The sequence below is a fragment of the Streptococcus infantis genome, from assembly GCF_047463275.1.
In the GTDB taxonomy this organism is placed as follows: Bacteria; Bacillota; Bacilli; order Lactobacillales; family Streptococcaceae; genus Streptococcus; species Streptococcus infantis_AF.
Genome location: NZ_JASHEE010000003.1, coordinates 115,344 through 171,316 on the forward strand (window position 1 = coordinate 115,344; position 55,973 = coordinate 171,316).

64 protein-coding genes and 1 riboswitch (2 of these 65 cut by a window edge) are annotated in these 55,973 nt (G+C 40.6%); of the genes, 50 read left to right on the forward strand and 14 right to left on the reverse strand.

Features of this window, described 5'->3' with window-relative positions; all coding sequences use genetic code 11:
- The 27 genes from QM923_RS05215 to groL all read left to right on the forward strand — a co-directional run.
- Positions 1–720 carry the 3' portion of a glycoside hydrolase family 3 protein gene (locus QM923_RS05215; protein WP_414291125.1) on the forward strand. 432 nt of this gene lie to the left of the window's left edge, so only the last 720 of its 1,152 coding nucleotides appear in the window; the start codon falls outside the window, past its left edge; it ends in the stop codon at positions 718–720.
- 165 nt (positions 721–885) lie between these two features.
- Complete coding sequence (rimP, locus tag QM923_RS05220) at positions 886–1,365, forward strand: ribosome maturation factor RimP (RefSeq protein ID WP_004251813.1); 480 nt, start codon at positions 886–888, stop codon at positions 1,363–1,365.
- Between the two features lie 41 nt (positions 1,366–1,406).
- Positions 1,407–2,543: a transcription termination factor NusA gene (nusA, locus tag QM923_RS05225; protein WP_004251816.1), complete on the forward strand. Its 1,137-nt coding sequence runs from the start codon at positions 1,407–1,409 to the stop codon at positions 2,541–2,543.
- 21 nt (positions 2,544–2,564) lie between these two features.
- Positions 2,565–2,858, forward strand: coding sequence for an RNase P modulator RnpM (gene rnpM / locus QM923_RS05230; protein WP_006144965.1), 294 nt, complete (start codon positions 2,565–2,567; stop codon positions 2,856–2,858).
- A complete protein-coding gene (locus QM923_RS05235; protein ID WP_414291126.1) occupies positions 2,851–3,150 on the forward strand; it encodes a YlxQ-related RNA-binding protein in 300 nt (99 codons plus the stop codon). The genes rnpM and QM923_RS05235 overlap by 8 nt, the downstream gene beginning before the upstream one ends.
- Positions 3,151–3,166: 16 nt before the next feature.
- Complete coding sequence (gene infB / locus QM923_RS05240) at positions 3,167–5,908, forward strand: translation initiation factor IF-2 (RefSeq protein WP_414291127.1); 2,742 nt, start codon at positions 3,167–3,169, stop codon at positions 5,906–5,908.
- 166 nt (positions 5,909–6,074) lie between these two features.
- Positions 6,075–6,425 carry a 30S ribosome-binding factor RbfA gene (gene rbfA / locus QM923_RS05245; protein ID WP_004251823.1) on the forward strand — a complete coding sequence of 117 codons (351 nt, stop codon included), beginning with the start codon at positions 6,075–6,077 and terminating at the stop codon, positions 6,423–6,425.
- A gap of 153 nt (positions 6,426–6,578) precedes the next feature.
- Entirely contained in the window at positions 6,579–7,358 is a 780-nt protein-coding gene (locus QM923_RS05250; protein ID WP_070677044.1) for a hypothetical protein, read from the forward strand.
- A 101-nt stretch (positions 7,359–7,459) separates the two neighbouring features.
- Positions 7,460–7,693, forward strand: a complete 234-nt coding sequence (locus QM923_RS05255; protein WP_000368732.1) for a DUF1858 domain-containing protein — start codon at positions 7,460–7,462, stop codon at positions 7,691–7,693.
- Entirely contained in the window at positions 7,693–9,027 is a 1,335-nt protein-coding gene (locus tag QM923_RS05260) for a DUF438 domain-containing protein (protein ID WP_414291128.1), read from the forward strand. The genes QM923_RS05255 and QM923_RS05260 overlap by 1 nt, the downstream gene beginning before the upstream one ends.
- 9 nt (positions 9,028–9,036) lie before the next feature.
- Entirely contained in the window at positions 9,037–9,291 is a 255-nt protein-coding gene (locus QM923_RS05265; protein ID WP_004251830.1) for a DUF1912 family protein, read from the forward strand.
- 235 nt (positions 9,292–9,526) lie between these two features.
- A complete protein-coding gene (locus tag QM923_RS05270; protein ID WP_024053819.1) occupies positions 9,527–9,817 on the forward strand; it encodes a DUF4651 domain-containing protein in 291 nt (96 codons plus the stop codon).
- A complete protein-coding gene (locus tag QM923_RS05275) occupies positions 9,814–10,131 on the forward strand; it encodes a thioredoxin family protein (RefSeq protein WP_414291129.1) in 318 nt (105 codons plus the stop codon). Before QM923_RS05270 ends, QM923_RS05275 begins: the two co-directional genes overlap by 4 nt.
- A gap of 9 nt (positions 10,132–10,140) precedes the next feature.
- A complete protein-coding gene (gene ytpR, locus QM923_RS05280; protein WP_414291130.1) occupies positions 10,141–10,767 on the forward strand; it encodes a YtpR family tRNA-binding protein in 627 nt (208 codons plus the stop codon).
- Positions 10,768–10,808: 41 nt separating this feature from the next.
- Positions 10,809–11,570: an SDR family NAD(P)-dependent oxidoreductase gene (locus QM923_RS05285; RefSeq protein WP_414291131.1), complete on the forward strand. Its 762-nt coding sequence runs from the start codon at positions 10,809–10,811 to the stop codon at positions 11,568–11,570.
- Positions 11,571–11,645: 75 nt separating this feature from the next.
- On the forward strand, positions 11,646–12,041 hold the full coding sequence (locus QM923_RS05290) for a single-stranded DNA-binding protein (RefSeq protein ID WP_075566369.1): 396 nt from the start codon (positions 11,646–11,648) through the stop codon (positions 12,039–12,041).
- A gap of 188 nt (positions 12,042–12,229) precedes the next feature.
- Positions 12,230–13,213: a substrate-binding domain-containing protein gene (locus tag QM923_RS05295; protein ID WP_250306798.1), complete on the forward strand. Its 984-nt coding sequence runs from the start codon at positions 12,230–12,232 to the stop codon at positions 13,211–13,213.
- The gene (locus QM923_RS05300) at positions 13,213–14,529 is read left to right on the forward strand and encodes a sensor histidine kinase (protein ID WP_414291132.1); all 1,317 of its coding nucleotides are present in this window, start codon (positions 13,213–13,215) and stop codon (positions 14,527–14,529) included. Before QM923_RS05295 ends, QM923_RS05300 begins: the two co-directional genes overlap by 1 nt.
- A 6-nt stretch (positions 14,530–14,535) precedes the next feature.
- Positions 14,536–15,219: a response regulator transcription factor gene (locus QM923_RS05305; protein ID WP_004251853.1), complete on the forward strand. Its 684-nt coding sequence runs from the start codon at positions 14,536–14,538 to the stop codon at positions 15,217–15,219.
- Positions 15,216–16,514: an ABC transporter substrate-binding protein gene (locus tag QM923_RS05310; protein WP_414291133.1), complete on the forward strand. Its 1,299-nt coding sequence runs from the start codon at positions 15,216–15,218 to the stop codon at positions 16,512–16,514. The genes QM923_RS05305 and QM923_RS05310 overlap by 4 nt, the downstream gene beginning before the upstream one ends.
- Positions 16,515–16,653: 139 nt before the next feature.
- On the forward strand, positions 16,654–17,091 hold the full coding sequence (locus QM923_RS05315) for a PTS sugar transporter subunit IIA (protein ID WP_414291134.1): 438 nt from the start codon (positions 16,654–16,656) through the stop codon (positions 17,089–17,091).
- Positions 17,092–17,105: 14 nt separating this feature from the next.
- Positions 17,106–17,600, forward strand: a complete 495-nt coding sequence (locus QM923_RS05320; protein WP_000261775.1) for a PTS system mannose/fructose/N-acetylgalactosamine-transporter subunit IIB — start codon at positions 17,106–17,108, stop codon at positions 17,598–17,600.
- 52 nt (positions 17,601–17,652) lie between these two features.
- Positions 17,653–18,495 carry a PTS mannose/fructose/sorbose/N-acetylgalactosamine transporter subunit IIC gene (locus QM923_RS05325; protein WP_000156207.1) on the forward strand — a complete coding sequence of 281 codons (843 nt, stop codon included), beginning with the start codon at positions 17,653–17,655 and terminating at the stop codon, positions 18,493–18,495.
- Positions 18,479–19,333 carry a PTS system mannose/fructose/sorbose family transporter subunit IID gene (locus QM923_RS05330; protein WP_029689583.1) on the forward strand — a complete coding sequence of 285 codons (855 nt, stop codon included), beginning with the start codon at positions 18,479–18,481 and terminating at the stop codon, positions 19,331–19,333. Before QM923_RS05325 ends, QM923_RS05330 begins: the two co-directional genes overlap by 17 nt.
- A 101-nt stretch (positions 19,334–19,434) precedes the next feature.
- Positions 19,435–19,728, forward strand: a complete 294-nt coding sequence (locus QM923_RS05335) for a hypothetical protein (protein ID WP_016466771.1) — start codon at positions 19,435–19,437, stop codon at positions 19,726–19,728.
- Between the two features lie 136 nt (positions 19,729–19,864).
- A complete protein-coding gene (groES, locus tag QM923_RS05340) occupies positions 19,865–20,149 on the forward strand; it encodes a co-chaperone GroES (RefSeq protein WP_414291135.1) in 285 nt (94 codons plus the stop codon).
- A gap of 15 nt (positions 20,150–20,164) precedes the next feature.
- On the forward strand, positions 20,165–21,784 hold the full coding sequence (groL, locus tag QM923_RS05345) for a chaperonin GroEL (RefSeq protein WP_414291136.1): 1,620 nt from the start codon (positions 20,165–20,167) through the stop codon (positions 21,782–21,784).
- 97 nt (positions 21,785–21,881) lie between these two features.
- Here groL and serS read toward each other — a convergent pair whose 3' ends face one another.
- From serS to QM923_RS05360, 3 genes are all read right to left on the reverse strand, one after another.
- Positions 21,882–23,156: a serine--tRNA ligase gene (gene serS, locus QM923_RS05350; protein WP_414291137.1), complete on the reverse strand. Its 1,275-nt coding sequence runs from the start codon at positions 23,154–23,156 to the stop codon at positions 21,882–21,884.
- 213 nt (positions 23,157–23,369) lie between these two features.
- A complete protein-coding gene (locus tag QM923_RS05355; RefSeq protein ID WP_414291138.1) occupies positions 23,370–23,741 on the reverse strand; it encodes a DUF956 family protein in 372 nt (123 codons plus the stop codon).
- 2 nt (positions 23,742–23,743) lie between these two features.
- Entirely contained in the window at positions 23,744–25,108 is a 1,365-nt protein-coding gene (locus QM923_RS05360) for an aspartate kinase (RefSeq protein ID WP_414291139.1), read from the reverse strand.
- Positions 25,109–25,267: 159 nt separating this feature from the next.
- Here QM923_RS05360 and QM923_RS05365 point away from each other — a divergent pair, with 159 nt between their 5' ends.
- From QM923_RS05365 to QM923_RS05430, 14 genes are all read left to right on the forward strand, one after another.
- Complete coding sequence (locus tag QM923_RS05365) at positions 25,268–25,828, forward strand: hypothetical protein (protein WP_414256208.1); 561 nt, start codon at positions 25,268–25,270, stop codon at positions 25,826–25,828.
- A 109-nt stretch (positions 25,829–25,937) separates the two neighbouring features.
- The gene (locus QM923_RS05370; RefSeq protein WP_006147933.1) at positions 25,938–26,723 is read left to right on the forward strand and encodes an enoyl-CoA hydratase; all 786 of its coding nucleotides are present in this window, start codon (positions 25,938–25,940) and stop codon (positions 26,721–26,723) included.
- Positions 26,724–26,814: 91 nt separating this feature from the next.
- A complete protein-coding gene (fabT, locus tag QM923_RS05375; protein ID WP_414291140.1) occupies positions 26,815–27,249 on the forward strand; it encodes a fatty acid biosynthesis transcriptional regulator FabT in 435 nt (144 codons plus the stop codon).
- Positions 27,249–28,223, forward strand: coding sequence for a beta-ketoacyl-ACP synthase III (locus tag QM923_RS05380; RefSeq protein WP_414291141.1), 975 nt, complete (start codon positions 27,249–27,251; stop codon positions 28,221–28,223). The genes fabT and QM923_RS05380 overlap by 1 nt, the downstream gene beginning before the upstream one ends.
- A 58-nt stretch (positions 28,224–28,281) precedes the next feature.
- The gene (locus QM923_RS05385) at positions 28,282–28,506 is read left to right on the forward strand and encodes an acyl carrier protein (RefSeq protein WP_000257840.1); all 225 of its coding nucleotides are present in this window, start codon (positions 28,282–28,284) and stop codon (positions 28,504–28,506) included.
- 116 nt (positions 28,507–28,622) lie between these two features.
- Entirely contained in the window at positions 28,623–29,597 is a 975-nt protein-coding gene (gene fabK / locus QM923_RS05390; protein ID WP_414291142.1) for an enoyl-[acyl-carrier-protein] reductase FabK, read from the forward strand.
- The gene (gene fabD / locus QM923_RS05395; protein WP_414291143.1) at positions 29,590–30,510 is read left to right on the forward strand and encodes an ACP S-malonyltransferase; all 921 of its coding nucleotides are present in this window, start codon (positions 29,590–29,592) and stop codon (positions 30,508–30,510) included. Before fabK ends, fabD begins: the two co-directional genes overlap by 8 nt.
- A 32-nt stretch (positions 30,511–30,542) precedes the next feature.
- The gene (gene fabG, locus QM923_RS05400; protein WP_024054345.1) at positions 30,543–31,277 is read left to right on the forward strand and encodes a 3-oxoacyl-[acyl-carrier-protein] reductase; all 735 of its coding nucleotides are present in this window, start codon (positions 30,543–30,545) and stop codon (positions 31,275–31,277) included.
- Positions 31,278–31,299: 22 nt separating this feature from the next.
- Positions 31,300–32,535, forward strand: coding sequence for a beta-ketoacyl-ACP synthase II (gene fabF / locus QM923_RS05405; RefSeq protein WP_414291279.1), 1,236 nt, complete (start codon positions 31,300–31,302; stop codon positions 32,533–32,535).
- A 2-nt stretch (positions 32,536–32,537) separates the two neighbouring features.
- The gene (accB, locus tag QM923_RS05410; RefSeq protein WP_414291144.1) at positions 32,538–33,017 is read left to right on the forward strand and encodes an acetyl-CoA carboxylase biotin carboxyl carrier protein; all 480 of its coding nucleotides are present in this window, start codon (positions 32,538–32,540) and stop codon (positions 33,015–33,017) included.
- On the forward strand, positions 33,014–33,436 hold the full coding sequence (fabZ, locus tag QM923_RS05415) for a 3-hydroxyacyl-ACP dehydratase FabZ (RefSeq protein WP_000565515.1): 423 nt from the start codon (positions 33,014–33,016) through the stop codon (positions 33,434–33,436). The genes accB and fabZ overlap by 4 nt, the downstream gene beginning before the upstream one ends.
- Positions 33,437–33,447: 11 nt before the next feature.
- Positions 33,448–34,815, forward strand: coding sequence for an acetyl-CoA carboxylase biotin carboxylase subunit (gene accC, locus QM923_RS05420; RefSeq protein WP_247921867.1), 1,368 nt, complete (start codon positions 33,448–33,450; stop codon positions 34,813–34,815).
- Between the two features lie 32 nt (positions 34,816–34,847).
- Positions 34,848–35,711 carry an acetyl-CoA carboxylase, carboxyltransferase subunit beta gene (gene accD / locus QM923_RS05425; RefSeq protein ID WP_004251892.1) on the forward strand — a complete coding sequence of 288 codons (864 nt, stop codon included), beginning with the start codon at positions 34,848–34,850 and terminating at the stop codon, positions 35,709–35,711.
- Entirely contained in the window at positions 35,711–36,478 is a 768-nt protein-coding gene (locus tag QM923_RS05430) for an acetyl-CoA carboxylase carboxyl transferase subunit alpha (RefSeq protein ID WP_004251895.1), read from the forward strand. The genes accD and QM923_RS05430 overlap by 1 nt, the downstream gene beginning before the upstream one ends.
- Positions 36,479–36,599: 121 nt before the next feature.
- Here the strand turns inward: QM923_RS05430 and nusB are convergent, their stop codons facing one another.
- The 8 genes from nusB to gatC all read right to left on the reverse strand — a co-directional run bounded on the left by nusB (position 36,600) and on the right by gatC (position 43,665).
- Entirely contained in the window at positions 36,600–37,022 is a 423-nt protein-coding gene (nusB, locus tag QM923_RS05435) for a transcription antitermination factor NusB (RefSeq protein ID WP_024053733.1), read from the reverse strand.
- Entirely contained in the window at positions 37,015–37,404 is a 390-nt protein-coding gene (locus QM923_RS05440) for an Asp23/Gls24 family envelope stress response protein (RefSeq protein ID WP_414291145.1), read from the reverse strand. Before QM923_RS05440 ends, nusB begins: the two co-directional genes overlap by 8 nt.
- A gap of 21 nt (positions 37,405–37,425) precedes the next feature.
- Positions 37,426–37,986 (reverse strand): elongation factor P, encoded by a 561-nt coding sequence (gene efp, locus QM923_RS05445; protein WP_004251910.1) that lies wholly within the window; start codon positions 37,984–37,986, stop codon positions 37,426–37,428.
- 80 nt (positions 37,987–38,066) lie between these two features.
- On the reverse strand, positions 38,067–39,380 hold the full coding sequence (locus QM923_RS05450; protein WP_195183855.1) for an SPFH domain-containing protein: 1,314 nt from the start codon (positions 39,378–39,380) through the stop codon (positions 38,067–38,069).
- 9 nt (positions 39,381–39,389) lie between these two features.
- Complete coding sequence (locus QM923_RS05455; RefSeq protein WP_414291146.1) at positions 39,390–40,376, reverse strand: zinc-ribbon domain-containing transport protein; 987 nt, start codon at positions 40,374–40,376, stop codon at positions 39,390–39,392.
- 72 nt (positions 40,377–40,448) lie between these two features.
- Positions 40,449–41,897, reverse strand: coding sequence for an Asp-tRNA(Asn)/Glu-tRNA(Gln) amidotransferase subunit GatB (gene gatB, locus QM923_RS05460; protein WP_414291147.1), 1,449 nt, complete (start codon positions 41,895–41,897; stop codon positions 40,449–40,451).
- Complete coding sequence (gatA, locus tag QM923_RS05465; protein WP_414291148.1) at positions 41,897–43,363, reverse strand: Asp-tRNA(Asn)/Glu-tRNA(Gln) amidotransferase subunit GatA; 1,467 nt, start codon at positions 43,361–43,363, stop codon at positions 41,897–41,899. The genes gatB and gatA overlap by 1 nt, the downstream gene beginning before the upstream one ends.
- A complete protein-coding gene (gene gatC / locus QM923_RS05470) occupies positions 43,363–43,665 on the reverse strand; it encodes an Asp-tRNA(Asn)/Glu-tRNA(Gln) amidotransferase subunit GatC (RefSeq protein ID WP_006147946.1) in 303 nt (100 codons plus the stop codon). Before gatC ends, gatA begins: the two co-directional genes overlap by 1 nt.
- A gap of 212 nt (positions 43,666–43,877) precedes the next feature.
- Between gatC and QM923_RS05475 the strand changes: the two genes are divergently transcribed.
- The 3 genes from QM923_RS05475 to QM923_RS05485 all read left to right on the forward strand — a co-directional run bounded on the left by QM923_RS05475 (position 43,878) and on the right by QM923_RS05485 (position 47,033).
- Positions 43,878–44,552 (forward strand): YwaF family protein, encoded by a 675-nt coding sequence (locus QM923_RS05475; protein WP_414291149.1) that lies wholly within the window; start codon positions 43,878–43,880, stop codon positions 44,550–44,552.
- Positions 44,553–44,586: 34 nt separating this feature from the next.
- On the forward strand, positions 44,587–45,279 hold the full coding sequence (locus QM923_RS05480; protein ID WP_414291150.1) for a YwaF family protein: 693 nt from the start codon (positions 44,587–44,589) through the stop codon (positions 45,277–45,279).
- Between the two features lie 209 nt (positions 45,280–45,488).
- Entirely contained in the window at positions 45,489–47,033 is a 1,545-nt protein-coding gene (locus tag QM923_RS05485) for a peptide chain release factor 3 (RefSeq protein ID WP_414291151.1), read from the forward strand.
- Between the two features lie 353 nt (positions 47,034–47,386).
- Here the strand turns inward: QM923_RS05485 and QM923_RS05490 are convergent, their stop codons facing one another.
- The 3 genes from QM923_RS05490 to trkA form a co-directional block, all read right to left on the reverse strand.
- Positions 47,387–48,079: a CPBP family intramembrane glutamic endopeptidase gene (locus QM923_RS05490; RefSeq protein ID WP_414291152.1), complete on the reverse strand. Its 693-nt coding sequence runs from the start codon at positions 48,077–48,079 to the stop codon at positions 47,387–47,389.
- A gap of 852 nt (positions 48,080–48,931) precedes the next feature.
- Positions 48,932–50,371 carry a TrkH family potassium uptake protein gene (locus QM923_RS05495; protein WP_414291153.1) on the reverse strand — a complete coding sequence of 480 codons (1,440 nt, stop codon included), beginning with the start codon at positions 50,369–50,371 and terminating at the stop codon, positions 48,932–48,934.
- Positions 50,372–50,374: 3 nt separating this feature from the next.
- Complete coding sequence (gene trkA / locus QM923_RS05500) at positions 50,375–51,724, reverse strand: Trk system potassium transporter TrkA (RefSeq protein WP_036756944.1); 1,350 nt, start codon at positions 51,722–51,724, stop codon at positions 50,375–50,377.
- Positions 51,725–52,148: 424 nt separating this feature from the next.
- Here trkA and QM923_RS05505 point away from each other — a divergent pair, with 424 nt between their 5' ends.
- From QM923_RS05505 to rplA, 6 genes are all read left to right on the forward strand, one after another.
- Entirely contained in the window at positions 52,149–52,652 is a 504-nt protein-coding gene (locus tag QM923_RS05505; protein WP_414291154.1) for a tRNA (cytidine(34)-2'-O)-methyltransferase, read from the forward strand.
- Positions 52,653–52,705: 53 nt separating this feature from the next.
- Positions 52,706–52,940: riboswitch (FMN riboswitch) on the forward strand.
- A 146-nt stretch (positions 52,941–53,086) separates the two neighbouring features.
- The gene (locus QM923_RS05510) at positions 53,087–53,650 is read left to right on the forward strand and encodes an ECF transporter S component (RefSeq protein WP_414291155.1); all 564 of its coding nucleotides are present in this window, start codon (positions 53,087–53,089) and stop codon (positions 53,648–53,650) included.
- The gene (locus QM923_RS05515) at positions 53,640–54,290 is read left to right on the forward strand and encodes a phosphatase PAP2 family protein (protein ID WP_414291156.1); all 651 of its coding nucleotides are present in this window, start codon (positions 53,640–53,642) and stop codon (positions 54,288–54,290) included. Before QM923_RS05510 ends, QM923_RS05515 begins: the two co-directional genes overlap by 11 nt.
- Before the next feature lie 27 nt (positions 54,291–54,317).
- Positions 54,318–54,704: a chromosome partitioning protein ParB gene (locus tag QM923_RS05520; RefSeq protein WP_414291157.1), complete on the forward strand. Its 387-nt coding sequence runs from the start codon at positions 54,318–54,320 to the stop codon at positions 54,702–54,704.
- Between the two features lie 390 nt (positions 54,705–55,094).
- The gene (gene rplK, locus QM923_RS05525) at positions 55,095–55,520 is read left to right on the forward strand and encodes a 50S ribosomal protein L11 (protein ID WP_414291158.1); all 426 of its coding nucleotides are present in this window, start codon (positions 55,095–55,097) and stop codon (positions 55,518–55,520) included.
- 96 nt (positions 55,521–55,616) lie between these two features.
- Positions 55,617–55,973 carry the 5' portion of a 50S ribosomal protein L1 gene (gene rplA, locus QM923_RS05530; RefSeq protein WP_001085672.1) on the forward strand. It continues 333 nt past the right edge of the window, so the window shows 357 of its 690 coding nt (coding positions 1–357); it begins with the start codon at positions 55,617–55,619; its stop codon lies beyond the right edge, outside the window.

Genomic DNA, 55,973 nt, shown 5'->3' on the forward strand with positions numbered 1-55,973 from the left:
CAATCTCCTATGACCCTTTATCATCAAGGAGGGATGGAGGCTGTTCTTTCTGATACTAGGAAAAAGGCAGAGGTGCTGAAATCTGTTGGTATCAATGCTGGACTCTTTCCTGTTGCGGATCTTGCAGGTGATTCATCAGCCTTTATTTACGATCGGACCATCGGACAAGATGCCCAAACAACTGCAAGTTATGTTAAGCAAGTTGTAGAAGAACTTCAAAAGAATAAGGTCGGTTCAACCTTGAAGCATTTCCCAGGATATGGTGATAATGGAGACAGTCATACCGACATTATCCGAGACAACCGCTCTTTGGATGATTTAAGGCAAGCAGATTTTCTACCCTTTCAAGCTGGCATAGATGCAGGTGCGGATAGTATTTTAGTTTCTCACAACATCCTGACTAAAATTGATACAGTGCCGTCATCCATCTCGCCAAAAATCAACGAAATTCTTCGCAAGGAGCTGAATTTTAAAGGGGTCATAATGACGGATGATTTAGATATGGCAGGATTAGCCCATTTTGTCAGTCAGGATGAAGCTGCTCTCCAGGTAATATTAGCTGGAAATGATCTAATCCTAGGTTCTTCCTACCAAACTCAGATTCCTTATCTATTAAAGAAAATTTCTTCTGGGGACTTGACAGAAGAGCGTATTGATGAGTCTGTAAGACGTATTTTAGCATGGAAATATGACTTGGGATTATTAGATAGGTCTCAGTAAAAGGAAACGTCATTTATAAAATCATGCAGAAACCATAGAAGGAACGCTTTCTATTGGTTGTGAAAAGGTCAAATCCTTGCAGGTTGGATTGATTTGTGTTATACTAATAACAAGAATATAAGAAAGAGAGGCGGGGAGATATCTTCGCCTCTTGCTTATGAGGAGGTGGACGCAATCGCAACTATCGTTGAATTAGTCAGAGAAGTCGTAGAACCTGTTATTGAAGCTCCTTTTGAACTCGTAGATATCGAGTACGGAAAGATTGGCAGTGACATGATTCTTAGTATTTTTGTAGACAAGCCTGAAGGAATCACCTTGAATGATACGGCAGACTTGACTGAAATTATCAGTCCTGTCCTAGATACTATCAAGCCGGATCCCTTCCCAGAACAATATTTCCTAGAAATTACAAGTCCAGGATTGGAGCGTCCTTTGAAAACCAAGGAAGCAGTCGCTGGAGCGGTTGGGAAATATATCCATGTCGGGCTCTATCAAGCCATCGATAAGCAAAAGGTTTTTGAAGGAACCTTGTTGTCCTTTGAAGAGGATGAGTTGACTATGGAATATATGGATAAAACTCGCAAAAAAACAGTCCAAATTCCATATAACTTGGTATCAAAAGCACGTTTAGCAGTAAAATTATAGAAAGAAAGGATAACTTTTGAGAATTCAAAAGTAAAAAGAACATGAGTAAAGAAATGCTAGAGGCCTTCCGCATTTTGGAAGAAGACAAGGGAATCAAGAAAGAAGATATCATCGACGCAGTAGTAGAATCACTTCGTTCTGCTTACCGTAGACGCTATGGTCAATCTGATAGTGTAGCTATTGATTTCAACGAAAAGACAGGTGACTTTACTGTCTATACTGTCCGTGAAGTTGTTGATGAAGTATTTGATAGTCGTTTGGAAATCAGCTTGAAAGATGCTCTTGCCATTAATTCAGCCTATGAGCTTGGTGACAAAATCAAGTTTGAAGAGGCACCAGGAGAGTTTGGTCGTGTAGCAGCCCAGTCTGCTAAACAAACGATCATGGAAAAAATGCGCAAGCAAACACGTGCCATTACCTACAATACTTACAAAGAGCATGAACAAGAAATCATGTCAGGTACAGTAGAACGTTTTGACAACCGATTCATTTATGTTAACCTTGGCAGCATTGAAGCCCAATTGTCAAAACAAGACCAAATTCCTGGAGAAGTGTTTGCTTCCCACGATCGTATCGAAGTTTATGTCTACAAAGTGGAAGACAACCCTCGTGGAGTTAACGTTTTTGTCAGCCGTAGCCACCCAGAAATGATCAAACGTTTGATGGAGCAAGAAATTCCAGAAGTTTATGATGGAACTGTTGAAATCATGAGCGTAGCTCGTGAAGCAGGTGACCGTACAAAGGTTGCTGTTCGTAGCCACAATCCTAACGTGGATGCTATCGGAACAATCGTTGGACGTGGTGGTGCTAACATCAAGAAAATCACTAGCAAATTCCACCCAGCTCGCTACGATGCTAAGAGCGACCGCATGATTCCTGTAGAAGAAAACATCGACGTTATCGAATGGGTAGCAGATCCAGCTGAGTTTATCTACAATGCCATTGCTCCTGCAGAAGTTGACCAAGTTATCTTTGACGAAAACGACAGCAAGCGTGCCTTGGTGGTTGTTCCAGATAACAAGCTTTCTCTTGCGATTGGTCGTCGTGGACAAAATGTTCGCTTAGCAGCACATTTGACTGGTTACCGCATCGATATCAAGTCTGCAAGTGAATTTGAAGCTATGGAAGAAGCAGGTCAAGTGGATTACGCTGAAACAGACGAATTGACTGAAGAATAAGATCTGCTAGAGGAGGGAAAGATGAAAACAAGAAAAATCCCTTTGCGCAAGTCTGTTGTTTCCAACGAAGTGATTGACAAGCGAGATTTACTTCGTATTGTCAAGAACAAAGAAGGTGAGGTCTTTATCGACCCGACAGGCAAGGCTAATGGCCGGGGCGCTTATATCAAGCTAGACAATGCAGAAGCCCTAGAGGCTAAAAAGAAAAAAGTCTTTAACCGTAGCTTTAATATGGAAGTTGAAGAAAGCTTTTATGACGAGTTGATCGCCTATGTTGATCACAAAGTAAAAAGAAGAGAGTTAGGACTTGAATAAGCAAAAAGTAAGTAATCTCTTGGGATTGGCTCAGCGAGCAGGGAAAATCATCTCGGGTGAGGAATTGGTGGTCAAGGCCATCCAAGACCAGAAAGCCAAGCTAGTCTTTCTAGCTCATGATGCTGGCCCCAATCTAACCAAGAAGATTCAGGATAAAAGCCACTATTATCAAGTAGAAGTTATTACCGTGTTTTCAACACTGGAATTAAGCATAGCAGTCGGAAAATCGAGAAAAGTTCTGGCTGTGACAGATGCTGGATTTACAAAGAAAATGAGGTCTCTTATGGAATAGAAGAGGAGGACATGATTTGTCTAAGAAAAGATTGTACGAAATCGCAAAAGAACTTGGAAAAGAAAGTAAGGATGTTGTAGCGCGTGCAAAAGAGCTGGGCTTGGAAGTGAAAAGCCATGCTTCAAGCGTAGAGGCTGCTGCTGCTGAAAAAATTATAGCTAGCTTTAAGCCTGCTGCTCCTAAGGCAGAGGCAAAACCTGCAGCGGCAAAAGCAAGTGAAGCGAAGGTGGAAAGTAAACCAGCTACGCCAGCAGCTCCTAAGGAAGAAAAAGTTGTAGCTGCAAGACCGCAGAGTCGAAACTTTAAGGCGGAACGTGAAGCGCGTGCCAAAGAGCAAGCGGAACGACGCAAGCAAAACAAGGGTAACAACCGCGATCAACAACAAAACGGTAACCGTCAAAAGAACGATAACCGTAATGGTGGGAAATCTGGTCAAGGGAACCGTGACAATCGTCGTTTTAACGACCAAGGGAAGAAACCACAAGGCCAAGGGAATCGTGGCAATGATTATCGCCAACAAGCTGATAATCGTCCCAACCAAGCTGGTCCTCGTATTGACTTTAAAGCCCGAGCAGCAGCTCTGAAGGCTGAGCAAAATGCAGAATACGCACGCTCAAGCGAGGAACGCTTCAAACAGTCTCAAGTTGCCAAAGAAGCCTTGGCTCAAGCTAATAAACGCAAGGAGCCAGAAGAAATCTTTGAGGAAGCTGCTAAACTAGCTGAACAAACTCAGCCTGTAGTTGAAGTAGCTCCTGTAGCCAAAGAGGCTGTAGTGGATACACGTCGTAAAAAGCAAGCTCGACCAGACAAAGATCGTGATGATTACGATCATGAGGAAGATGGTCCTAGAAAACAACAAAAGAATCGAAGTAGTCAGAATCAAGTGAGAAATCAAAGAAATAGTAACTGGAATAACAATAAGAAAAATAAAAAAGGCAATAAACAAAATAACCGTAATCAGGCTCCAAAACCTATTACAGAGCGTAAATTCCATGAATTGCCAACAGAATTTGAATACACAGATGGTATGACCGTTGCGGAAATCGCAAAACGTATCAAACGTGAACCAGCTGAGATTGTTAAGAAACTATTTATGATGGGCGTTATGGCCACTCAAAACCAATCTTTGGATGGAGAAACAATCGAACTCCTCATGGTTGATTATGGAATTGAAGCTAAACAAAAGGTAGAAGTGGACAATGCGGATATCGAACGTTTCTTCGTCGAAGATGGCTATCTGAATGAAGATAAGTTAGTTGAACGTCCACCAGTTGTAACCATCATGGGACACGTTGACCATGGTAAAACAACCCTTTTGGATACCCTGCGTAATTCTCGTGTCGCTACAGGAGAAGCAGGTGGTATCACCCAGCATATTGGTGCCTACCAGATTGAGGAAAATGGCAAGAAGATTACCTTCCTTGATACACCTGGACACGCGGCATTTACTTCTATGCGTGCACGTGGTGCCTCTGTTACCGATATTACCATCTTGGTCGTAGCGGCAGATGACGGGGTTATGCCTCAAACTATCGAAGCCATCAACCACTCAAAAGCAGCTAATGTTCCAATTATCGTTGCTATTAACAAGATTGATAAACCAGGTGCTAACCCAGAACGTGTAATCGGTGAATTGGCTGAACACGGTGTTATGTCAACTGCCTGGGGTGGTGATTCTGAGTTTGTAGAAATCTCAGCCAAATTCAACCAAAATATCGATGAACTCTTGGAAACTGTCCTTCTTGTAGCTGAAATTCAAGAGCTCAAAGCAGACCCAACCGTTCGTGCCATCGGTACCGTTATTGAAGCTCGTTTGGATAAAGGAAAAGGTGCGGTTGCAACCCTCCTTGTTCAACAAGGTACCTTGAATGTCCAAGACCCAATCGTTGTTGGTAATACTTTCGGACGTGTCCGTGCCATGACCAATGACCTTGGACGTCGTGTTAAGGTTGCAGGACCATCAACACCAGTATCTATTACAGGTTTGAACGAAGCACCGATGGCGGGTGATCACTTTGCCGTTTATGAAGATGAGAAGTCTGCTCGTGCAGCTGGTGAAGAACGTGCCAAACGTGCTCTTATGAAACAACGTCAAGCTACACAGCGTGTAAGCCTTGAAAACCTCTTTGACACTCTTAAAGCTGGTGAACTTAAGTCTGTTAACGTCATCATCAAAGCCGACGTACAAGGTTCAGTTGAAGCCCTCTCTGCCTCACTACAAAAGATTGATGTGGAAGGTGTAAAAGTTACCATCGTCCACTCAGCAGTTGGTGCTATCAACGAATCTGACGTGACTCTTGCGGAAGCTTCAAATGCCTTTATCGTTGGTTTCAACGTACGTCCTACACCACAAGCTCGCCAACAAGCAGAAGCAGACGATGTAGAAATCCGTCTCCACAGCATCATCTACAAGGTTATCGAAGAGATGGAAGAAGCCATGAAAGGGATGTTGGATCCTGAATTTGAAGAAAAGGTTATCGGTGAAGCGATTATCCGTGAAACCTTCAAAGTGTCTAAAGTCGGAACAATCGGTGGATTTATGGTTACTAGCGGTAAAGTTACCCGTGACTCTAAAGTCCGTGTTATTCGTGACGGTGTCGTTATTTACGATGGTGAACTTGCAAGCTTGAAACACTATAAAGATGACGTCAAAGAAGTTACAAACGGCCGTGAAGGTGGTCTCATGATTGATGGCTACAATGATATCAAGATGGATGATGTGATTGAGGCATACGTCATGGAAGAAATTAAACGCTAATAGAGAAACGATAGCTCATTTGACTCGTTGTCAACAGCGCCTTGATGAACCCTTAGTTCTATCTAAGGCTTGCTTCCTAGATTCAAATGGCTCTTGTTCCTCTATCTTCTAGAAATAGCTAGGTCTGCTGGCCTAGCTTTTGATTCAATAGAGAGGAAGGAATAGCATGGGAAATCATTTCCGTACGGATCGTGTAGGCATGGAAATCAAACGCGAAGTCAATGAGATTTTGCAAAAGAAAGTCCGTGATCCTCGTGTCCAAGGAGTGACCATCACAGATGTTCAGATGCTAGGTGACTTGTCTGTAGCTAAGGTTTACTACACCATTTTGAGTAATCTTGCTTCAGATAATCAAAAGGCCCAAATTGGCCTTGAAAAAGCAACCGGAACTATCAAACGTGAGCTTGGTCACAATTTGAAATTGTATAAAATTCCAGACTTGACCTTCGTCAAAGACGAATCCATCGAGTATGGAAACAAGATTGACGAAATGTTACGCAATCTGGATAAAAAATAAGAAAGAGGGGTAACCCTCTTTTTTGTTTAGAAGAAGGAGGGTATTCTAGACTTAAAGGCTAATCAGAAAGAAAAAATAAGTTCTTAAAATTTCTTTTATGGAGCAAATATGATATGATATAGTTCAAATTGAAAGAAAAAGAGAAGAAACTAGATGTCTAAACAAGATTTAGCTATGCAAGTATTGCAACAAGTCGTGAAACTCCCTGTTGTTAAAGTTGATCGTTCAAAATTTTTAGTAGATAAATTTTCCAAACTATTAGACCCAAAAGATATTCCTCGATTACTAGAAGAGGGACCAACAGCCTTGTTATCCCAGGATATTTTAGATAAAGTTGCCGATTCTTGTATTAAGGATAATGTTCTATTGGCGAGTGGAACTTCTGTTCTTGCAGGTATTCCTGGTGGTCTAGCCCTTGCAATCACCATTCCAACTGATGTTGCTCAGTTTTATGCTTTCTCCTTAAAACTAGCGCAAGAATTGGGATATATTTATGGCTATGATGATCTTTGGGCTTCACGAAATGAATTGAGTGAAGAAGCCAAAAATACGCTCTTGCTCTATCTCGGGGTCATGCTTGGGGTCAATAGTGCTGGAGCCCTCCTTCGAGCTGGGGGAGTATCAGTTGCTAAACATGTCATGAAGACAGTTCCCCAGAAGGCTTTGGCTAAGACTTTGTGGTATCCCATTTTAGAAAAAGTTTTGAAAATTTTTGGGGTGAATCTGACAAAGGGAGGCTTTGCAAAAGGAATGGGCAAATTTATCCCAATCCTAGGAGGTGTCGTTTCAGGTGGTTTAACCTATACGACTATGAAACCTATGGGTAAAAGTTTGCAAAGAGAATTATCCAAACTAGTCAATTATAGTGAAGCTCAGTATCAAAGAGATGTAGAAACGATTCGAAAAGAAGCAGAAATCATCGAAGTAGAGTAATGGGAAGAAACTAGTAGGCTTGTACTGCTAGTTTTTTTATCCTAGCCCTTGTGGTATAATAAAAAAAGAAAATCTAGTGTGAAAACAGAATGGAGGTTGTGATGGATAATATTATTGACGTATCTATTCCCGTTGCGGAAGTGGTGGATAAACATCCAGAAGTTTTAGATATTTTGGTTGAGCTTGGTTTCAAACCACTTGCAAATCCCTTGATGCGTAATACTGTAGGGCGAAAAGTTTCGCTCAAACAAGGTTCCAAGCTTGAAGGGACTCCTATGGATAAGATTGTGCGTACGCTTGAAGCAAATGGTTACGAAGTGATCGGGTTAGACTAATGACAGATGAACGTATTCATATCCTGCGGGATATTTTATTAGAATTGCATAATGGAGCCTCTCCAGAGTCCGTTCAGGAACGCTTTGATGCGACCTTTACTGGTGTATCTGCTATCGAGATTTCCCTCATGGAGCACGAGTTGATGAACTCTGACTCAGGCGTTACCTTTGAAGATGTCATGGAACTCTGCGATGTGCATGCCAATCTCTTTAAAAATGCTGTTAAGGGCGTAGAAGTTGAAGATACCGAACATCCTGGTCATCCTGTGCGTGTCTTTAAGGATGAAAATCTAGCTCTCCGTGCTGCCTTGATTCGGGTCCGTAGATTGCTCTCGACTTATGAATCTGTGGACGATGAGGAAATGTTGGTTGAGATGCGCAAAGGCTTGGTACGTCAGATGGGGCTTGTTGGTCAATTTGATATCCACTACCAGCGCAAGGAAGAGCTCTTTTTTCCCATCATGGAACGTTATGGGCATGATTCACCTCCCAAAGTCATGTGGGGAGTGGATGATCAGATTAGGGATCTCTTTCAAACAGCCTTAGTGGCAACTAAGTCGCTCCCAGAAGTGCCAATTTCCGCTGTGAAGGAAGCTTTTGAAGCTTTTGCGACAGAGTTTGAAAGTATGATTTTTAAGGAAGAATCAATCCTTCTCATGATTCTGCTTGAATCCTTTACCCAGGATGACTGGATTCAGATTGCTGAGGAAAGTGATGCCTATGGATATGCTATTATCCGTCCGTCTGAGAAATGGGTTCCTGAACGTCAAAGTTTTGTTGAGGAAAAAAGTGTAGAAGAACCAACTCAGCCAGAAACTATAGATGGACAAGTTCAGCAAGTGATCGATACGCCAGAAGGTCAGTTTACTATCACCTTTACACCAAAGGAAAAGGAAACGCTGCTAGATCGCAATAGCCAGCAGGCTTTTGGCAATGGCTATCTCTCAGTTGAACAGGCGAATCTTATCCTTAATCATTTGCCGATGGAGATTACCTTTGTTAATAAGGATGATATCTTCCAGTATTATAACGATAATACGCCAGCAGATGAAATGATTTTCAAGCGGGCACCGTCTCAGGTTGGACGAAACGTCGAACTATGCCATCCACCAAAATATTTGGAGAAGGTCAAAGCCATTATGCAAGGTCTTCGTGAAGGGAAAAAAGACAAGTACGAGATGTGGTTCAAGTCAGAATCACGTGGAAAGTTTGTCCATGTCACTTACGCAGCTGTCCACGATCAAGCAGGAGAGTTTCAAGGAGTTTTGGAATATGTTCAGGACATCCAACCCTACCGTGAAATTGATACAGACTTTTTCCGTGGATTAGAATAAGGAGAAAAAATGAGTTACGAGCAAGAATTTATGAAGGAATTTGAAGCCTGGGTTAATACCCAGATTATGATCAACGATATGGCTCTTAAGGAAAGTCAAAAGGTCTATGAAGAAGATCAAGATGAGCGCGCTAAAGATGCCATGATTCGCTACGAGAGTCGCTTGGATGCCTACCAGTTCTTACTAGGTAAATTTGAAAACTTCAAGGCAGGCAAGGGGTTCCATGATTTACCAGAAGGTTTGTTTGGCGAGAGAAATTATTAATGTTTAGAAATTAGAAAGGAGGCTGGGACAAAAGTCCTAGCCTCTCAATTGTCTTTGGATTGTCGAGCAAGACGCAGTGGTTGAGTGGGCTCTACTACGCTGATTTCATCAGCTTTTACAGCCCTACTCAACTGTGCGGAGGTGGGACGACGAAATCGAATTCTAACGAATTACCGATTTCTGTCCCACTCTCTTTTTCATTGTTCCTTGAGCCTTTTTGTGTTACAATGTTAGCATGAAAACGAAAAATATTATTAAAACAGGTTTAGTCGTGGCAGGGCTTGGAGCACTTGCCTTTGGTGCTAAGAAAGTAGCTGATGATCACAAACTCATGAAGACACAGGAAGAGTTAACTGCTATTGTGCGTGACTATTTCTCAGAAATGGGTGAGATTGGGACTCTCTATGTCCAAGTATATGAAAGTAGCCTAGAACGTCTTGTTGGTGGTGTCATTTTTGAAGATGGTCGTCACTATACCTTTGTCTATGAAGATGAAGATCTCATCTACGAGGAGGAAGTCTTATGATTTCTCCTAAAAATATAGAAGAAATAGCAAATCTAGTAGAGCAGGATGGCAAGAAGGTCTTCCTTTTTGTTGCGGATTGGTGTGGCGATTGCCGTTATATCTATCCTGCCTTGCCAGAGATTGAAGAGGCAAATCCAGAGTTCACTTTTATACGGGTAGACCGAGATGAGTACATGGAGCTTGCTAAACTTTGGGATGTATACGGGATTCCAAGTCTTGTTGTTTTAGACAAGGACAAGGAGATTGGACGTTTTGTCAATCGTGACCGTAAAACCAAGGGGCAAATCAATAACTTTTTAGCAAGTTTGAAATAGGAGAAAAGAATGATTTTTACATATAATAAAGAACATGTCGGCGATGTCCTTATGGTCATCGTGAAAAACAGTGGAGATGCCAAACTAGATGTTGAGCGTAAAGGTAATGTTGCGCGTGTTTTCCTAAAAGAAAATGGTGAGACTGTCGCTTGGAACATTTTTGAAGTTTCTAACTTATTTGAGATTGAGAATCGCGGGCAAGTCTTTTTAACTGACGAGCAAGTAGCACGTTTGAACCAAGAATTGCAGGAAGAAGGGTTTGCTGAAGAAATCATCAACGACAAGGAACCCAAATTTGTGGTTGGAGAGATTGTAGAAATGGTTGCGCATCCAGATAGTGACCACCTCAATATCTGCCAAGTTGCTGTTGGAAATGACAAAACAGTACAAATCGTTGCTGGTGCTCCCAATGCACGTGTTGGTTTGAAAACCATTGTTGCTCTTCCTGGAGCCATGATGCCAAAAGGCAATCTCATTTTCCCAGGGGAACTTCGTGGGGAAAAGAGTTTTGGTATGATGTGTAGTCCTCGTGAACTTGCCTTGCCAAATGCTCCCCAAAAACGTGGTGTCATTGAATTATCAGACGACCAGGTAGTTGGAACACCCTTTGACCCAGCTACACACTGGACTGCTTAATCACTAAAAGTGATTTATAATCTTTGCTTGAGGGAAATAAGATGGCAAAAAATGTAGTCATTACAGGTGCAACATCAGGTATTGGTGAAGCAATTGCGCGTGCATATCTAGAAAAAGGTGAGAATGTTGTACTCACAGGACGTCGAACAGAAAGGCTCAAAACTCTAAAAACTGAGTTCGCAGAAGCCTTTCCAAATCAAGAAGTCTGGACCTTTCCGTTAGATGTTACAGATATGAGCATGGTAAAGACTGTTTGTTCAGAAATTTTAGAGACAGTTGGTCAGGTTGATATCTTGGTCAATAATGCTGGACTGGCTCTAGGTTTATCGCCTTATCAGGACTATGAAGAGTTGGATATGTTGACCATGCTGGATACCAATGTCAAGGGCTTGATGGCGGTTACTCGTTGTCTCTTGCCTTCCATGGTAGCAGCTAATCAAGGGCACATTATCAATATGGGTTCTACTGCAGGGATTTACGCATATGCTGGTGCAGCAGTCTATTCAGCAACCAAGGCTGCAGTCAAAACCTTTTCAGATGGGCTTCGGATTGACACCATTGCGACAGATATCAAGGTGACCACTATTCAGCCAGGAATTGTAGAAACTGATTTTTCAAAAGTCCGTTTCCATGGAGATGAGGCACGGGCGGCGACGGTCTATCAGGGACTCGAAGCTTTGCAGGCGCAAGATATCGCTGATACTGTAGTTTATGTGACCAGTCAACCACGACGAGTACAAATCACAGATATGACCATCATGGCCAATCAACAAGCAACTGGATTTATGATTCATAGAGATTAATATTATTTTTAAAAAAGTTACAAATCTTGTAACTTTTTTTCTTTTCCTTCGAATAGATAAGTAGGAGGATGAAAAATGTATAATAAAGTTATTATGATTGGACGTTTAACGTCTACACCAGAATTGCACAAAACCAACAATGACAAGTCAGTGGCTCGTGCGACTATTGCTATTAATCGTCGTTTCAAGGACCAAAATGGGGAACGTGAAGCTGACTTCATCAATATTGTTGTTTGGGGAAAACTTGCTGAAACTTTGGCTAGCTATGCAAGTAAAGGTAGTCTCATTTCTGTAGACGGGGAGCTTCGTACCCGTAAGTTCGAGAAGAATGGTCAGACAAACTATGTGACCGAGGTTCTCGCTACAGGTTTCCAACTTTTAGAAAGTCGTGCCCAACGTGCTATGCGTGAAAATAATGCCGGCCAAGACTTAGCAGATTTAGTTTTAGAAGAAGAGGAACTTCCCTTCTAGTAATAATAAAGAAAGCTGGTTCGTCAATAGACCAGCTTTTTTGGTTTATAATAGTCAAATGATTCGGGAATTATTTCTTTGAAATAAAATAGTTAAATGCATTTGTACAATAAAATCAAGCACTTTTTTTGAAAAAATAGTAAAATAAAGTAAAGTATATTCAAAATTTTCAGAAAAAGGAACGAAGCTTGAAGGGAAACAAAGAGAAAAAAGAATTGTTGAAATGGCTGATAAAGCGTATATTATTGCTGCTCCCAGTGGTCTGTACTCTCTTTTGGATTTTTGGCCGTTGTCAAACAAGTGGCATCAAGGATCAGACTAAAATTGGTGTAACCTATATGACCATGAATAATGAGTTCTATAAAAGTATTCATTCGGAAATTAGTAGAATTTCCGATGAAAGAGGAGCTCTTGTTTGCGTCCGAGATCCAGAATTGGATGAAGAAAGGCAGAGCAAGCAGATTGATGATTTTTGTGCTCAAAAAGTTGATGTGATTGTGATCAATCCGGTCAAGGGGGATAGCCAGTCCATTTTAACTGCTCTTGAAAAAGCTAGAAAACAAGGAATTAAAATCATTGCAGTCGATACCCAACTGAAAAATTTTAAGCCCGATGCAAGTATTGTATCTGATAACTACCAAGCGGGAGTAATGATTGCTAAAGAGCTCATGAAACGTTCTTCTAGCGCTCGAGTCCTCCTTTTGGAGCATAAAGGGACTGTCTCAGCAGATACGCGGATTCAGGGGTTTAAAGACACTATAGAGGGGCACAGTTCTTATCAGATTGTATCGGAACTAGAAACCAAGGGGCAAACGGAGATCGCCATGCCGGCTGTCCAGAATTTTTTACAATCAGGGGTTGAAATTGATACCTTGGTTGCCTTAAATGACCGCTCGGCTATAGGAGCTTTAGCTGCAATTAAGGAGCAAGGAAATAGCCAGTCCATTGCAATTTATGGAATTGATGGCTCACCAGATATGAAATCCTTGTTGCACTCGACGGATGATGTAGTGGGAACCGTTGCTCAATCTCCCTTGAAGATGGGAGACCGTGTTATGGAAGTTATCCAAGATATTTCTGAAGGGAAGAGCTATACCAAAGAGGTGATTATTCCAGTTGAAATGATGACAAAGGAAAACATTGATCAGTTTGATGTGAATGGGTGGCAGTAATGAGAAAGTTTAGAGGTGTTCGATACAGTTTGGCCATTCTTATGGTCGTGAATTTTATTGCTGTTATGCTCAACAGCATCATCTATCTTCAAGCAACCAACTATATCATCGCTCAACGCCAAGCCTCTCTATTATTGGAGCGCCTAGAGCGTATTCCTTTTGCTCCATCTACGACTTTTTGGTTGTCAGCAATCTTATTTGCTGGGATTGCCTTAATATCAATGAGTCGTTATAGACCTCAAACAAGTCGATGGTCCATTTTTGATAAGAGGAATCTTCTGGAGATTCTCCTGATGCTACTGTTGATGTGGGTTCAGAACATAGCTTATAACGGGCTCATTCTCTTGGTTTTTGCGGATATCTTCTATGGCTCCAAAGAGTTGAATACCAAGAGAGATCGGAAGTATTGGTTTGCCTTTATCCTAGTGAGCTTCTTGATGCTCCTTGTAACCAATTCAGACGTCTTTTCGCTTTTCTTCCCAATTCCTTCTCTTGATACCTATATTTATTTTTATCCTGAATCTATCCGTATTTTGGCCTTTTTCTTAAAGAATTCCCTCTACGCCTTGAATATGGTACTCTTCATTATTTCACTTTTATTTTATATCATGAATGTCCTTGCGGAAAATCATGAAGTTGAACAAGAGCTGGCCATGGTGTCCAAGGTTAATACCGAGTTGAACAACTATATGGCCTTATCTGAGAAGATTGCGGAGGATCGGGAGCGCAAGCGGATTGCTCGGGAGATTCACGATACCTTGGGACACGCGTTAACAGGGATTTCAGCAGGTTTAGATGCTGTCGGGGTCTTGATTGATATCAATCCAAGTCGTGCCAAAGAACAGGTAAAAAACGTATCAGAAGTCGTCCGTGAAGGAATCCAGGATGTGAGAGGCTCTCTAAATCGCCTTCGTCCAGGAGCCCTTGAGGAGCGAACTCTCAAAGATGCTTTAGAAAAGACAATCCGCGAATACCAAATTCTTTCAAACTTGCAAGTTGATCTCAACTATGAATGGATCGATGTCGATATGGACGTCATGATTGAAGATACAATCTTTCGTGTGATACAAGAATCTATGACTAATGCGGTTCGCCACGGTCATGCCAGCCACATGGACCTCCATTTTTTTGAGGACGAAGAAGATTACATGATTGAGTTGCAGGATAATGGAGTTGGGTTTGAAACTTTGACCTATGGCTACGGACTCAAACAGATGATGGAGCGTATTTCAATTCTAGGAGGCCAGCTTCAATTTGAAAGTCGCGATGGATTTTTCACACGTGTTAGTTTACCAAAATATAAAGAAGGGAGATAAGAGATGATGATAAAAGTAATGGTGGCGGATGACCAGTCCTTGATTCGAGAATCTCTGAAAATTATTTTGTCGGCCTACTCAGATATTGAAGTGGTAGCCACAGTGGAAGATGGGAATCATGTCTTGTCTAGCATTCCACACTCGCATCCGGATTTAATCTTAATGGATATTCGGATGCCAGGCATGGATGGGGTTTTGGCTACAAAAGAAGTAAAAGAGCACTATCCGGATATCAAAATTATTATTTTAACAACCTTTGACGATGATGAATTTATCTATAGTGCGCTCAAGTATGGTGCTTCAGGGTATCTCTTAAAAGGAGCCTCGACAGAGGAGCTTTATGAAGCTATTAAGGTGGTACATCAGGGAGGAGCAATGATCAACCCTGATATCGCAAGCAAGGTCTTTCAAATTTTCTCACAAATGGCCAAATCAAATTTCTCTATTGCTGTGGATGAGGATAACGTTAAGGATTTGAGTACGACGGAATGGCGCATTATCCAAGAGATTGGCTATGGTGAGTCAAATAAAGAGATTGCGGCTAAACTCTTCTTATCAGAAGGAACTGTTCGTAATTACTTATCAACGATTTTGTCGAAATTAAACCTAAGAGATCGAACGCAATTAGCGATTTGGTCAGTCCAAACAGGAGTGACCCGACGTGATTTTTCAAAAGGAAATACGGAATGAAATTGAAGCGAAAGCAACTTTGTTTAGGGATTTGTCTCCTTTTTATGCTCTCTTTGAGTGCTGGTTTTTATTGGTGGAAACAGCAACCGACCGTCCTTCATATAGGAGTTTATGCAGGTTCTAGTTGGGATGTACCGACCAGTCAACGTTCCCATGCATTGGATCTTGCGATCCAAAAATTTGAAAAGTCCCATCCTAATGTTCGTGTGGAATATGAAAATGGAATTCCGCAGTCGGAATATTCAAACTGGCTCTCAGAAAAAATTGTATCAGGAAAGACCCCTGATGTGTTTATGGTTTCTGAGAAAGATTTGTCCTTATTGGCGGCACGTGGCGTTTTAGAAAAGTTAAACGGCTATATGAATAAAGAAGACCAAGTTGCTTTTTATCCTGTTGCATTTGAATCAGGTGTCTATCAGGGGCAAACCTATGCCTTGCCATATGAAAGTAATCCTATTTTGATGTGTGTCAATAAAGATTTGCTGGATAAAGAAGGCATTGAGGTTCCCAAAGAAGGTTGGAGCTTGGAAGAGTTCTATACAATTTGTAAAAAACTAACCAAAGATACCAATGGAGATGGTCAATTGGATCAGTTTGGGAGTACAGAATATACCTGGAAAGAAGCTTTGGCAGCAAATGGGGGTAGTCTCTTTCAAGGTGGGATGCTCAAACTTACGGCTCCAGAAGTCAAAGAATCTTTGACTTTTTTACAAAAATTGGAAGAGCTGAATAAGAACTATAAGGTGAGTTCCAAAGATTTTGACCAGGGGAAAGTAGCGTTTTACCCCATGACTTTGGCTCAATATAGGACTTATAAACCTTATCCCTATCATGTTTCCAAATATTCAAACTTCACCTGGACCTGTATTCCTATGCCTGCTAAGTCAAAAACCACCAAGGCGACTTTGGTTACGACTACTTCTTTTGCCATGTCGGCACGGACTCCTCATTCAAAGTTGGCTTGGGAATTGATGCGAGTGTTGACAGAAGATCCAGAAATTCAACAACTCCTCTTTGCTCAATCTCAAGGGATTTCCGTTATGCCACAGGTGGTCCAAAGTCAGTCTAGTAAAGACCTTCTACAGGTAGATGATTTTGGCACGGACTCCTTAACCAATCAGACCTTGAATCGTATCATGGAACAAGCTGTTGAGAGTAGTCCCAAGAATGTATCCAAAGAAGTGTTAGAAAAGCTGGACTATTTGATTAGCAATGCTTTACGCAATCAGGATGTTGAGAATCGCCTGCCGCAAATTCAAAGGGAGATTGAAAGTAGTCTTCAGATAGGAGTTTAAAGAAAATAAGATGACATCGTGTCAAGTGACAGATGTCATTTTTTTGTTGCTAAATGTCATGTTTATAATGTGACATTTGACAATGTAAAAGCGCTTCCAAATAATCTACAATAGAGTCAAATAAAGGAGGCGTAGCAAAATGAAATACCTCATTTTAGTCAGTCATGGTGGATTGGCAGAAGGGCTAAAAACATCGCTAGCTATGTTTGCTGGTGACAAGATGAATCAGGTCATCGCAGTTGGACTTAAAGAAGGAAAATCCGTTGATGACTTTGCAGTTGATTTTAGAGAGAGCATTTCAGAATTGACAGCAGATGATTCTGTGCTGGTCTTGGCAGATATTGTAGGTGGTAGTCCATTAACCACGGCAGCCACTGTCCTAGAAGAAGCTGGAAAGCTAGATGGAACTTTGATCCTTGGTGGGATGAACCTCACCATGGCCTTGACAGCAGTTGTGATGAAGGATGTGTTGGATGGAGACGATTTGTCAGCAACTATCTTATCAGAAGCACAATCTGCACTACAGCCTTTTGAAGTTTCAGCCACTAGTGCTGAAGAAGATGATGACGATATTTAATAGGGAGGTACCTTATGGTAGTAACATTTGTACGGATTGATGACCGCATGATTCACGGTCAAACAGTCACACGCTGGGCAAAGGAAAAACCATGTGATGGTTTGATTGCCGTAAACGATGCAGCAGCATCAAACAAGGTTTTAATTCAAGCATACAAGGGTGCGTCAGACAAGAAAACCTTTGTATGGACAAAGGAAGCCTTTAAAGAAAAATCAGCAAAAGTAACGGAATCTGACAGTCGGTACTTCTTGATTACCAAAAACCCAATTGATATGAAGGAAATTTTGGTGGATCAAGGTTTTGTCCCAGGAGATGTTAAAGAAATCATTGTTGGCCCTGCAAATGATCGACCTGGTGCAGTGAAATTGGGTAATAACCAATCCATCACACAGGAAGAAGCAGAAGCCTTCCAAGCCATTCAAGCAGCAGGATATAAGGTGAAATTCCAGTTGTTGCCTGATGTTTCGATCGGTTATTGGGATGATTTCAAATCAAAATTTGGTTTTTAAAACTAACAGTTCAACTGTTAAATAAATTTACAAACAAAAAGGAGCGTTTGTTATGACAATTTCATGGATTCAAGCAATCTTGCTTGCTGTTTTCGCCAGCTTGTCTTCAATGCCTGGTATGGGAGGTTCCAGTATCGGGAACTATACACTCGGTCGTCCCTTGATCGGTGGGTTGATTTCAGGTTTAATTCTTGGAGATGTGACAACCGGTATTATGGTCGGGGTTGCCCTTCAAGTCGTTTATATCGCCTTGGTAACACCTGGTGGAACCGTATCTGCCGATGTTCGTGCCATCTCTTATATCGGTGTTCCTCTTGCTATCTTGTTTGTGCATGCAAATCACATCACAGATGAAGCTGGAATTGCAGCAGCTGCAGCCCCAATCGGTGCGGCCGTTGGAACAATCGGTACAGTTCTTTTCTACGGAACAGCTACCATGAACTTGCTTTGGCAACACATTGGTTGGAAAGCCGTTGAAGAAGGAAACTTCAAAAAACTCTACGCAGTTGACTGGGTTTACCCATGGATCTCTCACTTCCTCTTCTCTTTCCTTCCAACTATGATTATCACTAAATATGGTGAAAACATGGTTGATTTGATGAAACTTTACCTTCCTATGGATGGTTTCTGGATGAAAGCTCTCTTTACAGTCGGAGCTCTTCTCCCATGTGTCGGTATTGCTATCTTGTTGAAACAAATTGTTACAAAAGCAACTGACTTCATTCCATTCTTTGTTGGATTTACCTTGGCTAAATCTCTCGGCTTGAACTTAGTAGCTAGTGCGGTTGTTTCATTGATCTTTGCAGTAATCTACTATGAACTTGAAGTAATCAAATCTATGAAAGCTGTTCCAGCTGGGGCTGTTTACGTAGACGATGATGAGGAGGATATTTAAAATGGCTGATAGAAAGAAAATTTCAAAGAAAACATTAGCAAAAGCATTTCATCATTGGTATTATGGTCATTTGACTTGTTTCTCTCAAGAACACATGCAAACCTTTGGGTACTTGACTTCTATGCTTCCAATCGTAGAAGAAATGTATGATACAAAAGAAGAACAAAAAGATGCTATGCAAACCTATACTGCCTTCTTCAATACTGAACCACAACTTGGATCTCTTGTTGTAGGGATTACAGCTGGTTTGGAAGAAGCACGTGCAAATGGAGATGCAGTAGATGGTGAAACCATCAATGGGATGCGTGCCGGTTTAATGGGACCAATCGCTGGTATTGGTGACTCTTTGATCGTTGGTACCTTGATTCCAGTTCTTTTGGGGATTGCACTTGGTCTTTCAAAAGGTGGTAACGTCGCTGGTGCTATCTTCTACATCGTCGTGTGGAATTTCCTAGTCTACTTTGGTATGCGCTTTGCCTTCTTTAAAGGGTATCAATTAGGGGATAAAGCCGTTGAATTCCTAGTAGGACCAAAAGGACAAGCTCTTCGTAAAGCGATCAGCGTTGTTGGTGGTATGGTTATTGGTGCCGTAGCAGCGACTTGGGTCTCTGTTACAACAGCACTCGAATTCAAAAATGCTAACGGAGAAGCCTTCCTTAAAATTCAAGAAAAGATTGATGGTGTTTATCCAGGTCTCTTGACAGCAACCTTCATCACTATTTGCTGGTGGTTGATGTCTAAGAAAAAAGTATCACCAAACAAAGTCATGTTAATTCTAGTTGTTGTTGCCTTAATTGGTGTTGCTCTAGGTATCTTTGACCCACATCTTAATTACTAAGGTCAAGAGACCCCAATATTTACTAGTAAAAATTTTGAGAATGAAGTAGACTAATCTCCTTCTCTTACACTTCATTCTCAATTTTTATCAGGAGGATTTTCATGGTTACAAAACAAGAACTTGTTAATGGATATGAAATAGAAATTAAGTATCAACGCCACATGCTTGAAAATTTGGGTCGTTGGTTCAGTTTGCTCTTTATCACTGCTAGTATTGGTGTGGTATTGATTTATCTTTTTCATAAAACCTTCCTCCCACTCTTAATTTTCGGAATTTTACTTGCCTTGATTGGAATATTAGGAATGGTGGTTTTTGGATATGGTATCTATCGCGGGCGGATCAATCTCCAAAAGGTTATCGATGATTTCAATCAAAAATTGACGATTCTCAATTAATATTAAAGGAACATCTCTTTCACTTTAGAGGTGTTTTTTTCTTGACTATTTCTGACTAAGTGATACAATAGAACTATGGTTTAGCACTCATAGATAAAGAGTGCTAATAATATGATTGTCTTATGGAGGAAAGCAGATGTTGAAACCATTAGGAGACCGTGTGGTCTTGAAAATTGAAGAAAAAGAACAAACTGTCGGAGGCTTTGTCCTGGCAGGATCAGCCCAAGAAAAAACAAAAACAGCTAAAGTTGTAGCTACTGGGGAAGGTTTTCGCACCTTGAGTGGTGAACTAGTTGCTCCAAGTGTAAAAGCTGGAGATCAAGTTTTAGTTGAAGCTAATGCAGGTATTGATGTCAAAGATGGGGATGAAAAATATATCATCGTAGGTGAAGCTAACATCTTGGCAATTATTGAAGAATAGAAGGAGAAAGTAAGTATGGCAAAAGACATTAAATTTTCATCTGATGCACGTTCAGCTATGGTTCGTGGCGTTGATATTCTAGCAGATACTGTTAAAGTAACTTTGGGACCTAAAGGTCGTAACGTTGTGCTTGAAAAATCATTTGGTTCTCCATTGATTACCAACGACGGTGTAACAATCGCCAAAGAAATCGAATTGGAAGACCATTTTGAAAATATGGGTGCCAAATTGGTATCAGAAGTAGCTTCTAAAACTAATGATATTGCTGGTGACGGAACAACTACTGCAACTGTCTTGACTCAGGCTATCGTTCGTGAAGGAATTAAAAACGTAACTGCTGGCGCAAATCCAATTGGTATTCGCCGTGGGATTGAAACTGCGGTCGCTGCAGCCGTTGAAGCCTTGAAGAACAATGCTATTCCAGTAGCCAATAAAGAAGCTATCGCTCAGGTCGCTGCAGTATCATCTCGTTCTGAAAAAGTTGGTGAATACATCTCTGAAGCCATGGAAAAAGTTGGTAAAGATGGAGTTATCACTATTGAAGAATCACGTGGTATGGAAACCGAGCTTGAAGTGGTTGAGGGAATGCAATTTGACCGTGGTTATCTATCACAGTACATGGTGACAGATAATGAAAAAATGGTTGCAGACCTTGAAAATCCATACATTTTAATCACAGACAAGAAGATTTCAAACATCCAAGAAATCTTGCCACTTCTAGAAAGTATTCTTCAAAGCAGTCGTCCGCTCTTGATTATTGCAGATGATGTTGATGGTGAAGCTTTGCCAACTCTTGTTTTGAACAAGATTCGTGGAACTTTCAACGTAGTTGCTGTTAAGGCACCAGGATTTGGTGACCGACGTAAAGCTATGCTTGAAGATATCGCAATCTTGACAGGTGGAACTGTTATCACAGAAGATCTTGGTCTTGAGTTAAAAGATGCTACTATCGAAGCTTTAGGTCAAGCAGCTAAAGTGTCTGTAGATAAAGATAGCACAGTCATTGTTGAAGGTGCAGGAAATCCTGAAGCGATTGCTAACCGTGTAGCTGTCATCAAGTCTCAAATCGAAACAACAACTTCAGAATTCGACCGTGAAAAACTCCAAGAACGCTTGGCCAAGTTATCAGGTGGAGTAGCAGTTATCAAGGTCGGTGCTGCAACTGAAACTGAATTGAAAGAAATGAAACTCCGCATCGAAGATGCCCTTAATGCTACCCGTGCAGCAGTGGAAGAAGGTATTGTTGCAGGTGGTGGTACTGCCTTAGTGAATGTCATTCCAGCTGTTGAAGCTTTAGAATTGACAGGTGATGAAGCAACAGGACGTAGCATTGTTCTTCGTGCCTTGGAAGAACCAGTTCGCCAAATTGCCTACAATGCAGGCTATGAAGGTTCAATCGTTATCGATCGTTTGAAAAATGCAGAAGCTGGTACAGGCTTTAACGCTGCAACAGGTGAATGGGTCAACATGATTGAAGCAGGTATTATCGATCCTGTTAAGGTTAGCCGTTCAGCCCTTCAAAACGCAGCTTCAGTTGCAAGTCTTATCTTGACAACAGAAGCCGTTGTGGCCAACAAACCAGAACCTGTAGCACCAGCTCCAGCTATGGATCCATCTATGATGGGTGGTTACTAATAAATAAAAACAGGTAGAAATCATGATTTCTACCTGTTTCTTTTGAATCACTTAAAAAGAGGGAGCTCAGCTTCATCTTTTTTTTTATCTGAAATTGTTATGGTTTGATAACTTCAGCTCCACCCATGTATGGACGAAGGACTTCAGGAATAGTAACAGAACCATCTTCGTTTTGATAGTTTTCAAGAATAGCAGCAACGGTACGTCCAACAGCAAGTCCAGAACCGTTCAAGGTGTGGAGAAGTTTAACCTTACCATCTGCTTCGTCACGATAACGGATTTGGGCACGACGTGCTTGGAAATCTTCTGTATTTGAACAGCTTGAGATTTCACGGTAGGTATTTTGTGCTGGGATCCAAACTTCCAAGTCGTAAGTCTTAGCAGCTGAGAAGCCCATATCTCCTGTAGAAAGAGCAACTACACGGTATGGCAAGTTGAGTTTTTGAAGGATGTTTTCAGCGTTAGCTGTCATCTTTTCTAGTTCTTCGTATGATTCTTCAGGTTTAGCAAATTTCACCATTTCTACCTTGTGGAATTGGTGCAAACGAATCAAGCCACGAGTATCGCGACCAGCAGAACCAGCTTCAGAACGGAATGATGGACTCATAGCAGTAAAGTAGATTGGCAAGTCTTTTCCGTCAAGAATTTCATCACGGTAGTAGTTAGTCAAAGGTACTTCAGCTGTAGGAATAAGGACATAGTTTGTGTCTTTCAATTCAAACGTATCTTCCTTGAATTTTGGATATTGGCCAGTACCAAACATAGAATCATGGTTAACCATGTAAGGGGTGATGACTTCAGTATAACCTTCCTTACCATGCTCATCTAGCATAAAGTTGTAGATGGCACGTTCCAAGCGAGCTCCGAGGCCTTTATAGAAGAGGAAACGAGCTCCAGTGACTTTTCCACCACGTTTCCAGTCAAGAATACCAAGGTCTTCTCCGAGATCCCAGTGGGCTTTTGGTTCAAAGTCAAACTCACGAGGAGTTCCCCAACGGCGAACTTCTACGTTATCATCTTCGTCTGCCCCAATAGGAACACTGTCAGCTGGGATGTTTGGAAGAGTAGTGGTAAATTCTGTCAATTTAGCATCGATTTCAGCTAATTCTGCATCGAGTGCTTTGACTTCGGCAGATAGGGTTTGCATGGCAGCAATCTTATCATCGGCATTTTCCTTGTTGCGCTTAGCTTGAGCAATTTCAGCAGAAACCGTGTTACGCTCTGCCTTGAGGGTTTCAACCTTAACCAAGATGTCACGACGTTTAGCATCGATTTCTTTCATCTCGTTCAAGATAGCAGCATCTACACCACGTGTAGCCAATTTTTCTGCGACAGCATCAAAGTCTGTACGAATACGTTTGATATCTAGCATATAAACTCCTTTATGAAAAAAGCACACCTGACAAAGCGTTGGAGTGGCAGAGCCACGGTTCCATCCAACTTCACAGGTGTGCACTTGATTCTGTATTTGATTTAAAACAACGGTAGAATTTCACCTATCTCTCCTATCTGCTCGCAGCATCCGCAGACTTTCTGGAAGAAGAGGATAACCTACTTATCCGTTTCTATGATTATACTAAACTTTCTATTTTTTTGCAAATAGATTTTTGATTTTACGACCGATGATTTGGAGTAAGGTTGGAAGCTTCACAACCTTTTCATTTCCGATTTTTTCCCGAGCAATTTTGAGGATAGCTCCAGAATCTTTTGAGGCAAAGAGGAATTTTCCTTGGTCTGTAAAAACTTCAAAATGACGACTAACCTTACGGCCTGAAACATTGGCTCCGATTTGATTAACGCTAGACCATGGGATTTGGATATAATCCTCAATATTGCGATCCGAGTAAAACTCCAAGGCTTGGTCTCCTACCAGAAATTTTCCAACTTTTCCTTGTATAGAGAGGTAAGAAGTTCCAGTAGTTTGTAAGTCAACGACTTTATTGAGAGATTGTGCCATGTTTAGTCTTCCTTACTTTCACCGAAAAATGCTTGGTAGAGAGCCTTAAGAGCCGCTTTTTCTTGGTCTTTGTGGACAACGAACATGATAGAAACTTCACTAGAACCTTGTGACATCATTTGAATGTTGATATTGTTTTCAGATAAGGCACGAGTGGCTGTAGCAGTTACCCCGATATGGCGCTTCATTTTTTCGCCAACAATCATTATGATAGACAGGTCATGTTCGATTTCAGCATGGTCAACTTCAGCTTTTTGAACAAGTTGACGGAGGATTTCTTCCTCTTTGATTGGTGTAAGCTCGCGCTCACGAAGGATGATAGAAAGGTCATCGATACCTGTAGGCATGTGTTCCCAACCAATATTCAGGTCTTCTAGAATTTGAAGTACTTTACGACCAAAACCAACTTCGCGGTTCATGAGGTACTTGGACATATTGATGCTGACAAAACCAGAATCACCAGCAATCCCTACTACTGGGAATTCATCACTGCTGTGTTTCAGAACGATGCGAGTACCTGGATGGTCAGGATTATTGGTATTTTTGATAACAAGAGGGATTTTACCACGGTAGGCCGGGAGAAGGGCTTCATCGTGAAGGACAGAAAAACCTGCATAGGCTAACTCACGCATCTCACGGTAGGTTAATTCTGGAATCGAGTGTGGTTGGTGGATGATACCAGGATGGGCAGCAAAGATTCCATCGACATCAGTAAAGTTTTCATAGAGGTCAGCCTTAACACCTGCGGCGATGATAGAACCAGTAATATCTGATCCACCACGAGAGAAGGTACAGATTTGATTCTCTTTAGTCACACCGAAGAATCCCGGAATAACCAGAACTTCCGTTCCATTATTGAGCTCTTCGATTTTATCATAACTTGAAGGAATGATGCGAGCATTTCCAGGTTCGCTTGTAACAACAATACCAGCCTCTCGTGGATGAACATAGCGAGATTCTAATCCATTTTGGTTAAAGTAAGCTGCAATGAGTTTAGCGTTGTTATTTTCCCCTGCAGCAAGGAAGGTATCGTAAAGAAATTCATTGTTTTCAATTGGAAGGGTAGCGAGAGTTCGGATACTTTTAGAGATTCGTTCTAAAACAGCTGGTTTAAGTCCTAGTTCGCTAACCATTGCAGCGTAACGATCGATAATCCAATTTTGACTAGCACTGATATCATTTCCTGCTACATAATCACGATAATATTTAATCAAAGCATCCGTAACCTTGGTATCTTTAGCATCGCGCTTTCCTGGTGCAGATACAACTACAAAACGACGTTCAGGGTCACTTTTTACAATGTTTAAAACCTTTTTCAATTGGCTTGCAGAGGCGAGTGAACTTCCCCCAAATTTTACAACCTTCATAAAAACTCCTAAAGTAAGTATTTTATACGATTATAGCAGAAAGAGGGGCTTTTTTCAATCTGGAAAATATCCTATACAATTGTTTGAAAGTCTCATCAGGAAAGCTTATAATAAAGATGTAGGAGGAAAGACTCTTCTAATGAAAGGAGTTGGGGGAAGATGATTAAAAGAGTGGTTTGTTTAATCTTACTAGTCCTTACCTTCGTGATGATTCCTACAAATATCGGAGCAAGGTCTCATCCTCTTCCCAGTGGTCGTTTGACCGGAGAAGAATTAGCGATGGAGTATGCGCAGGAGCGTCAGATTTCAGTTGAGAGGGCTAAAATTATCTTATCTATCGGCTTGTCAGATAGTAAGGCAAGGACCTATCGAATTCTCTCTGAAAAGCTTATCGTCAATCCTAACTATGAAGCTAGAGTCAAGTTTTATTGTCGAACAGATGAAAGTGGACAATATAGAGGAATCACGAAACTCTTAGCTACAAGTCTGGTTAACAAGGACGGAGACAAGGAAGCTCCTTTTACAGGCAATCTTTTTGCCTACCTTGAAGATCCAAATCGTATTTTTTACATGGTTTCAGGAGAATTCTACTATAAAGGATCCAACCAAGAACAGCTCTATCAGAGAGAAGGAGGGCGAATGCTTGAAGTGATTTATGATTTCATGGATGATACAAGTACTGGTTTTCCTGTATTTTTAGAGACCAAACTAAGGTTTTAAAATCGGCCGAGACACTTTCGGTCGATTTTTCTCTTGTCTTATAAACAAGAAAAAGATATACTTTGAAGATAAAATAATTTAATCAGCTTTTTAAATTAAAGGAGTGACTATGAATCATATTATCTTTCAAATTCAAGACGATTTAGCGGTGATTACTTTAAATCGTCCCGAGGTGGCAAATGGTTTCCATATTCCTATGTGTGAAGAAATTTTAGAAGCACTGGAATTAGCTGAAAAAGACGATTCTGTTTCATTTATTCTCATCAATGCTGCTGGTAAGGTGTTTTCTGTCGGTGGCGATTTAGTTGAAATGAAACGTGCTGTTGATGAGGATGATATTGCTTCCTTAACTCGAATTGCTGAATTGGTTAATACAATTTCTTATAAGATTAAACAGATTCCTAAACCTGTTATCATGGAGGTGGATGGAGCAGTTGCTGGAGCCGCAGCCAATATGGCCTTAGCAGTTGATTTCTGTATTGCATCTGACAAGTCTAAATTTATCCAGGCTTTTGTAGGTGTAGGGTTGGCTCCTGACGCGGGTGGCTTATTCTTGCTGACAAGATCGCTCGGTGCAACTAGAGCAACTCAATTAGCTATGACTGGAGAAGCTTTCACCGCTGAAAAGGCAATGGAGGCAGGAGCTCTATACCGTCTATGTACGAGTGAACAATTAGAAAAAACAAGAGAACAATTGTTGAAGAAGTTGAGACGTGGTTCTTCAAATTCCTATGCTGCGATTAAGAAACTTGTTTGGGAAAGTGAGTTCAAGCAGTGGCATGAATATGCTCAACTTGAATTGGAACTACAAAAATCACTATCCTATACGGAAGATTTTAAAGAAGGTGTTCGTGCACATTCTGAAAGAAGACGTCCAAAATTTGTTGGGAAATAAAAAATACTTGCACTATTCTTTGAAGTTTGATATACTTTTCTAGTCAAATGTTTTGAACATTAAACTTTTTTTGGTAAAGGAGGGAAGAGAAATGAACTACCAACAAGTCAATGACTATTTAACATCAATTTTTAACAACGTCCTAGTGATCGAGGAAGTAAGTTTGCGAGGTAGTCGTTTCAAGGATATCTCCATCAAAGAAATGCATACGATTGATGTTATCGGTAAGTATCCAGAAGTGACTCCTAGTCAAGTTTCCAAAGAGTTGATGGTAACACTAGGGACTGTGACAACGAGCTTAAACAATCTGGAGCGAAAAGGATACATCGAACGGATTCGTTCAGATCAGGATCGTCGTGTAGTACATCTTCATTTGACAAAGAAAGGTCGTCTCGTTCACCGTCTCCATAACCGTTTCCATAAGGCCATGGTCGAAAGAATTATCGAAGGAATGAGCCCTGAGGAAATGGATGTTATGGGTAGAGGGTTGACTAATCTTTATCACTTTTTGGAGGATTTGAAGTAATGGCTTTTGCAAAAATAAGCCAGGTCGCTCATTATGCTCCAGAGCAGATTATCACTAACGAAGACTTGGCTCAGGTCATGGATACGAGTGATGAATGGATCTCAAGTCGGACAGGGATTAAAGAACGCCATATTTCCAAGACAGAATCAACAGGAGATTTGGCTACAGAGGTTGCAAGACAACTTCTAGAGAAGGCAGGGATTTCTGCTGAAGAGTTAGATTTCATCATTATAGCGACGATGACACCTGACTCGATGATGCCTTCTACAGCAGCACGTGTTCAGGCAAAAATTGGCGCTCATAAAGCTTTTGCCTATGATTTAACAGCTGCTTGTAGTGGATTTGTTTTTGCCCTATCAACTGCAGAAAAGTTCATTTCTTCAGGAACATATCGCAAAGGTCTTGTTATCGGTAGTGAGACCATGTCAAAATCTTTGGATTGGTCTGACCGCTCAACAGCTGTCTTGTTCGGAGATGGAGCTGGTGGTGTACTACTTGAAGCGAGTGACCAAAAACATTTCTTAGCTGAAAGTCTCAATAGCGATGGTTCTCGTGGGGAGTGTCTCACTTATGGACAGACAGGATTGATTTCACCATTTTCTATTCAAGAAGAACCAGATGTTTTCTTGAAAATGGATGGGAGAGCAGTTTTTGACTTTGCAATTCGAGACGTGGCTAAATCTATTAAACAGACCATCGAAAAAAGTCCAATATCAGCAGATGAACTCGATTATCTCTTTCTTCATCAAGCTAATATTCGAATCTTGGATAAGATGGCTAGAAAAATCGGTGTCGATCGTGACAAGCTTCCTGCTAATATGATGAAGTATGGAAATACTAGTGCGGCAAGTATCCCGATTTTACTTTCTGAGTGTGTAGAAGAAGGGCTCATCCATTTGGATGGTAGCCAAAAAATTCTCTTGTCAGGTTTCGGTGGAGGTTTGACATGGGGCACACTTATTGTTACAATTTAGGTAATCATGTGGTGATCACATTGTTATAAAAAAACTATTTATTTTAAAGGAGTCAATCATGGCAGTATTTGAAAAAGTACAAGAAATTATCGTTGAAGAACTTGGAAAAGATGCATCAGAAGTAACACTTGAATCTACTTTTGATGATTTGGATGCAGATTCATTGGATTTGTTCCAAGTAATCTCAGAAATCGAAGACGCTTTTGATATCCAAATCGAAGCTGAAGACAACTTGAAAACAGTTGGCGACTTGGTTGCTTACGTTGAAGAACAAACTAAATAATTAGAATAAATAAAGAAGGAGTAGGGGAGACCCGCTCCCTCTTGTTTAGGTAATAGTTTGACCGTCAAATTATAATAAAGTCGAACTATTACGTAAGCAAGACTTATGGAGGCAATATGAAAACACGTATCACTGAACTATTAAATATTAAATATCCTATCTTCCAAGGTGGAATGGCCTGGGTAGCAGATGGCGATTTGGCTGGAGCTGTTTCAAAAGCTGGTGGTCTCGGTATCATTGGTGGAGGAAACGCACCTAAAGAAGTGGTTAAAGCCAACATCGATAAGATTAAATCTTTAACAGACAAGCCTTTTGGTGTCAATATCATGCTCTTGTCTCCGTTTGTTGATGATATTGTTGATCTTGTAATTGAAGAAGGGGTTAAGGTAGTCACAACTGGTGCAGGAAACCCAAGTAAATATATGGAACGATTTCATGAAGCAGGAATCACTGTTATTCCTGTAGTTCCTAGCGTAGCTTTGGCTAAACGTATGCAAAAAATCGGTGCAGATGCTGTTATTTGTGAAGGTATGGAAGCCGGTGGACACATTGGTAAATTAACAACCATGACCTTGGTTCGTCAAGTTGCGGTGGCTGTTTCAATTCCTGTTATCGCTGCAGGTGGTATTGCAGACGGTGAGGGAGCTGCTGCTGGATTTATGCTTGGTGCGGAAGCTGTGCAAGTAGGAACTCGTTTTGTAGTTGCTAAAGAATCAAATGCTCATCCAAACTACAAAGCTAAGATTTTAAAAGCTCGTGATATTGATACAACTATTTCAGCGCAACATTTTGGTCACGCAGTTCGTGCCATCAAAAATCAATTGACTCGTGATTTCGAGCAAGCTGAAAAAGATGCCTTTAAACAAGAAAATCCAGACTTAGAAATCTTTGAACAAATGGGCGCTGGAGCCTTAGCTAAGGCTGTTGTCCATGGTGATGTAGATGGCGGTTCAGTAATGGCCGGCCAGATTGCAGGTTTGGTATCTAAAGAAGAAACAGTTGAAGAAATCTTAAAAGATATCTACTATGGTGCAGCTGAGAAAATTCAAAAAGAAGCCGCTCGTTGGGCAGGAGTTACAAGAAATGACTAAAACAGCCTTTCTATTTGCAGGTCAAGGAGCCCAGTACCTTGGAATGGGACGTGAACTATACGATCAATATGCTATCGTCAAGGAAACAATCGACCAAGCTAGCCAGGTATTAGGTTATGATCTTCGTGACTTGATTGATAACGATGAAACGAAGCTAAATCAGACTCGTTACACACAACCAGCTATTTTGGCTACATCCGTTGCCATTTACCGATTACTAAAGGAGAAAGGTTACCAACCAGATATAGTGGCAGGCCTGTCTCTTGGTGAATATTCTGCCCTTGTAGCTTGTGGCGCCTTGGATTTTGAAGATGCGGTGGCTCTAGTTGCTAAACGTGGAGCTTATATGGAAGAAGCGGCACCTGCAGGGTCTGGTAAAATGGTAGCCGTCCTCAATACTCCAGTTGAAGTTATTGAACAAGCTTGTCAAGAAGCTTCTCAACTTGGTGTTGTGACTCCAGCTAACTACAATACCCCAAGCCAAATTGTTATTGGTGGTGAGGTGGTTGCTGTGGATCGTGCAGTTGAACTTTTGCAAGAAGCAGGAGCAAAACGCTTAATTCCGCTAAATGTTTCTGGACCTTTCCATACAGCTTTATTGGAATCTGCTAGTCAAAAATTAGCTCAAGTCCTAGAAGATGTTGAGTTTAATGACTTTGCTTGTCCCCTTGTTGGTAATACAGAAGCAAAGGTCATGGAAAAAGAACGAATTGCAGAACTCTTGACTCGTCAAGTCAAGGAACCTGTTCGTTTCTATGAAAGCATTGCAGTTATGCAAGAAGCTGGTGTGACTCGTTTTATCGAAATTGGTCCTGGGAAAGTCTTATCAGGATTTGTTAAAAAGATTGATAAAACTGCTCAACTTGCAAATGTGGAAGATCAAGCAAGTTTACAAGCACTATTTGAAAATTAGACCAAAATGGTAGAAGTTCTGAAAGGAGAAAAATGAAACTAGAACAGAAAAATGTCTTTATTACAGGCTCAAGTCGAGGGATTGGTCTTGCCATTGCTCATAAATTTGCCAGCTTGGGAGCCAACGTTGTCTTGAATAGTCGTGGTGAAATCTCCGAGGAGCTTCTAGACGAATTTAAACCTTACGGGGTGAAGGTTCTTGCTATTTCTGGTGATGTTTCTGACTTTACGGATGCAAAACGAATGGTGGACCAAGCTATTGAAGGGCTAGGTTCAGTTGACGTCCTAGTTAATAACGCCGGGATTACTCAAGACACTCTCATGCTTAAGATGACAGAAGATGATTTTGAGAAGGTCTTGAAAGTCAATCTAACGGGAGCGTTCAATATGACGCAAGCAGTCTTGAAGCAGATGATAAAAGCTCGTGAAGGGGCCATTATCAATATGTCCAGTGTCGTTGGTTTGATGGGTAATATCGGTCAAGCGAACTACGCTGCATCTAAGGCTGGTCTAATTGGATTTACCAAATCAGTAGCACGTGAGGTAGCCAATCGTAATGTACGTGTCAATGCCATTGCTCCAGGAATGATTGAATCAGATATGACTGCAGTCCTATCTGATAAGGTAAAAGATGCCATGTTGGCACAAATTCCGATGAAACAATTTGGCCAAGCTGAGCAAGTGGCAGAGGTCACAGCCTTTCTTGCAAGCCAAGATTATCTAACGGGACAAGTCATTGCAATTGATGGTGGACTTACCATGCAATAAGAGTTAAAATAGAGGTATGAAAATGAAACTAAATCGTGTAGTAGTAACAGGTTATGGATTAACATCTCCAATTGGAAATACGCCAGAAGAATTTTGGAACAGTTTAAAGAATGGAAAGATTGGGATTGGTGAAATCACCAAGTTTGATCACAGTGCTTTTGACGTCCATAATGCAGCAGAGATTAATGATTTTCCTTTTGACAAATATTTTGTAAAAAAAGATACCAATCGTTTCGATGATTATTCTTTATATGCCTTGTATGCAGCTCAAGAAGCAGTTGACCATGCTAATCTTGACGTAGAAGCGCTTGATAAAGACCGCTTTGGTGTCATCGTTGCATCAGGTATCGGTGGAATCAGAGAAATCGAAGACCAAGTGCTTCGACTTCACGAAAAAGGACCAAAACGTGTTAAACCATTAACACTTCCAAAAGCCTTGCCAAATATGGCTGCAGGAAATGTAGCTATGCGCTTTGGTGCCAATGGTATCTGTAAATCTATCAACACAGCTTGCGCTTCATCAAATGATGCTATCGGAGATGCCTTCCGTTCTATCAAATTTGGTTTCCAAGATATCATGTTAGTTGGTGGATCAGAATCTTCTATTACACCATTTGCGATTGCCGGTTTCCAAGCCTTAACAGCTCTTTCAACAACAGATGATCCAACTCGTGCTTCTATTCCATTTGATAAAGACCGTAATGGATTTGTCATGGGTGAAGGTTCAGGGATGTTGGTTCTTGAGAGCTTAGAACATGCTGAAAAACGCGGAGCAACTATCCTAGCGGAAGTTGTTGGTTACGGGAACACTTGTGATGCCTACCATATGACTTCACCACATCCAGAAGGCCAAGGTGCTATTAAAGCTATCAAACTTGCCTTGGAGGAAGCTGAAATCACACCAGACCAAGTAGCTTATGTCAATGCTCACGGTACATCAACTCCTGCTAATGAAAAGGGAGAAAGTGGTGCTATCGTAGCAGTTCTTGGTAAGGAAGTACCTGTATCTTCAACTAAGTCATTTACAGGCCACTTGCTCGGTGCAGCAGGTGCAGTTGAGGCTATTGCAACAATTGAAGCAATCCGTAATAACTATGTACCGATGACAGCTGGAACTACAGAATTGTCAGACTACATTGAAGCAAACGTTATTTATGGACAAGGCTTGGAACATGAAATTCCTTATGCTATCTCAAATACTTTTGGATTTGGTGGGCATAATGCAGTTCTTGCTTTCAAACGTTGGGAGAATAAGTAAAAATGAATTTAAATGAAATCAAAGACTTGATGGAACAATTTGACCAGTCGAGCTTGAAAGAATTTTCTTATAAAAATGGAACGGACGAGTTGGTCTTCAGTAAGAATGAAGCGAAACTTGTGGCAGAAACAAGTCCAGCACCTCAACCTGTAGTTCCAGCAGCTGTACCCACAGTTGCACCACAAGCTCAAACTACACCAGCTGTAGAAGCAGTTTCAGATTCAAGTGCTAGTGAATCTGTAGCTGAGGGGGACCTTGTAGAAAGTCCACTTGTCGGAGTTGCTTACTTGGCTGCCGGACCAGACAAACCTAATTTTGTTTCAGTCGGAGATACTGTTAAAAAAGGCCAAACCTTGGTCATCATTGAAGCTATGAAAGTTATGAATGAAATTCCAGCACCTAAAGACGGTGTCGTAACAGAAATTCTTGTTGAAAATGAAGAAATGGTTGAGTTTGGGAAAGGCTTGGTACGTATCAAATGATTGATATTCAAGGAATTAAAGAAGCTTTGCCACACCGTTATCCCATGCTCTTAGTAGATCGTGTCTTAGAAGTTAGTGAAGATACAATTGTTGCTATAAAAAATGTGACGATTAACGAACCTTTCTTCAATGGTCATTTTCCTCAATACCCAGTTATGCCTGGAGTCCTCATTATGGAAGCCTTGGCTCAGACAGCAGGTGTTTTGGAATTGTCTAAACCTGAGAACAAAGGGAAACTTGTCTTCTATGCTGGTATGGATAAGGTTAAGTTTAAGAAACAAGTTGTTCCTGGTGATCAGCTTGTCATGACAGCAACTTTTGTCAAACGTCGTGGCACAATCGCCGTAGTAGAAGCGAAGGCAGAAGTAGATGGTAAGCTTGCAGCAAGCGGTACTTTGACCTTTGCTATTGGAAACTAGGGAGGTTTTCCATGTTTCGTAAGATTTTAATTGCCAATCGTGGTGAAATTGCTGTTCGTATTATTCGTGCGGCACGAGAGTTAGGAATCGCAACAGTCGCTGTCTATTCGACTGCTGACAAGGAAGCTCTCCACACGCTTTTGGCTGATGAGGCTATCTGTATCGGCCCTGGAAAGGCTACAGAATCTTATCTGAACATCAATGCCATCCTATCAGCTGCGGTCTTGACTGAAGCTGAAGCTATTCACCCTGGATTTGGTTTTTTAAGTGAAAATTCCAAATTTGCAACTATGTGTGAAGAAGTCGGTATCAAATTTATCGGGCCATCAGCTCGAGTAATGGATGTCATGGGAGATAAAATTAACGCCCGTGCTCAAATGATTAAGGCTAATGTGCCCGTCATTCCAGGATCAGATGGTGAAGTTCATACTGCAGAAGAGGCTCTGGCTATTGCCGAAAAAATTGGTTATCCAGTTATGCTGAAAGCTTCAGCTGGAGGTGGTGGTAAAGGGATTCGTAAGGTTGAAAAGGCAGAAGATCTTGTATCAGCCTTTGAAACAGCCTCTAGTGAAGCTAAAGCAAACTTTGGTAACGGGGCTATGTACCTAGAGCGCGTGATTTATCCTGCTCGCCATATTGAAGTACAGATTCTTGCTGACCAGATGGGACATGTGATTCACCTAGGTGAGCGTGACTGTTCGCTTCAACGGAATAACCAAAAGGTTTTAGAAGAAAGTCCTTCGATTGCCATTGGGAAAACACTGCGTAATGAAATTGGTGCTGCAGCAGTCCGTGCGGCGGAGTCTGTTGGTTATGAAAATGCTGGTACTATTGAATTCCTACTAGATGAGGCAACTGGGAAATTCTACTTTATGGAGATGAATACTCGTGTCCAAGTAGAACATCCAGTAACCGAATTTGTTTCTGGTGTGGATATTGTCAAGGAACAAATCCGTATTGCGTCAGGTCAACCTTTGACTCTGAAACAAGAAGACATTGTTCTAAAAGGACATGCTATTGAGTGCCGTATCAACGCAGAAAACCCAGCCTTTAATTTTGCACCGAGCCCAGGTAAGATTACTAATCTTTATCTACCAAGCGGTGGTGTTGGCTTGCGTGTTGACTCTGCAGTTTATCCAGGGTATACCATTCCACCATACTATGATAGTATGATTGCCAAAATCATTGTCCATGGAGAGAATCGTTTTGATGCACTGATGAAGATGCAGCGCGCACTCTATGAACTCGAAATTGAAGGGGTCGTCACCAATGCTGATTTTCAACTCGATTTGATTTCAGATCGTCGTGTGATAGCAGGAGACTACGATACTTCATTCTTGATGGAAACTTTCTTACCACACTATCAAGAAAAAGAATAATATAAAAAGTATGAGACTGAAAAGGGGGATGTATGGCTCTATTTAGTAAAAAAGATAAATATATACGAATTAATCCCAATCGTTCACTTAGAGAAAAGCCCCAAGCCAAGCCTGAGGTTCCAGACGAACTCTTCTCAAAATGCCCAGGTTGTAAACATACCATTTACCAAAAGGATTTGGGGAGTGACCGTATTTGTCCTCACTGTGGCTATACCTTCCGTATTTCAGCTCAAGAGCGTCTTGCTTTAACCATTGACATGGGAAGCTTCCTAGAGATGTTTACAGGAATTGAGACACAAGATCCATTGGAATTTCCAGGCTACCAGAAAAAATTAGCCTCTATGCGTGAAAAAACAGGTCTTGATGAGGCTGTTGTTACAGGAACTGCTTTGATTAAGGGTGAAAAAGTTGCTCTTGGAATCATGGATTCTAACTTTATCATGGCGTCTATGGGAACAGTAGTTGGTGAAAAAATCACTCGTTTGTTTGAATACGCGACAGCTGAAAAATTACCAGTCGTCTTGTTTACAGCATCTGGTGGAGCACGTATGCAAGAAGGAATCATGAGTTTGATGCAGATGGCTAAAATCTCTGCAGCAGTCAAACGTCATTCCAATGCAGGTCTCTTTTACCTAACAATCCTTACTGATCCAACAACTGGTGGTGTTACAGCTTCCTTTGCTATGGAAGGGGATATTATCTTGGCAGAACCTCAAAGTTTAGTAGGATTTGCTGGACGTCGTGTCATTGAAAATACCGTAAGGGAAGATTTGCCTGAGGATTTCCAGAAGGCAGAGTTTTTGTTAGAACATGGATTTGTGGATGCGATTGTTAAACGGAGAGAATTGCCAGATATGATTGCTCGATTAGTAAGGTTACATAAGGGGGATTGTTGATGAATATTGCAAAAATCGTCAGAGAAGCACGTGAACAAACCCGCTTAACTGCCTTGGACTTCGCAACAGGAATATTTGATGACTTTGTAGAGCTACATGGTGATCGCTCTTTCCGAGATGATGGTGCTGTTATTGGTGGTATCGGTTGGTTGGGAGACCAAGCAGTAACTGTTGTTGGAATTCAAAAAGGTAAAAGCTTACAGGATAATCTTAACCGTAACTTTGGACAACCTCATCCTGAAGGTTATCGAAAAGCCCTTCGCTTGATGAAGCAGGCTGAAAAATTTGGCCGTCCTGTTGTAACTTTTATCAACACGGCTGGTGCCTATCCTGGTGTCGGAGCAGAAGAGCGTGGGCAAGGTGAAGCTATTGCCCGTAACCTCATGGAGATGAGCGATCTTAAGGTGCCAATTATTGCTATTATTATCGGTGAAGGTGGCTCAGGAGGGGCTTTAGCACTTGCAGTAGCTGACCGTGTTTGGATGTTAGAAAACTCGATCTATGCAGTTCTCAGTCCTGAAGGCTTTGCGTCTATTCTTTGGAAGGATGGCAGTCGTGCCATGGAAGCTGCAGAGTTGATGAAAATTACTTCTTTCGAATTGCTAGATATGAAAATTGTTGATAAGGTTATCTCTGAGGTAGGTCTATCAAGTAAAGATCTAATCAAGCAAGTCAAAGAACAACTCCGAGCAGAACTTGATGAACTTGGTAAACTGCCACTAGAGCAGCTCATTGAGGAACGTTACCAACGCTTTAGAAAATACTAAGAAATATAGAAAAGCTAGAACTAACTACAAGTTCTAGCTTTTTCTTGTTCCCGAAAAGAACCATTCATTTGATTGAAGTGAAAAAAGAAAGTGTTTGATATCTATCAAACACTTTTTATATTTAATTTTCTTCAGTTACGAATTGACTGAGTAGTCCGTTGATGAAACGGGCTGATTTTTGATCTGAAAAGCTTTTTGCAAGTTCAATAGCTTCATTCACAGCTACAAGTTGAGGAGTATCAAAGGAAGTGATTTCGAAAACTCCTAAACGCAATAAATTCTTTTCAACTAAGGTTAAACGATCAATCGTCCAACCAGACTTTAAATGCTGAGTGATTTGTTTGTCTAGTTCCTCTTTTTGAGCTTGAACACCAGATACAAGATCGATTAGGAAGCTAGGGAGTTTTACCTCGTCGTCTTCTCGATCATGAGTATAAGCGAAGCGACAAGCAGTTTCAATATCAGAACCATATTCAAGACTCATCAGTGCTTGGAAGGCACATTTTCGTAGTTCGCGTCTAGATTCTAATAATGGACTAGTCATTGAGGAAGTCCTCATCAAACAAATCTGTTAATGCTGGTTTTGGTGTTTTATCTGGTGCAATACCAGCAACGTGAATATTCACAGCATTGAGTTCTACATCAGCCATATTACGAACGGCATCTTTTACAGCTTTTTGAATAGCCATTGCAACCTTAGGAATCTTGACACCATACTCAAGATAGAGATAGATATCAGCTATTAGTTCTTCATCAGATTCTTTTAGATAGACGCCACGGCCGAGTGAAAGTTTTGAAAGGGTGTCAGACACTGATTTGTTTGAAAAAGAGTGGACACCATCAACTTTAGCTGTAGCAATTGCAATGATTTTTTCAAGTACACGTGGGGCGATAACGATTTCGCCTAATTGTTCTTCAATTCCCATAGAATGACCTCTTTCTAGAGATTAGGCACGAGAAACGTAAGTTCCTTCTGCAGTGTTGATAACGAGTTTTTGTCCTGCTTCGATGAAGTCTGGAACGTTAACGACAAGTCCAGTTTCCATTGTAGCTGGTTTACCAGAACCGGTAACAGTTGCACCTTTAATAGATGGTTGAGTTTCAGCAACTGTCAATTCAACAGTTGTAGGTACTGTTACACCGATTACTTCAGTTCCATAAAATTGAATTTTAACTTCAGAATTTTCAAGGATGTAAAGCAATTCATTTTCAACATTTACAACAGGAATTTCGTATTGGTCGTAAGTTTCAGTGTTCATGAAATAAGCTGTATCGTCCATTTTGTACAAGTATTGTGCTGGCACAGTTTCGATAATCGCTTGTTCAAATTTTTCCTCTGGACGGTAGCTAGTTTCAAATGTTGAACCAGTACGGACATCACGCAATTTCATACGCATGATAGTGTTTCCTTTACCTGGTTTGTGGTGGCTAGCTTCCAAAACGCGGATCAATTTTCCGTCAGCTGTTTCAAAAGTCATACCAGCCTTTAATTTACTTGCTTCGATCATGTTTTTACCTCTTTAATAAAATAATTTACTCTTTATTGTATCATAAGTCGTAAGATTTCTCAAATATCAGGAAAGTGAGATTAGTTGACAGGAACGATGTTTCCTTCTTCGTCTTTGGTTACCAATACGTACTTGCCATCGACTTCGATGTAGAAGTTTTTATTAGCGGTTTGTTTAGAGTTGGTAGTTTGTTCAGGACTAGTAGATTCTTCTGCAGAAGTTGTGACTTCTTGAGTAGTAGTTTCTACTGAGTTAGCGGTTTGTTCAGGGCTAACAGTCTCTAGTGGGCTAGCAACTTGCTCAGGACTTGCCGTTTGTACTGGAGTAAAAGCTTGGTTTGGATCAGCGGGTTGTACTGGGGGAACGGTTTGATTTGGGCTAACAGGTTGAGCTTGTTGGGTGAGTTGACCACCGAGAGTTTGACCGAGATTCATACCCATAAACATATTCATACCATTGCCATTACCTTCGTTATTAGCTGCAGCAATAAGAGCTTCGTTACGAGCACGACGTTCTTCAATCTCGATGGTATTGTATTTCATAGCAACGAGTTCGCTGTCAAGTTTACGTACAATCTCCATGCTTTCTTGGTCGTAGCTCAAATCCTCAAGAAGGATATTGGTTGCTTCAATACCGTAAAGTCCTGTCCATACCTTGTTGACTTCTTGTTTAGCAAGTTCATTGAAAGTATCTTGGTTGGCATTGAGGCTATAGATATCAACTCTGTTTTCATTGGTATACTTAGCGATAGCAATTGCGATTTTAGGAGAGATATTTTGTCGAAGTGTTCCTTGAGCAATATCTTGGAGTGTAAATGGTTTATGTTCCTCAATTTGTTGACTGATAGAGCTAACATAGAAAAGAACTGGATCCGCAACTTTGATGTCAAACAAACCGTAAAAACGGATATTGAGCATTTGTTGGTAACGTTCACTGAAATACTCTACAGCATTTTGGGTACCAAATTTATTCCCTGCGATTGGTTGCATACGGATAAAGATGATTTCTTGTCGAGTAATAACTTGTCCACCAAAAGAGAAGCGGTTTTTGAAGTTTTCCCAAGTACCCTTAATTCCACCTTTTTCAAGGAGCCAAGCGTTATCACCTGCACGCCATTCATGGCTTCCAGCTTCAAGGACATCCCCTAGGAAGGTACCATTATTGACAAGAACAGCAACATATCCTTGAGGGACAATAACAACAGAACCGTCTGTTAAAAGACCAGTATTTTGGTTGCTTTGTCTTGAACCACCATCAGGGTCTTTTGTAAGCAATTGTCCCTTGATGGCCATGACGTCTGAAGAGACGTGGTCTGGAAGTACAACGGCTTCCTTGAATTTGCTATCATTAAAACTATTTAGCCCAGCTGAAAGGGCAGCACGAATAAATCCCATAATTTCCTCCTAATTATATAGTTCGTCTTCATCCACAACTTCATAGGTATCAAGAACCCATTGATTTGGACTACGTGTGAGCTCAGCGCCGCAGTATTCACATTGGCTAATAGCTGAGATTTTAAGTGGAGCACCACAGTTTGGACAGTGGTCGCTAACAGCTTCATCTTGAACATTGTTTTCAGTTTGGCTACCATGTTTGCGGATGAAGTTCATTTGATAAACTGTAAATAGATCTTTTTGAGGGTCTCCCTCAATAACCTTACGAGTCTTGTCTTCGATGACATAGTCTCTCAAGGTAGATGATAAGATGACGACTAAAGTATCGTTTCCATCTGGATTTTCGTAGAAATCTTTGATTCGAACATTTTCAACGTAAACGCGTTCCAAAACATTCGTTGTTTGAGATTGGATATAGTCTTCCAGTTGAGCACTGTGTTGAGTATAGAGACTAACACTTTCAAGAGAACGCACCAAGTTCCAATCCTTTTTAGTCCAAGCAGCCTGTAATTGGATGTAAACTTCTCTAACCCATGAAGTGAAAGCAGAGGCATCAAAGTTTGGATCATAGTATCTAAGTCGATCAATGGCTTGTATATTATTTTCAACTCGACGATGGCTAGTTGTTTCTGGTTGGTAGCTAGTCGAACTTCCATAAGATTTACCAGATGATGAATTCTGGTCATTCAGATATTTGATAAGCATGAAGAGTAAGAAAGCTCCGACACCAAACATGATCAGAATGGTCATTCCTGTCCCTAGAGAACCGTCTGAACTTGAGTAACTACCGCCAGAACGATAGCTGCTTCGAGAAGAAGAACTACCACTTGAACGACTTCGGCTAGAGCTACTACTTCGAGAGCTGCTACTGCTTCGTGAGCTACTGCGACTAGAGCTACCACTTCGAGAATGTCCAACACCTGCATCGATGGATTGTAGGGGTGTCACAAAGAGAAGAAGCATGCAAGTAGCGATAAGAGTATATAACTTTTTCATATGTCTCCTAACTATGTGAGTACAAAGTGCAAGGCATCAAGCTAGAATTTTGATTAGCTTGTGACAGTTATATTATAATGAATCTTCTTTCAACTTAGCCAATTCTTGGGCAAGCAGTTTGAGGGCGACTTGTGGGTTGGCTTGTCCTTTGGTTGCTTTCATGAGGAATCCTGTGAAGGCCTTGTCAGCGTTACGTTTACCTGACTTGAAGTCGGCAACGGCAGCTTCGTTATCAGCAAAGACTTGGTGGATAATTGGAATCAAAACATCAGGATCTGAAATTTGAACTAAACCAGCTTTTTCAACGTATTCACGAGCTCCTCCACCATTTTTAGCAAGGTGGACAAAGACTTTTTTAGCAATCTTAGATGAAATCGTGCCGTCTTCGATGATGGCAATCATTTCAACCAAGTTTTCAGGTGTCAATTCGATTTGTTCCAGTGTCTTGCCTTCAGCGTTCAAGAATTGAGCGACTTCACCTTGGAGCCAGTTAGAGACTTGCTTAGCATCGCCACCAAGGGAAACTGCTTTCTCAAAGAAGTCAGAAGTGACTTTATTGGCAGTCAACTGGCTAGCATCGTAGTCTGATAATCCGAGTTGAGAGACATAGCGTGCACGGCGCTCTTTTGGAAACTCTGGCAACTCAGTGCGCATTTCCTCAATCCACTCTTCTGAGATTTCAAAGAGTGGTAGATCTGGCTCTGGGAAGTAGCGGTAGTCTGCAGCCCCTTCCTTAACACGCATGAGGATAGTTGCCTTGTTCGCTTCGTCATAACGGCGAGTTTCTTGGCGGATTTGACCACCTGAGCGAAGGATTTCAGCTTGGCGTTGGACTTCGTATTCAAGACCTTTGCGAACGTTTGAGAAGGAGTTAAGGTTCTTCAACTCAGTCTTAGTACCGAATTTTTCTTGACCATAAGGACGAAGGGAGATGTTGGCATCCACACGCATAGAACCTTCTTCCATCTTAACGTCAGAAATGCCAGCGTATTGGATCACTTCCTTGAGGGCTGTTAGATAAGCGTAGGCTTCTTCTGGTGAACGCATGTCTGCTTCAGATACGATTTCAATCAAAGGCACCCCTTGACGGTTGAGGTCAACATAAGAGTAACCATCTGTACCATGCGTGTTTTTACCAGCGTCTTCTTCTAGGTGGGCGCGTTCAATCCCAATTTTCTTAGTTGTACCGTCTTCTAGCTCCACTTCAATCCAGCCGTTGTAACCGATTGGCTCATCAAACTGAGAAATTTGGTAGGCTTTAGGATTATCTGGATAGAAGTAGTTCTTACGGTCAAAGTGCATCTTCTTATGGATGTCCATGTTAAGAGCGAGTGCAGCCTTGATACCAGCATCGACAACGCCTTTATTGAGAACTGGTAGTACTCCAGGGAAAGACCAGTCAATCACGTTTGTATTGGCATTTTGGTCATTTCCAAAGTGGGCAGAAGTAGGTGAGAAGATTTTTGAATTGGTGTTGAGCTCTACGTGGACTTCAAGTCCAATGACTGTTTCAAAGTTCATTAGTTATCACCTCCAAAAATCACGGGTTGTTGTTTGTGGTAGTCTGTTGTTGCTTCAAAGGCAGCAGCAGCTTGATAAATAGTCTCTTCTGAGTATTTAGGACCAATCAATTGGAGTCCTACTGGTAGACCTTGAACAAATCCAGCAGGAAGCGAAATCCCTGGTAGACCAGCCAAATTGACAGGAATTGTCAAGAGGTCAGCCAAGTACATAGCAACTGGATCATGGTTGAGTGAATCCAAGTCGTAGGCAACGCTAGGAGCAGTTGGTCCCAAAATCAAGTCATAGTCCGCAAAGACGTTTTCGAAATCTTGGATGATAAGGGTGCGAACTTGTCCAGCCTTCTTGTAGTAGGCATCGTAGTAACCTGATGAAAGACTGAAAGTACCAAGCATGATACGACGTTTAACTTCTTCACCGAAACCTTGACTGCGGCTGTTTACATAGATTTCATCAAGATTAGTTGCATCTTCTGCACGGTAGCCGTAACGAATACCGTCAAAACGTTGCAAGTTTGAGGAAGCTTCTGATGAAGCGATGATGTAGTAGACTGCCACACCGTATTTAGAGTGGGGAAGGCTAACTTCTTCGACGATAGCACCAAGTTTTTCAAAGTGCTTAGCGGCTTTGAGGATGGCTTCCTTAACCTCTGGATCAATCCCTTCACCAAGATATTCCTTAGGCAAAGCAATTTTCATGCCCTTGATGTCTTGACCGATTTTTGAAGTAAAGTCGGCAATGCGGACTGGAGCAGAAGTCGAGTCTTTGGCATCTTCGCTAGCAATAGCATTGAGCAAGAGGGCATTTTCCTTAACAGTTGGTGCAAAAGGACCAATTTGGTCTAATGAGCTACCAAAGGCAATGAGACCGAAACGTGAAACTGTTCCGTAGGTTGGTTTGAGACCAACAATCCCGTTAAAGGCAGCAGGTTGGCGGATAGAACCACCAGTATCAGAACCAAGTGATAAACGGACTTGTCCAGAAGCTACAGCTGCAGCAGAACCACTTGATGATCCACCAGGAACCTTGCTGTGGTCCCAAGCATTTTTAGTAGCACCGTAGTAAGAAGTCTCACCTGATCCACCCATGGCAAATTCGTCCATGTTGGTTTTCCCAACGACAATCATGCCCTTGGATTTTGCATTCGCAACAGCTGTGGCATCAAAGATAGGTTCGTAGTTATAGAGCATTTTTGAAGCTGCTGTTGTTAAGAGACCATCTGTAGAAATGTTGTCCTTAACAGCTAGCGGAATTCCAGAAAGAACATTGTCAGCATCGATTTCAGCTTCATCAATAGCTTTAGCCTGAGCAAGAGCTTGATCTTCAGCGATTGTAACAAAAGAATTGAGGGTTTCCTCACGAGATTTGATATCTTCAAGCGTTGCTTGAGTTAGTTCAGTTGCTGAAATTTCCTTAGAAACAAGGAGATTGTGCAACTCTTCAATCGTTTTATTGTTAAAAGTCATTAGGCGTCTCCTCCATCATCTAGGATAGCTGGCACCTTGATATAGTAGTTATCTTTTTCAGGTACATTTTTAAACAAGCGGTCACGGTCTGTTCCTTCTTCGGCCACATCAGGTCGGAGAACAGTTTTACGGTCAGCCATCGTTGTAGTAGGTGCAACACCAGTAGTGTCGACTTCACTGAGCAATTCGACCATATCAACAATTTTTGAGAGTGTTGTCGCAAACTCTGCAGTTTCTTCTTCTGAGAATTTTAATTTTGAAAGATTGGCAACGTGAGTTACCTCTTCTTGCGTAATTTTCATCGGATATCCTTTCGTGAAATGATGATTCTTTATCTGTTCTATTTTACCATATTTTCCTATAAATAAGGCAAGCCAAGCTAAAAAGAAACAGAAATTGAAAAATACTTTTTATTTCGATATAATGGTTGAAATTAGAAGAAAGAATAACAGTCGTTTTTAGTTGGTAAAAAGGATGTAGAATTGACTCAACTAGAACACTTTAAGGATGACATATGACGCTTTGGGAGTTGCTTTTTACTAGTAAAAAGACAGTTCCTCCTCATTTGGGAGCCTGGTACTTTTTATTACCTACTTCTTTGGTAATTATAGCTGTTTTATCGATTCGTTTCGCATCATCTAAAGGTTACAGAAACTTTTGGTATTGGGGACAATTGATTCAGTTGCTCATTATCAACGCTTGGTATATTGCTGCATGCCTGCCCCTATCTGAGGCTCTCCCTTTTTACCATAGTCGGATGGCTATGTGGATAATTCTTTTTGCCCCTAATAAGACCTTTTTTAAACAATATTTTGCCCTGGTTGGAGTTTTTGGTTCTATCATGGCCTTGGTTTATCCAGTCTTTTATCCTTTTCCTTTCCCTCATGTTTCGTCTGTGAACAATGTTTTCGGACATTGGGCCCTCTTGGCTAACTGCTTGATTTATCTTGTTAGATATTATAAAGTTGAAAAAGGGGATACTTGGAAAATATGCCAGATGACTTTTGGAGTCAATGCCATTATCTTTTTTGCCAACTTCTTGACAGGAGGGAATTATGGCTTTATGAGCAAGCCACCTGTGATTGGGGATCATGGTAGTTTGCTTAACTATTTGATAGTGACCAGTTTGATGACAGGTATTCTCATCCTTATCAATCAACTCGTTAAATATAAACATAAGAATAGTTAATATACAACTGAATTCGTTACCTTAAGGAGACTTTATGCATCATTTTATTACAAGAACCCAAACGACGCCACCGCCTATTCCGATTTTTTGGTATGGAGTTATGATAGGCCTTCTGGCCTTGTCTATTTATGCTTCTCTTACTTACTACAAAAATCCCAAATTTGTTCGATTGTTTAAGTGGATTCAAATAGCGCAACTGCTAGCTCTTTATACCTGGTATATAGGTTTTAGCATTCCATTTTCGAACAGCCTGCCTCTTTACCATTGCCGTTTGGCCATGTTCGCGGTTGTTTTCCTGCCAGATAAGTGGAAAATTAAGCAGTATTTTGCCCTTTTGGGAGCCAGTGGAGCAGTATTTGCTTTGGGCTACCCTGTTTTTGACCCCTATGATTTTCCGCATATTACCAGTTTTTCTTTCCTGATTGGCCATTATGCCCTCTTGGTCAATTCCCTGGTCTATCTCATGAATCACTATGATAAGACCTTGCTGAAAAAGTATCGAATTATCGCCTACACTTTTATTCTCAACCTTTTCCTAGTTGGGGTCAATCAAGTAACAGGTGGGAATTACGGACTCTTGAATACGACGCCGTTTATTCCAAATGCCCCTATATGGATAAAGTATCTTCTGGTTTCAATCATTCTATCTGCAGCCCTAGTGCTCTTTGATATCTTGTTTAAGAAACGTTGGCAAAAGAAAATTGCTCTAGAAAAAATTAAATTTTGAAGAGATTGTAACTAGAGATACAAAATAAATATTGAATAAAAGAATCTTATGAGCAGGTCTAGTATCTTGACCTGCTTTTTCTTGTGTAAGCAATTGAAAAACTCTCTAAAATCCGATATAATGGAGTGTTGAAAGGAATGTTAGGGTCCGATGTAATAAAGAGTGATTATAAATTGAAATCATTAAAAAAGTAGAAAGAAAGAGAAGTTATGAGTATTCAAGAAGAAATTAAGAAACGCCGTACCTTTGCCATTATCTCCCACCCGGATGCTGGTAAAACGACGATTACAGAGCAGTTGCTCTACTTTGGGGGAGAGATTCGTGAGGCAGGTACTGTAAAAGGGAAGAAAACAGGAAACTTTGCTAAGTCTGACTGGATGGATATCGAGAAACAACGTGGGATTTCGGTAACCTCATCTGTCATGCAGTTTGACTACGATGGGAAACGGGTAAACATCCTAGACACTCCAGGGCACGAGGACTTCTCAGAGGATACCTATCGTACCTTGATGGCGGTGGATGCTGCGGTCATGGTAGTGGACTCTGCCAAGGGTATCGAGGCTCAAACCAAGAAATTGTTTGAGGTTGTCAAACACCGCGGGATTCCAGTCTTTACCTTTATGAACAAGCTGGACCGTGATGGTCGAGAACCACTAGATCTCTTGCAAGAATTGGAAGAAGTCCTAGGCATTGCTAGCTATCCAATGAACTGGCCAATCGGGATGGGGAAAGCCTTTGAGGGGCTCTACGACCTCTATAACCAACGTTTGGAATTCTACAAAGGGGATGAACGTTTTGCCAGCCTAGAAGATGGCGATAAACTCTTTGCTAGCAACCCATTCTACGAGCAAGTGAAAGAGGATATTGAGCTTTTGAATGAAGCAGGAAATGAATTCTCAGAGGAAGCCATTCTTGCAGGTGATTTGACACCAGTCTTCTTTGGCTCGGCCTTGACTAATTTTGGCGTGCAGACCTTCCTTGAGACCTTCCTCAAGTTTGCTCCAGAACCTCATGGACACAAGAAAACAGACGGAGAAATTGTTGATCCTTATGATAAGGACTTCTCAGGATTTGTCTTTAAAATTCAAGCCAACATGGATCCTCGACACCGTGACCGTATCGCATTTGTTCGTATTGTATCGGGTGAATTTGAGCGCGGTATGAGTGTCAATCTCCCTCGTACTGGCAAGGGAGCTAAACTTTCTAATGTCACTCAGTTTATGGCTGAAAGTCGTGAAAATGTGACCAATGCCGTAGCAGGAGATATCATCGGAGTTTATGATACAGGGACCTACCAGGTTGGAGATACGCTAACTGTTGGGAAGAACAAGTTTGAGTTTGAACCCCTGCCAACCTTTACTCCAGAGATTTTCATGAAGGTTTCTCCTAAGAACGTTATGAAACAAAAATCCTTCCACAAGGGAATGGAACAGTTGGTGCAAGAAGGAGCCATCCAGCTTTATAAGAATTACCAAACAGGTGAGTATATGCTAGGTGCTGTTGGACAACTCCAGTTTGAAGTCTTTAAACACCGTATGGAAGGCGAGTATAACGCTGAAGTTGTCATGACTCCAATGGGTAAAAAGACAGTTCGTTGGATTAAACCAGAAGATTTAGATGAACGTATGTCTTCAAGTCGAAACATTTTGGCCAAAGACCGCTTTGACCAACCTGTCTTCCTTTTCGAAAATGACTTTGCCCTCCGCTGGTTTGCGGATAAGTATCCAGATGTGGAGTTGGAAGAAAAGATGTAATTCAGTAAGTCTACTTGATTGCAAAGCAATCTAAGTAGACTACGGCAAGTCCTATAAGACTTGCCTAACTGCCTTACTAACTCATCGGCGAAAAATAATCGTTTTCGCCTCTTCGTGTCGTAACATTTAGGAGTGGACTAGCTGACTGTCTCACTAACTTCGTTTGGCAAATGGAATCGATTTGCCAAACTCCGTGTCGTAGAGTAAAAATCGCCTTACCTAAACACTTCACTAGAAAAAGTCCACGAATGGGATTGATTCGTGGACTTTTCCGTTGTAAGAGATAGAAAACCCATGAATAGTAATATTCATGGGTTTTTAAATAGTTGTTTTTTGTTTTTATTTGTCCTAGCTTACATGCCGATATATTTCGATAATAATACTACTAGGGTAAGCAAGATAAAGCTGACACTATTTAGGACCATATGAATGGCGATAGACATTTCTAAACGACGCGTTGAGTAGGCGGTCCAAGTTAGGACAGCAGACATCCAACCGTAGATTATAAATGACGGGAAATTTGAAGGAACGTGAGCTAGGAGAGAGAGTAGCCACCCTAGTACATAGCCCACTTTTTCATATCCTTGGAAGAGTTTGGTTGGGATAATGCCACGACAGATAATCTCTTCACAAATCGGCGCAATTAAAACGACTAGAAAGAACATAGCAATAAGTGAGCTTTCAGAGAAGAGATTATTGAGAATTTGTTGGTTGGAAGTTGTTGTTTGATTAAGTAATTGTAACATGATACCACCTATGAGATTTCCAACAAAGATAGCTAGGTAACTCAAGGCAATTCTAGGCAAATCGTTGATACTAAAGAGTTTTTTCTTAATCACTAAAAGCTTACTTTTATGAGCGCCATACAAAAAGATAGCTAAAACAAGTATAGAAACAAGGCTAATAATGATTCCAGACCAGATGGAAGGAATCTCAGTTTGGACTAGCAAACCTAGAAGTGCCATTGGAGTCTGTGAAAGAACGATGGCTACCAGTAAAATACCAAACCATGCAAGCCGTTTACGATAATCTTTAAAAAAATTCATTCATATATCTCCTAAAAAATTTATTTCATTATAGCATACTTTGGATAGGAATTCTATTAATTACCAGAACATAAGTGTAGATAAAACAAGTAAGATGTTTCGAATTAAATGACTATAGAAGGATAAATCTTGTCTTAAGGTTTTAGGAAATAAAAAGTTTAGAAAGCTGACTCCCAAAAGGATATAAAAGCTGACAGAAAGTATGGTTAAAGGATTGTGCAGAAAAAATAAACTAAGAAAGATAAGTGTTGTTAGCCTGCCTGTCTTTTTATGAGTTGGTAATTTTCTCCATTTGTTTAACGGCAGAAAGGTAGCAATATCAAGTCCGAAAAGGAAAAAGAAAGAGATGAGTAACAAGTCAACGATTTCTTTTTGTAGTAGAGTGTCAGTGCTTATACTTTCAAATAAAATAAAACAGACTCCAGCAAGGTTAATGATAACCATGCTGCTATACAATAAAAAGAAGGATCGACTACGATTGTGTAGCTGACTATTCACATGATCATGTCCTGAAAGATAGTGGATAAATGTACAGATACCTGCTAATAACATTAAGAGGAGTAAAAAGTAAAAGCAGGATTGTTTGAGTGTTAAAGCAATACCAGGCCAAACTAAGCAACTACAGCAGCCTAAGTAGACCAAGGAAATCAATAAAAGAAGTTGGATTGATTTGTTCATTTTTTCCATATAAAACCCCTACGTTTTTTTAAAAATTATAACTAAAATGATTCATGAAAAATTATCTATTTCCCAAGTGTTATTTTTTGACTCTCAACTGTCTTTTAAAAATCTTATCAACAGAAAAAAACATCCCTCATTTTTTGAGGGATGTGCTTTTTGATAATAACATTGCTAACGCTTAGACCAGGTTCGCTTCATAAAGAGTAATATGATTGGATAAATTTCAAGACGTCCTGCAATCATTGCAAAGGATAGGAGGAATTTTGAAAATGGACTAAAAATTGAGAAACTTGCAGTTGTTCCGAGAATTGGGCCGATGTTGTTAAAGCAACTGAAAACGGCACTCGTAACAATCATTAAATTGTCAGCATCTAAACTGATAATGAAAATTAAGCTGAGTAGAATCATGACGTAAACTACAAAGTACTTGAGAATCTTGTGCTGGGTATCCTTATCAATTACCGTTTGGTTAACATGGAGAGTTAAAACACGGTGAGGTGATATGGTAGACAAAAATTGATTTTTAGCAATTTTTGCTAGAATAACTCCACGCATCACTTTGAGACCACCAGCAGTAGATCCAGCAGAACCACCAATCGCCATCAGCATCAGTAAAATATATTGTGAAAACAAAGGCCAATTTGTAATGTTGCCATAACCAAAACCAGTTGTAGTGATGATATTAGAAACTTGGAAGAAGGCCATCTCAAAACTTTGTGAAACGCCACTATAAAGGTGGAGTGTGTTGAGAGTAATTAAGCCGGTAGAAACGACGACAATCAAGAGATAAGCACGAAGCTCCTCATCGAAAAAGAATTCCTTGACTCGACGAAGCATGAGATAGTAGTAGAGGTTGAAGTTGACACCAAACATCAAGACCCCAACACTCGTCAGATAGGTAATGAGAGAACTATTATAGTGGGCGATTCCATCATTGTAAACAGTGAAACCACCAGTCCCAGCAGTTCCCATAGCGATGACAAAACTATCGTAGAGTGGCATACCGGCAAGATAATAAATCACTACAAAGAGGGCGAACATTGCCAGATACAGGATGTAGAGGATTTGTGCTGTATTTTTTAGCTTAGATACCACCTTACCAAATACTGGTCCAGGGACCTCGGCCTTCATAACCTCAAGATGACTATTTTTTGCATTGTCTATAATAGCTAGGGCAAAAACTAGCACCCCCATCCCTCCAATGAGGTGGGTGAAACTTCTCCAAAATAGAAGCGAACGACTTAGTACAGAAACGTCATTTAAGATAGTTGCTCCCGTAGTAGTGAAGCCGGAACTAGTTTCGAAGAAGGCATCGATAAAATTGGGGATTTGACCTGAAAAGACAAAGGGAAGGGAGCCAAAGAAAGACCAGAGGATCCAACATAGGGCAACAATTAAGACTCCTTCTTTGGCATAGATACGTTGTTTTTTAGGCTTACTGATGATTCCGAAAAGACCTAGGACAACAAGAATCCCGATGGTAGAGAAAAGAGCTGTAAAAACTTGATTAGATTCTCGATAGTAAAGAGCAATACCAACCGGAACTAAAAGTAGCCCAGCTTCAATCAAGAGTAGCTTTGCAAGAAGAAAGCGTACCATACTTCTATTCATAGCTTACCTCTCTAACAAATCATAAATCTTGGTGATATTTGAAAGCAAAGTGATAACCACTAGCTTATCACCGACCTGGAGGGTATCTTCTCCTGTCGGGAAGATCGTTTTCCCATTGCGGATAATAGCAGCAATCAAGACATCCTTTTTGAGTTTCAATTGAGATAAAGGCTTGCCAGTCATTTTATTGGCTTCCTTGATCAGGAATTGAAGAGTTTCTACCTGCCCATTTGCTAGATGGTGCATAGCTTGAAGGTCAGAATATTGCGCATTTACACGACCATGGATAAAGTGCATGATGGTATCAACAGCGATTGTTTTAGGGGTGATAATACTTGAGAAATCTGTTGCGTGGATAATTTCTAATAAGCTAGTGCGGTTTACTTTGGTAATATTTTTCTGAACACCTATGTTATCCAAGAACATAGAGGTAATGATATTTTCCTCGTCGACTCCTGTCAAAGTGGCAACAGCATCATAGTTTTGGGCACTTTCTTCTAAGAGGGTGTCCTTAGTTGTTCCATCCCCTTGGACTATATAGAGTTTAGGGAATTTTTCGCTGAAAAAGGCAGCTCTTTCAGGATTGACCTCAATAACCTTGGTATCGATACGACTGTCTTTTAACATACCTAAGAGATAGTAAGCAATTTTCCCGGCTCCTATGATGAGTAAACTCTTAACAACTCTGGACTTAATATAGTTGTGGAAGAGCATCATATCGACACGATGTCCTGTCACAAAGATACGGTCTTTATCTTCTAAAATCATATCTCCACTAGGAATCATGAGTTTGTGGTCGCGTTCGATAGCACAGACAATAACATTACCAAACTTTTTACGGAAATCAGCAATAGACATCTGACAAATATTACTGAAATTTCGTACCTTGAATTCCATTAAGCTGACCAATCCACCTGCAAAACGCTCAACAGAAAGAGCATTGGGGAAGTCTATAATATTAGCGATAGCACGAGCTGCTAGGAGTTCAGGATTTACAATGAGTGAAAATCCAAGAATATTTTTTTCTTTAAAGTAAGGGTTGGAATATTCAGGATTGCGAACACGAACGATGGTTTCTTTGGCTCCCATTTTTTTGGCTAAAACAGCCGAAACCATATTGACCTCGTCGTATTGAGTCATGGCAATGAAAATATCACAATCTTGAACATTGGCTGCTTCTAACATAGCAAAGTCAGCTCCGTTACCTGCGATTCCCATAATATCAAAACGGCTAGTCAAGTATTTTAGAACAGTTTCGTTCTGTTCAATTAAGACAACATCATGGTTGTCAGCAACAAGTGAACGACAGAGGGCAGAACCTACTTTTCCCCCTCCGACAAGAATAATCTTCATAGTTAGTTAACCTACTTTTTCAATATGTCTCTATCATACCTTTTTTTAGAAAAAAATGCACTCAACAACCGACTGTTTCCTTCTTTAATAAAGGGATTAGGGGAATTCGAATAAATATTTTGCTTTAAACATCATATGTTTATGAAAAAACTTGTTCCAAAAATTCTTAATCTATGTAAATTCTATGATATTGCTTGCTGAAAGTTGAAATTTTAACTTTTGTAAATATGCTTGTAAAAAAAATGAAAAAATCAAGTCATTTCTATTGACAATCAGGCTGAAAGTGTTATACTAAAAAAGTAGTTTCGCTGATTTACTTCAAACCTGTTGTGAGGTAAGTTAACGATACCTTAACCACGCTGTTTGCTGAGCTTGACTCCGGGCAGTGTGGCTATTTTTTTGCACTAGTGAGAGGAAGCAAGGCATGGCCAATCATATTGTATTGTTTGAACCACAAATTCCACAAAATACGGGAAATATTGCACGAACCTGTGCGGCGACGAATGCGCCCCTTCATATTATCAAACCGATGGGCTTTCCGATTGATGATCGTAAAATGAAGAGAGCCGGGCTAGACTATTGGGACAAACTTGAGATCTATTTTTATGATAGTTTAGATGAATTTATGAAAAAAATGGATGGTCAACTCTACTTGATTTCCAAGTTTGCAGAAAAGGTCTATTCAGATGCTAACTTCACGATAGAAGGAAACCATTATTTTCTTTTTGGACGTGAAGATAAAGGTTTGCCTGAGGAATTTATGCGGGAACATCCGGAAAAAGCTCTCAGAATTCCTATGAACGATGAACATGTTCGTAGCCTCAATGTATCCAATACGGTATGTATGATTGTCTATGAGGCCCTTCGTCAACAAAATTTTGCGGGTCTCGAACTGGTTCATACTTACGAAACGGATAAGTTGAAATAAATACTGATAAGAGATAAAATGCTTGCGCTTGCAAGCTTTTTTTGTTATCATTAGAGGGTCTTCAGGGCTGGGTGAGATTCCCGACCGGCGGTGACTTTTACTTGGAAATGTTCTTTTCCTTTTATACTTTGTTGCCAAGCTTTGCCTAACCAAAAGTTATGCCTACAGCTTGTCGCCTAGTCTAAAAGAAAAATCTCCATTTCCTTACTCTAAAAGAAGTCCGCGAGCGCAAGCTGATGTGGTGAGATTCCACAACCGACAGTATAGTCTGGATGGGAGAAGACGAAAGAATAATTTTATCTATTCCACTTAAATATATAGGAAGCTCTTTTGGTGTTTTTGACCAATAGATTGTTTTTGATATAGTTGAGTTGATAGATAGAGTGGGACTTTCCAACTTCTTCTGATTTTATAGAAAATTGGAGGAACCTGTTATGACAAACACACGTCGACTTTCGACCATTGCAATTTTATCAGCACTTTCATTTGTGTTGATGTACTTTGACTTTCCGCTTCTACCGGCGGCACCCTTTTTAAGGATTGAGTTCAGTATCTTACCGGTTTTGGTAGGGTTAATAGTACTTGATTTACCTGCAGCTTTTGTGATAATTTTACTCCGTTCCTTGCTTAAGTTAATTTTAAACAATCAAGGAGTCAGCACCTATATCGGTTTGCCGATGAATATCGTGGCTTTAGGAGTTTTTGTTCTTGCATTTGGTTTGATTTGGAAAAAAGATCGGACGCCAATTCGTTTTGCTCTAGCTTCTCTTGCTGGTACGATTGGTTTGACCTTGGCTATGCTAGTTCTTAACTATGTTTATGCTGTCCCATTATATGCTAAGTTTGCTAATTTTGATATTGAGAAAATACTAGGACTAAGTAACTATTTGTTGACAATGGTTTTACCTTTTAACTTAATTGAGGGTATTATCTTTGCACTAGCATTTTGGTTGATTTATGTCTTCCTAAAGGTAACTTTAAAACGTTATGAAAGATAAACAAACATATTTAACAAAGGGCTCTTTTGCCCTTTTACTATTTGTAATTCTGGGTTATGTCGTTAAGTTTTATCCAGAACAATTGATACCATTTGATTCGTCTATCCAGACAGCAATCCGTGGAGATTTACCAGCTATATTGACAACTATCTTTCGTGGGATTACTCGCCTGATTGACTTGCCAATCGTTATTTCTTGGGCAATTCTATTGACTGCAATCTTTTATCTAAAAAAGTGGAAGTCCGAAAGTCTTTTAGTAGCTGGCAATCTTAGCTTGGCTGGAATTTTAATTGTGTCCTTAAAACACCTCTATCAACGTCCCCGACCAGATATTTTACATTTAGTGGAGGAAAAGGGTTTTTCTTTCCCAAGTGGTCACTCATTAGCAGTAACTCTTTTAATCGGCTCTCTAATTATCATTGTGGGACAGAGAGTGAAAGATAGGACTGTAAAGCTCATTCTCCAGATTTTACTGGGAATCTATCTAGTAAGTGTAATCATTTCCAGAGTCTATCTGGGAGTTCATTACCCATCAGATGTTCTTGCCAGTCTCTGTCTGGGTCTTGGAATTCTATTCATTGAATTTCCATTTTATGACAAACTTCGCTTTCAATGGCGCTTCACAGGCAAGCAGAAGTAGGCATCAAATTCCCTTGAGGAGAAAGAAATGGAAGTCAACATAAAAGATCTTCATCCGACTCAACTATACTTATCAGAAAAGAAGTTGCAAGATATCCAGATACTTTATCAGTCGGTAGAAAAGCCAAGTATTAATCCAATCAGTGTTCTTGCATTTGGAGATTGCTTGCTAATTACAGACGGGCATCACAGAGCTTATCAGGCATTGTTGCTAGATCAGGATACGATTTCTGCTGAGTGGGATAAAGATGGTGGTGATGAACTATATCATCTCTACGCGCAAGTTTGCGAGGAAAGAAAGATTTACTCTGTTCTGGATTTAAAAAATCATATCTTACCTCAAGATGAGTATGAAGCAAAATGGTACAACTGGTGTGATGGTTTTAATCAAGCAGCGACTCTCTTATTGAAATGAAAGTTAAAATGAAACAAATCATTCAAATAGATAGTTTTTCACGCTTGGTTCCTGAATTTTTAGCGGATCATCGTGATGTAGATTTGACTTAGTATCAGGAAGCGGACTTGGTTGAACACTTGTAGATGGAGTCAGAAGCACTATAATGTAAAAAATTGAATGCTATTTATTCTAATTATCGCTCAAAACAGAGCGGTTTTTTGTTTGTAGTTCAGAACTCTTTCACGAAAGAAATAATAGCCAAATTCAGTAATAAAATTTCTCTAAAAATAGGATTTTTCTCTTGCATTTGAGATAGATTAGTGTATAATAGTAGGGTATGTGTAAAACATACTTGTGGGAGGTAAAAATCTCTAAATTACCGCCAAAACCACAAAGGAGGATTTAAAAATGGCTAAAAAAGTCGAAAAACTTGTAAAATTGCAAATCCCTGCTGGTAAAGCTACACCAGCTCCACCGGTTGGACCTGCTCTTGGTCAAGCTGGTATCAACATCATGGGATTCACAAAAGAGTTCAACGCTCGTACAGCTGATCAAGCTGGTATGATCATTCCAGTTGTTATCTCAGTATACGAAGATAAATCATTTACTTTCGTTACTAAAACACCACCAGCTGCTGTTCTTTTGAAAAAAGCTGCAGGTGTTGAAAAAGGATCAGGTACACCTAACAAAACAAAAGTTGCTTCAGTTACTCGTGCGCAAGTACAAGAAATTGCAGAAACTAAGATGCCAGATTTGAACGCTGCAAACCTTGAGTCTGCAATGCGTATGATCGAAGGTACTGCTCGTTCTATGGGATTCAACGTTGTTGACTAATCAATAACATCCCAAGATAACCCGCAAGACTTCATCATTTCGAGAAGTGACGTGGGAGATGAAAATCGATTGAACCACTTACAAGGAGAATAGAAAATGGCTAAAAAAAGCAAACAACTTCGTGCTGCTCTTGAGAAAATCGACAGCACAAAAGCATACAGCGTAGAAGAAGCTGTAGCTCTTGCAAAAGAAACTAACTTTGCAAAATTTGACGCAACTGTAGAAGTTGCATACAACTTGAACATCGACGTGAAAAAAGCTGATCAACAAATCCGTGGAGCAATGGTATTGCCAAACGGTACTGGTAAAACAGCTCGCGTTCTTGTATTTGCACGTGGTGCAAAAGCTGAAGAAGCTAAAGCTGCTGGTGCAGACTTCGTTGGTGAAGACGACCTTGTTGCTAAAATCAACGACGGTTGGTTGGACTTCGACGTAGTTATCGCTACACCTGAC

Excerpts from the sequence above, each read along its gene's own strand:
- QM923_RS05495 (WP_414291153.1), bottom strand. The coding sequence starts at position 50,371 with ATGAATAGAAGTATGGTACGCTTTCTTCTTGCAAAGCTACTCTTGATT.
- nusB (WP_024053733.1), bottom strand. The coding sequence starts at position 37,022 with ATGACTAGTCCATTATTAGAATCTAGACGCGAACTACGAAAATGTGCC.
- QM923_RS05315 (WP_414291134.1), top strand. The coding sequence starts at position 16,654 with ATGAAATACCTCATTTTAGTCAGTCATGGTGGATTGGCAGAAGGGCTA.
- rnpM (WP_006144965.1), top strand. The coding sequence starts at position 2,565 with ATGAAAACAAGAAAAATCCCTTTGCGCAAGTCTGTTGTTTCCAACGAA.
- QM923_RS05320 (WP_000261775.1), top strand. The coding sequence starts at position 17,106 with ATGGTAGTAACATTTGTACGGATTGATGACCGCATGATTCACGGTCAA.
- accC (WP_247921867.1), top strand. The coding sequence starts at position 33,448 with ATGTTTCGTAAGATTTTAATTGCCAATCGTGGTGAAATTGCTGTTCGT.
- nusA (WP_004251816.1), top strand. The coding sequence starts at position 1,407 with ATGAGTAAAGAAATGCTAGAGGCCTTCCGCATTTTGGAAGAAGACAAG.
- fabD (WP_414291143.1), top strand. The coding sequence starts at position 29,590 with ATGACTAAAACAGCCTTTCTATTTGCAGGTCAAGGAGCCCAGTACCTT.
- QM923_RS05335 (WP_016466771.1), top strand. The coding sequence starts at position 19,435 with ATGGTTACAAAACAAGAACTTGTTAATGGATATGAAATAGAAATTAAG.
- QM923_RS05310 (WP_414291133.1), top strand. The coding sequence starts at position 15,216 with ATGAAATTGAAGCGAAAGCAACTTTGTTTAGGGATTTGTCTCCTTTTT.
- groL (WP_414291136.1), top strand. The coding sequence starts at position 20,165 with ATGGCAAAAGACATTAAATTTTCATCTGATGCACGTTCAGCTATGGTT.
- accD (WP_004251892.1), top strand. The coding sequence starts at position 34,848 with ATGGCTCTATTTAGTAAAAAAGATAAATATATACGAATTAATCCCAAT.
- QM923_RS05440 (WP_414291145.1), bottom strand. The coding sequence starts at position 37,404 with ATGGGAATTGAAGAACAATTAGGCGAAATCGTTATCGCCCCACGTGTA.
- QM923_RS05360 (WP_414291139.1), bottom strand. The coding sequence starts at position 25,108 with ATGAAGGTTGTAAAATTTGGGGGAAGTTCACTCGCCTCTGCAAGCCAA.
- QM923_RS05450 (WP_195183855.1), bottom strand. The coding sequence starts at position 39,380 with ATGGGATTTATTCGTGCTGCCCTTTCAGCTGGGCTAAATAGTTTTAAT.
- QM923_RS05520 (WP_414291157.1), top strand. The coding sequence starts at position 54,318 with ATGGAAGTCAACATAAAAGATCTTCATCCGACTCAACTATACTTATCA.
- QM923_RS05275 (WP_414291129.1), top strand. The coding sequence starts at position 9,814 with ATGATTTCTCCTAAAAATATAGAAGAAATAGCAAATCTAGTAGAGCAG.
- QM923_RS05515 (WP_414291156.1), top strand. The coding sequence starts at position 53,640 with ATGAAAGATAAACAAACATATTTAACAAAGGGCTCTTTTGCCCTTTTA.
- accB (WP_414291144.1), top strand. The coding sequence starts at position 32,538 with ATGAATTTAAATGAAATCAAAGACTTGATGGAACAATTTGACCAGTCG.
- QM923_RS05370 (WP_006147933.1), top strand. The coding sequence starts at position 25,938 with ATGAATCATATTATCTTTCAAATTCAAGACGATTTAGCGGTGATTACT.
- QM923_RS05285 (WP_414291131.1), top strand. The coding sequence starts at position 10,809 with ATGGCAAAAAATGTAGTCATTACAGGTGCAACATCAGGTATTGGTGAA.
- QM923_RS05510 (WP_414291155.1), top strand. The coding sequence starts at position 53,087 with ATGACAAACACACGTCGACTTTCGACCATTGCAATTTTATCAGCACTT.
- trkA (WP_036756944.1), bottom strand. The coding sequence starts at position 51,724 with ATGAAGATTATTCTTGTCGGAGGGGGAAAAGTAGGTTCTGCCCTCTGT.
- fabF (WP_414291279.1), top strand. The coding sequence starts at position 31,300 with ATGAAACTAAATCGTGTAGTAGTAACAGGTTATGGATTAACATCTCCA.
- ytpR (WP_414291130.1), top strand. The coding sequence starts at position 10,141 with ATGATTTTTACATATAATAAAGAACATGTCGGCGATGTCCTTATGGTC.
- QM923_RS05265 (WP_004251830.1), top strand. The coding sequence starts at position 9,037 with ATGAGTTACGAGCAAGAATTTATGAAGGAATTTGAAGCCTGGGTTAAT.
- QM923_RS05325 (WP_000156207.1), top strand. The coding sequence starts at position 17,653 with ATGACAATTTCATGGATTCAAGCAATCTTGCTTGCTGTTTTCGCCAGC.
- QM923_RS05430 (WP_004251895.1), top strand. The coding sequence starts at position 35,711 with ATGAATATTGCAAAAATCGTCAGAGAAGCACGTGAACAAACCCGCTTA.
- QM923_RS05490 (WP_414291152.1), bottom strand. The coding sequence starts at position 48,079 with ATGAATTTTTTTAAAGATTATCGTAAACGGCTTGCATGGTTTGGTATT.
- QM923_RS05480 (WP_414291150.1), top strand. The coding sequence starts at position 44,587 with ATGCATCATTTTATTACAAGAACCCAAACGACGCCACCGCCTATTCCG.
- fabT (WP_414291140.1), top strand. The coding sequence starts at position 26,815 with ATGAACTACCAACAAGTCAATGACTATTTAACATCAATTTTTAACAAC.
- gatB (WP_414291147.1), bottom strand. The coding sequence starts at position 41,897 with ATGAACTTTGAAACAGTCATTGGACTTGAAGTCCACGTAGAGCTCAAC.
- QM923_RS05355 (WP_414291138.1), bottom strand. The coding sequence starts at position 23,741 with ATGGCACAATCTCTCAATAAAGTCGTTGACTTACAAACTACTGGAACT.
- gatC (WP_006147946.1), bottom strand. The coding sequence starts at position 43,665 with ATGAAAATTACGCAAGAAGAGGTAACTCACGTTGCCAATCTTTCAAAA.
- rbfA (WP_004251823.1), top strand. The coding sequence starts at position 6,075 with ATGGGAAATCATTTCCGTACGGATCGTGTAGGCATGGAAATCAAACGC.
- QM923_RS05260 (WP_414291128.1), top strand. The coding sequence starts at position 7,693 with ATGACAGATGAACGTATTCATATCCTGCGGGATATTTTATTAGAATTG.
- QM923_RS05365 (WP_414256208.1), top strand. The coding sequence starts at position 25,268 with ATGATTAAAAGAGTGGTTTGTTTAATCTTACTAGTCCTTACCTTCGTG.
- QM923_RS05300 (WP_414291132.1), top strand. The coding sequence starts at position 13,213 with ATGAGAAAGTTTAGAGGTGTTCGATACAGTTTGGCCATTCTTATGGTC.
- QM923_RS05485 (WP_414291151.1), top strand. The coding sequence starts at position 45,489 with ATGAGTATTCAAGAAGAAATTAAGAAACGCCGTACCTTTGCCATTATC.
- QM923_RS05330 (WP_029689583.1), top strand. The coding sequence starts at position 18,479 with ATGAGGAGGATATTTAAAATGGCTGATAGAAAGAAAATTTCAAAGAAA.
- fabK (WP_414291142.1), top strand. The coding sequence starts at position 28,623 with ATGAAAACACGTATCACTGAACTATTAAATATTAAATATCCTATCTTC.
- QM923_RS05385 (WP_000257840.1), top strand. The coding sequence starts at position 28,282 with ATGGCAGTATTTGAAAAAGTACAAGAAATTATCGTTGAAGAACTTGGA.
- fabG (WP_024054345.1), top strand. The coding sequence starts at position 30,543 with ATGAAACTAGAACAGAAAAATGTCTTTATTACAGGCTCAAGTCGAGGG.
- QM923_RS05505 (WP_414291154.1), top strand. The coding sequence starts at position 52,149 with ATGGCCAATCATATTGTATTGTTTGAACCACAAATTCCACAAAATACG.
- rplK (WP_414291158.1), top strand. The coding sequence starts at position 55,095 with ATGGCTAAAAAAGTCGAAAAACTTGTAAAATTGCAAATCCCTGCTGGT.
- QM923_RS05270 (WP_024053819.1), top strand. The coding sequence starts at position 9,527 with ATGAAAACGAAAAATATTATTAAAACAGGTTTAGTCGTGGCAGGGCTT.
- QM923_RS05305 (WP_004251853.1), top strand. The coding sequence starts at position 14,536 with ATGATAAAAGTAATGGTGGCGGATGACCAGTCCTTGATTCGAGAATCT.
- QM923_RS05380 (WP_414291141.1), top strand. The coding sequence starts at position 27,249 with ATGGCTTTTGCAAAAATAAGCCAGGTCGCTCATTATGCTCCAGAGCAG.
- efp (WP_004251910.1), bottom strand. The coding sequence starts at position 37,986 with ATGATCGAAGCAAGTAAATTAAAGGCTGGTATGACTTTTGAAACAGCT.
- QM923_RS05290 (WP_075566369.1), top strand. The coding sequence starts at position 11,646 with ATGTATAATAAAGTTATTATGATTGGACGTTTAACGTCTACACCAGAA.
- QM923_RS05255 (WP_000368732.1), top strand. The coding sequence starts at position 7,460 with ATGGATAATATTATTGACGTATCTATTCCCGTTGCGGAAGTGGTGGAT.
- QM923_RS05475 (WP_414291149.1), top strand. The coding sequence starts at position 43,878 with ATGACGCTTTGGGAGTTGCTTTTTACTAGTAAAAAGACAGTTCCTCCT.
- gatA (WP_414291148.1), bottom strand. The coding sequence starts at position 43,363 with ATGACTTTTAACAATAAAACGATTGAAGAGTTGCACAATCTCCTTGTT.
- groES (WP_414291135.1), top strand. The coding sequence starts at position 19,865 with ATGTTGAAACCATTAGGAGACCGTGTGGTCTTGAAAATTGAAGAAAAA.
- QM923_RS05455 (WP_414291146.1), bottom strand. The coding sequence starts at position 40,376 with ATGAAAAAGTTATATACTCTTATCGCTACTTGCATGCTTCTTCTCTTT.
- QM923_RS05250 (WP_070677044.1), top strand. The coding sequence starts at position 6,579 with ATGTCTAAACAAGATTTAGCTATGCAAGTATTGCAACAAGTCGTGAAA.
- serS (WP_414291137.1), bottom strand. The coding sequence starts at position 23,156 with ATGCTAGATATCAAACGTATTCGTACAGACTTTGATGCTGTCGCAGAA.
- fabZ (WP_000565515.1), top strand. The coding sequence starts at position 33,014 with ATGATTGATATTCAAGGAATTAAAGAAGCTTTGCCACACCGTTATCCC.